This is a genomic window from Streptomyces sp. NPDC088794 (assembly GCF_044750545.1).
Classification (GTDB): domain Bacteria; phylum Actinomycetota; class Actinomycetes; order Streptomycetales; family Streptomycetaceae; genus Streptomyces.
In genome coordinates this window covers 1-55,890 of sequence record NZ_JBIVKB010000021.1, presented here as the reverse complement: position 1 = coordinate 55,890, position 55,890 = coordinate 1, and the positions used below count along the sequence as shown (strand labels likewise).

The following is a 55,890-nucleotide window of genomic DNA, read 5'->3' as shown; positions in this document are numbered from 1 at the left end:
GATCAGCACCGGAGGAAGGCCGCTGACATCGGCGAACACCGGTGAGGCGAGGGGGCTGTTCAGCGGACTGTCGCCCATGTAGCTGAGGGCCATGGTGCGGAGAGCCTCCGGGGTGCACAGCGGGTCCGCCTCGGCCTTGGTGACAATCGACGCGCCTGTGTGCTCCAGATTGGCCCAGGGAGAAATCGCCACCGCCGCGGCTGGGAGCGGCAGCCCCGCGTCACGGGCTGCGACCAGCAACGCGACGGTCATGGCGCCGCCGGCCGAGTCACCTGACACGACGATGGAGCCGGCGTCGTAGCCCTCCTTGAGCAGGGCTTCGTAGACAGCGAGGTTGTCGTCGATCGCGGCCGGGTAGCGGGCGTCAGGAGCCAACCGGTAATCGGGGATCACGGCCTCGGCACGCAGACCGCTGGCATAGCGGCCCACCAGCCCTCGGTACCCGCGCGGCGCCCCGGCCAGGTATCCGCCGCCGTGCAGGTAGAGCAGGGTGCGGCCGGGGACAGTCTCGGCGGGTCGCGCCCGCGTCACCGGAACGCCGTTGGCCTGATAGTCCTCGTAGGTCACGCCGTCAGGTGCGGGAAAGCGCGATACGAACCAGTCGGCGTATGCCTCGCGCGCGGCAGCGAGGTCATCGAAGCGACCCGCCTGCAAGGCGTCCAGGGCAGCTCCGAGCTTCTCGATCCAGGGTTCCACCAGGGGCTCGAGTTCCGGAGGGGGAGGGGTGTTCGCGGACTGCGTCATGGCATCAGCCTTCTCACGGAGACAAGTGGCAGGACACGCGGCTCGCGTCATCCTCGGCCAGGTACTACTCCTGACCACACTGACACTTCATGGATCCACAGACAATGCTACGTTTCACTTTCGTGACGTTTTGATGTCTCAACCTGCCATTTCTCATAAGACTCAGAGGTCGGATTCAGGAATGGATCCACACGGAGGAAGTGGTGGTCGTGATCGGCAGGTGGACACGACCACCGGTGGCGAGTCGGCGCGCCCGGTCAGCGCCGTGTCGAGGCGAGCAGCATGCGTCGACTGGTGCTGCTGAGGGCGGTAGCGGCCACCAGGATCCCGCCCTGGAAAAGGAACTGAACGTAGGACTCGGCACCGAGCAAGGACAGCCCGTTGAAGGTGACGGTGACGATGAGGACGCCCACGAGCGTGCCCAGGATGTGGAAGTCACCGTCCCTGAGCACGGACGCGCCCAGGAAGACCGCCGCGAAAGCGTTCAGCAGATAGCCGTCGCCGGCAGTCACCTGTCCGCTCCCGATCCGTGCCGACAGCAGGACGCCCGCCAGTCCCGCGCACACGCCGCAGATCACGAAGGCGGTCACGGTGATGCGCGCAACCCGAACACCGGCCATGCGAGCGGCCACCTGGTTGGTGCCCACCGCTTGCATGTGGTGCCCGAGCAGAGTGAAGTTCAGGGCGACCCACAGGCCGCCGAGAACTACCGCGGTGAGGATGATGGGTGCGGGGACACCCAGTACCGACGCACGCGCGATGTCCGTGAAGGGGCCGGGTTTGAGGGTGATGGGTGTGCCGTTGGAGTAGGCGTAGTTGATACCCAGGAGCATGGTGCTGGTGCCCAGGGTGGCGACGATCGGGTCGATGCGCAGCTGCGCGACGAGCAGGCCGTTGACCAGCCCGATGACTCCGGCGGCCGCCAGGGCTAGCAGCATGGCGGCGAACCAGGGCAGTCCGCTGCGCTCCAGGAAGCCGACCGCGAGGATTCCGGAGAGGCTCACCACTGAGGCGAAGCTGAGGTCGAACTTGCCCGCCACCAGTGGCAGGGTGAGTCCCCCGGCGACGATGGCCAAGGTGGCGCTCTGGTTGAGGACGTTCAGGAGATTCTGACCGGTCAGGAAGGCCGGGCTGGCCGCGCTGAAGCCGATCAGGAGAAGTACGAGGACGCCGGGAGTTCCGTACCTGCCGGTCAGGAGCAGAATGCGCTGTGCGTTGCCCGGTGCGGCCCCCTGCGCAGCCGACGCCTTCGCGGCTTGTTCGATGGTGCCTTCCATGGCGGGGTTCTCCAGTTTCTCGATCGCGCGACGCGGATCACGCGTAGCAGAGGTGCAGCATGTTGGGGACGGTGATCGCGTCCGAGGTCAGCTCGCCGACGATGTGGCCTTCGGCCATGACGAGTACGCGACTGCATTCGAGGAGCTCTTCGAATTCGGAGGAGATGACGAGGACGGCTGATCCGGACTCGTTCGCCTCACGGATCCGTGCGTAGATGTCGGCGCGAGCGCCCACGTCCACGCCGCGGGTGGGTTCGTCCAGGATCAGGATCTTCGGATCGGTGGCCAGCCAGCGGCCCATGACGACCTTCTGCTGGTTGCCGCCACTGAGGCCGACGACGGGTCTGCGGGCATCCGTTGTCTTGATCCCAAGAGCGCGGCAGGTGTCGTTCGCCGCGGCCCGGGACAAGCGAGGCCGGATGAACGGCAGCCACCTGCGAACGCGCCAGCGATCCCACACCGTGATGTGAAGGTTGTCCTCCACCGAATGCGTGAGGAAGAGCGCCTCCGACCGCCGTTCCTCGGGGACATAGGCAACGCCCCGGTCAATGGCCTGGGTGATGGAGCGGGGCCGGTAGGGCTTGCCGTCCAGCGCCATCGTGCCGCCGTCCGGGCGGTCGGCGCCGAAGATCAGCCGTGCCAGCTCCGTACGTCCGGAGCCGACCAGGCCGGCGATGCCGACGACCTCGCCCTCGTGAAGGGTGAGGGAGACGCCACGGACAGTCCGGCCACGGCTTACGTCCTGGAGACTCAGGGCGACCTTGGTGTGCTCGGTCGGCTCGAACGCCGTGGCCCCGGCGCCGGGCGTGACCTCATGACCGACGATGGCACGCACGACCGCTTCGCGTGTGACCTCCCTCCGCGGCAGAGCCAGGGACACCGATCCGTCCTTGAAGGCGGTGACCCGGTCGCACACGTCCGTCACCTCATCGAGCCGGTGGCTGATGAACACCACAGCCACACCGGAGGCGGCCAGCTCTCGGGCGACCTCCAGGAGCTTGGCCGCCTCCTGGCCATCCAGTGAGGCGGTCGGCTCGTCCATGGCGATGAGGGCACGGTCGTCGACCAGAGCCCGCGCGATGGTGACGAGCCATTGCTGGTGAACAGTCAGTTCGGAGACCGGAATGTCGAGCCGGAAGTCGATACCGACCCGACGGGCAACGCGCAGCACCGCGTCGGGTACGCCGCTGAATCGTCGCAGGCTCAGCATCGAACCTTCGTGACTGCCGAGCATGATGTTCTGCGACCCGGTGAAGGACTTCACCAGGTTCAACTCCTGGTGGATGAAAGCGAGTCCCAGGCCGGCCGCGTCGGCGGGACCGTGGATGTGGGTGACCTGGCCGTCGACGAGGACGTCGCCCGCGTCGGGCTGCTCAAGGCCGGCCAGGCAGCGGATCAACGTGGACTTGCCGGCGCCGTTCGCTCCGACGAGCCCGTGGATCTCGCCGCGCCGGAAGGCGATGTCGATGCCACGGAGGGCGCGGATGGCGCCGTAGGACTTCGCGAGACCCTCAACCCGGAGCAGAGGTTCCGCCTGGGCAGGCGGTGCCGGCTCGCCCGCACCGGGTGCCGCCGCTGCTGTTGTCATGACTACTTCCTCAGCTCGGGGTGTTCAGCGAGGAAGGCGTCGACATTGGACTTGTCGATGATCTTGTAGTTGCCGTCGATCTCAACCGGCTTGAAGTCGTCGGGAGCGGCCCAGTACTTCTCCAGCAACTGGGCTATCTCGCGCCCCTGGGACGGCCCGTCGATCCACTCGGTCGCGGTCAGCTTGCCCGACTTCACCAGGGACAGTGCTTCTGCGGTGCCGTTGAGACCGTAGGTGCTCACGTCAGTTCGGCCGAGTTGCTGCAAGGCTGCGGCAGCACCCGTGGCCGGGTCGTCGAAACAGGCCCACACAGCGAGCTTGCCGCCCTTGGGGTGCGCTTGCGCCCAGGCCTGGGTCGCCTTGTCCGCCGACTCGACCTGGCCCGGGATCGTGATCTGCTGGGCGTCCACCTTGATGTCCGTCTTTGCCACAGCGTCGTCGAGGGCCTTCTCACGGCGCTGGCAAGGCAGTCCGGGACGGTAGCCGAGGGCCAGCAGCGCACCCGTGCTGCCGAGGTCGTTCACCACCCGCTTCGCCATCGGCTCCCCGATGGAAACGTCCGCGGCGATGGGCACGCCCGGGCCGAGGCCACCTCCCCAGTTCGCCACAGGGATGCCCGCGGACTGTGCCGAGGCGACTCCCGATGCCAGGGCGTCAGTGGGGAACACGGAGATGGCGATCGCGTCGACGCCCTTGGTGGCCAAATTGGTCAGGGCCGTGTTGGCGGAGTCGACGCTGCCATTGGCGTCCACCTCCGTCACCTTCCAGCCCTTGCTCTTGCCATAGGAGGCAATGGCGTCGAGGGCACTGTTGGCATAGACGTCCGACCCGGAGAACCGGATCAGTCCGACCGTCTTGGTCCCTCCCTTCCCTGTTCCGGTCGTTCCGGCATTGCAGCCGGCAAGAGCGGCGGTCAGGACACTGGAGACGACGAGGGTCAGGGCGACAGTTATGCGGCGTTTCACGGCGCGCTCCTTCGGAAAGGCGGCGGAGTCGGCGTACGCAACGGCACGAGCAGGAACTCCGCGGCCTGCGGGTAAGTCCCGGGCGAAAAACCCGGGCGGGCGCGTTCTCGTCGCCGAAGCCGGGTGAGCCATGAACGACAACGCTGGTGAAGGGGATCCCCTACGTGTCGAGGTGGTCCCCAAATGGATCCATCCGTGAAGACCCTTTGATGATTCCGAGAATCTCTCCAGAATCAACCCACGTCAACAGGCATGAAGGATCCACCAATATTACGATTAAGCAACGTGATCAACTTCATGGATCCATATTGGCGTCCACGCCATCGGTGTCGCCAGCCATCGCAGGAGCTCGCCAGGGCATGCGAAAACGGCGGGCTGTCCCTACAGCCCGCCTGGAAGTAGACGCAGTTTTGTCACCCGATGGGTGTCATCAATCGACGAACAGCTCCGGGTGACGCGAGAGCGCGAGCCGCGTACGGCGGATGTGTCCTGCCAGAAAACGTTCAGCGTCGACGGGATCGCCCCGTTTGATCGCCTCTATGATCAGTCGATGCTCGAAATTGATCAGCTCACGCCCGGTCGGATCAATGAGGTGGGCGTATGCGCGCCGGTAATGCTGGGTGGTGTTCCAGAATCGCCGAACCATCGTAAGGAGCTGTTCAACGCTGCAGCCTGAATAGGTGATCAGGTGCAGCTCTCTGTCGAGGCTGAGGAAATGGTCGACATCATTGTTCGCCTCGATCTCACGCTGGATCTCGTCAAGTCGCGTGAAGTCGTCCGAGGTGAGGTTCGGCATCGACTCACTGAGGGCCAGGGGTTCCACCCGCTCCCTCAGTTTGTATGTCGCCTGGCATTCGGCGAGGTCCATTTTGGAGACCCACGCCCCACTGTTCGCTTTGAGGACGACCAGGCCCTCGGACTCAAGAATCCGCAGAGCCTCACGGACCGGCAGCCGGCTGGAGCCGAAGGACGTGGCGACCTCTTCCTGCATGATCCTCGCACCGGGGCGCAACTCCCCGCCGAGAATTTGTTTGCGCAGGGTGTCGGCGACCCTCTGACTGGCGACCGAGGACGATCCGTCGAGGCCTGCGGGCATGATCTTCCTAACGTGGCGACTGATTTGGCATCTCAGGTTGCCACAATCTCACCCCTTGCCGTTCACTCTGATCAAGTGCTCCTTCATACGCCTTGCCGTCGGGGAAGGAGACGAGTTCCAGCTGCATGCCCCAGGGGGCGAGGAAGTACACCCACCGCTGCCCCTTGCTCGGCCCGGTGCTGTCGGTGGGCTCACCGAGCACCGTCACCTGGTGCGACCGCAAGTGGGCAACGGCGGCATCCAGGTCCTGGACGTAGAAGGCCAGGTGATGGCCGCCTATGTCGCTGTTGCGCGGCGGGACGGGATGCTGGTCCGGGGACTCGTACTGGAAAACCTCGAAGTTGGGGCCATTGGCACAGCGGAAGAAGGCCAGGCGGTCCATCACTGCTCGCGGGTGGACGTTGAGATGGTCGGTCATCCAGCTGCCGTCGGACTGGAAGGGCCCCAAGGTGTAGACCCGTTCGCATCCGATGACCTCGGTGAAGAAAGCCGTGGCCGCTTCCAGATCTGGCACCGTGAAGCCAATGTGCTCGACGCCCGCCAGTCCCGGCAGGCCTCGCTGGGCGACCGCCGTCATCGCAGCCCCCGGGGCAGTGGCTCGGACGGCCTGCGATGCTTGGGGACCTCGATCGCCTCGACGATCAGGCCGACACTGGCCTGAGTGTCGAAGTAGGCGAACCCGCCGTCGCCGTCCTGCCCGTATCCGCTGCCGGACTGCAGCAGACCGACACCGCTCGCGGTCATCTCATGGATCGCCGTCTGCGCGGACGGAACGCGGAAGCCCAGATGGTGCAGGCCATAGCCGTGCTCACTGATCCACTCCGTGTAGATGCTCGGCCCGTCCAGCGACTCGATCAGTTCAACCTGCGGGGCGTTCCCGATGAGAGCGACCCGCATCCTGAAGGCGCCCTGCCCACCGCGGTAGGTCAGCCGAGGAACACTGTCGGGCCCATAGGTGTACACCAGCCAGTCGTCGGACCCCAGGATCGCCGACCACGTGGCCATACCTGCCGCCAGGTCCGGCACGAGGATGCCGACCTGGGCCACCGGCAGTCCGGCCAGGGGCGCGGGCAACACGCCGGGACCCGGCAGGCCGGTCGGGAGGCCGCTCATCGCAGAGTCTCTTTCACGAAGTCGCGCACGGCCCGGTTGAACTCGACGGGATTCTCGATCATGGGGTAATGGCCGGTACCTTCCAGCACCGCGATGCGGCTCCCGGGGATACGGCCGGCGACCTGCTCGACCATCTCCTGAGGGACCAGCCAGTCGGCGTCACCCCGGAGCAACAGCACCGGGCTCTCGATTCGACCCACCTGATCACGCCGGTCGAATCCCGCGTAGCCGGTGAGGTCCGCGGCGATCACCTCCGGACAGACGCGGCGCAGCTGCCACACGACCTCACGCGCCCGGTCGGGAGGAGTGCGATGGCCGGTCATGGAGCGGGACCAGCCCTCCAGGATCTGCGCTCCGTTCAGCAGCAGCATCTCCAGGAGCGTGTCGCTGACGGTCGGCGTGTAGTCGGAGCCCTCCGCCGAGATGATCGCGCGGTAGAAGTCCGGCCGCCGGGATGCCAGTTCGAGGACCATGTTGCCGCCCATCGAGCACCCCACGATGGCCGGGTTCTCCAGGCCCAGGGCATCGATGAACGCCTCGTTGAAGTCGGCGTGGTCACTGATGTCACGAAAAGCGCCCTCGTCCGGTTCGAGGGTCTTGCCGTGGCCGGGTGCGTCGAGGGAGATGACGCGGAATTCGTCCGACAGTCCCTCCACGACGTGGCGGTACATCAGGGTGTCCTGCCCCGCGGCGTGGATGCAGACGATCGGAACGCCCTCGCCGGCCTCCTCGTAGTACGTCCGCAGGCCGTTGACCTCGATGTACCGTCCGGTGAGTGCGGTGTGTCGGCCGGTCTCCGGGTCGGGAGAGTACGGACCGGGTCGGGCCGCGGGTTTGCCGGCCGTGGACAGTGCGCCGAGCAGACGCCACATCGCCTTGACGTTGCGCATGGCGGAGATGCCGTCGCCCTCCACCGTGATGCGGCCGAGGCCCGGCGACGTGCCCTCGAACCAGTCGGTCCGCCCGTCGATCACTCGGCGCCATTCCTCGTCCGGAGCGACGACCGTGATGTCGGCGCCCTGCGGATGGGATCCCGGTCGCACGGAGATGGCCCGGCCGTCGCGAGTGTCCACCGTCCAGGAGGTGTGGTCACTGCGGAGCTCGATGCGAACGGGGAAGTACTTGGCCGCCTCCGTCCACTGGGTGTCGGCGTTGAGTTCGGCTCGTACCGCCTCCCACCAGGAGTCCTGCTCGAACTCCTTGAGGTCGCCCGGGCCACTCGTTGTCTTTGACATGACCATCCTCCATTGGATCCATGCTCTCTCAAGGCAGACCATCACTCTCTTAACGTGCCTAGTCAATGCCTTGGTCTGCAATGCTTAAGTAACATAATGATAACTTGACCTTGATTATGGATCCATTCGGCGGGACGGTGAAACACCGCAAGGGCTGGGTGTTCGAGCCCGGCCGAGCCATGTGCTCCTGTCCTGGAGGCGTTCGTGCCCACACACAAGAAGCTCAGCCCAGCCGCCCCCTGGGTCGAGGTCGTCGCAACGCGGAAGGACTGGGACGCGGCCGATCCAGCACTGCTGACCTCGATGTTCGCGCAGACGCTCCTCATCAGGACCTTCGAGGAGTACGTCCTCTCGCTCGCGTCGCAGGGACTGGTGCACGGACCCGCCCACTCCAGCATCGGCCAGGAAGGCGGCGCTGTCGGCTCGGTGCTCACTCTCACCGGCAGTGACTACATCAACGGCTCGCACCGTGGGCACCACCAGTTCCTTGCCAAGGCGCTCGGCTACGTGGCTCCCGACGGGATCGACCTGCGGGCTCCTCTGTCCGAGGCGGTACGCACGGTGCTCTCCCGCAGCCTGTCGGAGATCTGCGGTCTCGCCGACGGGTTCTGCCGCGGGCGTGGCGGATCCATGCACCTCCAGTGGCGCGAGGCCGGGGCCATGGGCACCAACGCCATCGTGGGAGGGGGGGTCCCCCAGGCTGCCGGGTTCGCATGGTCGGCCCGGCACGCCGGCACGGACGACGTCTCCGTCTCCTACTTCGGTGATGGCGCGGTCAACATCGGATCTGTTCTGGAGACCCTCAACCTCGCCGGGGCGTGGCGGCTCCCCGTGTGCTTCTTCATCGAGAACAACCAGTACGCCGTCTCCACCCACGTGGACGAGGTCACCGCCGAACCGCGTTTGTCCGCACGCGGGTTGGGCTTCAACATCCCCAGCTGGCGCGTCGACGGGATGGATCCACTCGCTGTGTACCTGGCGACCAGCGAAGCGGTCGCCCACATGAGGGCGGGCCGTGGCCCCACGGTTGTCGAGGCGGATGTCTACCGCTACTTCCACCAGAACGGCCCGTTCCCCGGCAGTGCCTTCGGTTACCGCAGCAAGGAGGAGGAGAAGGAGTGGCGGGACCGCGACCCTCTGGCACTCCTCACGTCCCATCTGGTCCGCCGGGACATCTTCACCGAGACGGAACTGGCTGAGTGCACAGCGCGTGCCAAGGCCGAATTGGAGGCCGTCGCAAGCGAGCTTCTCGAACCGAAACCCGACGGCAAGCCCGGCCAGCAGCAGATCAAGGCGAAGCTGTGGCCGGACCCCGATTTCCGGGACGTGGGTATTCGCGGAGACCTCAGTGAGTTCGACGGGGTGCGGACCGCCGATCTCCCCTCCTTCAAGGGCAAGTTGGAGGAGCGCAAATTCATCGACGCCGTGGCTGAGGTCATGGGACGGCGCATGGCCGAGGACGGCCGGATCATCGTGCTCGGGGAGGACGTCCACCGCCTCAAGGGCGGTACGAACGGCGCCACCCGCGGCCTCGCCGAAGCGTTCCCAGGACGCGTCCTGGGAACGCCGATCAGCGAGAACGCGTTCGCCGGCCTGGCCGGCGGCGTCGCGCTCGAAGGGCGGTACCGGCCCGTGGTGGAGTTCATGTACGCCGATTTCATGTGGGTGGCGGCCGACCAGCTGTTCAACCAGATCGGCAAGGCCCGCCACATGTTCGGGGGAACCAGCGACGTGCCCCTCGTCCTGCGCAGCAAGGTCGCCATGGGCACCGGATACGGCTCCCAGCACTCGATGGACCCGGCCGGGATCTTCGCCACCGCTCCGGGCTGGCGCATCGTCGCGCCGTCGACGCCCTTCGACTACATCGGACTGATGAACAGCGCGCTGCGCTGCAACGATCCAGTCGTCGTCCTGGAACACGTGGACCTTTACACGACCGCGGGCGAGGTCCCGGCGGACGACCTGGACTTCTGCCTGCCCGTGGGCAAGGCCGCGGTACGGCGCGAGGGTTCGGACCTCACCGTGCTGACCTACCTGGCCATGACGAACCACGTCCTGGAAGCGGTGGAGAGCAGCGACGTCGACACCGAGGTGATCGACCTGCGCTGGCTGGACCGGGCGAGCATCGACTGGGAGACCATCGGCGCGAGTATCCGCAAGACCAACAACGTCCTCATCGCCGAGCAGGGAGCTGTCGGCACGTCCTACGGCGCGTGGCTCGCGGACGAGATCCAACGCCGCTTCTTCGACTGGCTGGACCAGCCTGTCCAGCGCGTCACCGGAGGCGAGGCGTCCCCGAGCATCAGCAAGGTGCTGGAGCGCGCCGCCATCGCCCAGACCGACGAGGTCGCCGCAGAGCTCAAGAAGATCACCGGTCGCTGAACCGCCGATATCTACGCAACACGGAGGAAACCATGGCTGAGCTACTCCGCATGCCGGAGGTCGCAGCCGGTTCGACAGCAGCGGTCCTGTCCGGCTGGCCGGTGCCCGAGGGGGCATCGTTCCACGCGGGTGACGCACTCATGATCGTCGAGACCGACAAGGCCGAGGTGGACGTTCCCGCCACCGCGGACGGGACTTTGATCAAGGCGCTCGTTCCCACCGGTACCGAGGTCGAGGTCGGCAGCCCCATCGCGGTGATCGGCGCGCCGGGCGAGGAGGTGGGGGACCTCGACGACCTTCTCTCGGGACTGGGCATCGCGGGGCCGACGGAGGCCAAACCAGCCGTCCGGCGAGAGGTTCCCGAAGCCGAGCCGACCACCGAATCCACCGCGTCGTCGGACACCGCACTCCCTCCTGCCAACGGACGTATCTTCTCCAGCCCGTTGGCGCGCAGGTTGGCTCGTGAAGCGGGAATCGACATCGGCACCATCCAGGGAACCGGTCCGGGCGGCCGAGTCGTCCGCGACGACGTCAACGCCGCCATCACCAACCGGCCCCCGCAGCCCGCCCCCACCGCTGACGATCCAACTCCTGCTGCCCCCTCCCTGCCCCCTTCCGTTTCCCGTTCGACGCCCCCCAGTGTCGGTGCGGCGTTCGAAGTGGTTCCGCACTCGCGGATCCGGCGGGCCATCGCCGGCCGACTGGCAGAGAGCAAGCAGACTGCTCCTCACTTCTACGTCAAGGGACAGATCCGCGTCGGTGAGCTTCTCGCCCTCCGCCAGCAGGTCAACGCGGACGGCGAGGTGAAGATCTCGGTCAACGACCTTCTCATCAAGGCCATTGCCAAGGCTCACGCCCAGGTACCCGAAATGAACGTCATCTGGACGTCTGACGCGGTGCACCGTTTCCACACCGTGGACGTCTCGGTCGCCATCGCCACCGAGGGCGGGCTGGTCACACCTGTGCTGCGGGCGGTCGAGTCACTCTCTCTGTCGGCCATCTCCGCCCAGGTACGCGCCTTCAGCGAGCAGGCCCGCCACGGCGCCTTGCGCCAGAGTGACCTGGAAGGTGGTTCGATCACCATCAGCAATCTCGGTATGTACGGAGTCGAGGAGTTCAGCGCGATCATCAATCCGCCGCAGGCCGCCATCCTGGCCGTGGGCACGACTACACGGACACCGGTGGTCGCCGAGGACGGCAATCTGGAGGCGGCGGACGTCATGACGCTGACCCTCTCGGCCGACCACCGGCCTGTGGACGGTGCCTTGGCGGCCCGATGGTTCGCCGCCCTGCGGGAGAGCATCGAGAAGCCCGTTCGGCTACTGGTCTGAAAGACCCCTGCTCCGCCCCTGGCCACGGCAAAGGGACGGAGCAGGGGGGTGCTCAGAACGAGGCCGGCGCTGCGGTGGTCTTCCATGTCTGCCGCGAGGCGTCAGCCTTCGTGCATGTGCTGAAGGTGAGAGCTCGGCGATACCAGGGCTCTCCCGATGTCCGGTCCCCTGCCTCGAATGCCTCGTTGCCGATGGTCAGGCACTTCGACGAGTCCAGTACCGCCTTGATCTTGCCGGAAGCGGTCATGGCCACCTGCTGCGAGGCAGCACCTGTGCAGTCCTCGGCCACGCTGGACGCGTCTTCGCGCACCTCGGTCTGCGCGCCGATGGCGACCACTTCCAGGCAGGCGTTGAGTCGCGTGTAAAGGATCTTTCCTGGCTCCCCGGTCAGAGATGAGCGGGATATGCGCTGATCCATGGTGATGATCCCGGACTCGGGCAGCCCGGTCTTGCAGGTATGCGCTTCCAACGGCCAGGCCGCTTCACGGTGGTTGTCGATGTCCCCGGAGCTGGGATACCCCGGGATGTCCAGGCAGAAGTGCCGCGGCTCCCCCAGCTCGGCAACGAGCTGCACCATGATCTCGTCTTCCGCAGTGGATGCCTGAAGTCTGTATTCCGCCCCTGCCCGCAGTGTTGCGGCGGGAGCAATGCCGTCAGCAGGACTGCTGTCTGTGAGGGCGCTTCCCGCCACGGCACCGAGCGCTGCCACTACGGCGCCAGTACGTAAAGAGACCTTCGCCATTGCTTCATCTCCTTAGGATGAGCGCGACGCGTCACCCCACCGAGGCTCTGCCACCGCCCGAGCGGAGCTCAGGTTCATCTCGGGTTCGCGGACAGCAGTCGGCAGTGGGGGGCAGCGCCGCGAACGGGTTCACTTTCAGAGACCGTCGGCACAGGGCATCTCCCCTGCCCCACAGGGAGTGTTCGGCGCCCTGACGACAGGCTCTACGGCAGGTCCAAGGTTCCGAAAGCGACCGATGCCCAGATGTCGTGGGAGGACTTGATCGGCAGCGCCCGGTCCACAGCCAGTCCCTGTTCGGGATCACCCCAGACACGGGTGGTCCGCTGCTCGTTGTCGAAGGTGTGCCAACCGGGCCGACCACTGCGAGCGAAATCCGTGAGTGCCTGCCGGACGTGCGCGCTGAGCTTCTCTTCATAGGGCGAGAACCCCTGCGGATAGAACATTCGGTCGAGTTCGCTGCCAACAGCCCCGAAGACGAGGGGCGCTTCGGCTCCGTGGGGCGTCGCATCGCCCGCCGACGAGATCGGGTGCGCCAACTCGTAGAGGTGCGCGCTTCCCCCTGCTGCGGCCTGCTGCTCCGCCAGGCGCACCACAGGCATGCGGAAGGTCCAGTCGGACATCACCAGTTCGTAGAGAGCGCCCGCGTCCAGTCCGGGGTGGGCCGCGCGGTATGCGGCCAGAGCGCCGGAGGGACCCAAAAGCTCCAGGGCGCGGTCCAGTTCGGGCTCGCCCGGACCGGTGGATTCTTCGCCGGGTGTCGGAGGGCCAGCCATGAGCTGGAAGAACCGGTACTCGTCGCGGTTGTAGCCGCACAACAGATCAATACCGGCCGCGGTCCCAGCTGCAAGGGCCGTGAAGGGGTCGGCGGGCAGGGAATCGCCGTCGACGACCGGCGAGTAGATGGTCGGCATCAGCGCCATCTGCCCCCACGTCTGCGCGTAGACGCCATGCCGAGCCTGGAGCTCGAAGTCGGTCCGGGCCACGTCCTGCGGTGACCTGCGCGCGAAATCGTCGGCCACCGGTTTGCAGCCCAGGTCCGCGGCCACCTGCCCCGAGATCGTCTCGGCCAGTTCCGGAGTGAGGTAGCTGACCGCGGGACTCATCAGTACAGCGCGGCGAAACAGGTCCCGGGCTGTCGGCATGACCAGGAGCGCGGCAAGGGCATTCGCGCCGGCGGACCCTCCGAACGCAGTCACCTGGTCGGGGTCGCCCCCGAAGGCTTTGATATTGCGCCGGACCCACATGAGGGCGGAGATCTGATCGAGCAGTCCCCGGTTGTCGGGTGCACCCTCCAGGCGAGCGAAGCCTTCCGCGCCGAGCCGATAGTTGAGGGTGACGACCACGACGCCGTTCTCCGCGGCGAGGTGGCTGCCGTTGCAGCCGGGGTCGGCGCCAGTACCGATCAGATAGGCACCTCCGTGGAGCCAGACCAGGACGGGGAGCCCGGCCGCGCCGGGATCGGGCGTCCACACGTTCACTGTGAGAGCTCCGACGCCGCTGTCGTCCTGGCCTGCCTGGGCCGGCCCCTGCCAGGGCAGGAACTGGGACACCGCGGGCCCGAACTCAATGGCGTCCCGCGTCCCGTCCCAGCGCTCGGCAGGGACGGGAGCGCCGAAGCGCCGACTCCCGGTCGGCGGCTGCGCGTACGGGATTCCCCTGAAAACGCTGACGGCACCGTCGGACGTGCCGCGCAGGGCTCCATCGGCCGTGCGCACGACGGGAAAGTTGCTCATGTCTCAGCTCCTGAATGTGGCGGTACGGCCGCCGGGCACATGGCTCCTGCCTCCAAACCCGAACGCGCCTCCGCCCAGTTGACGCGCAGAAGGCACAACTCATGGTTGGCAGTCGGCGCGACGGATACAGACTGTCGCCGGCCCGCAGAGGGTGCGATGAGTGGAGATGACCGACAGGCGTTCGGGGTCCAAGGTCCAGCAGCCTCGTCTCGGTGTGGGCATGCGGCGCCGAAGTGGAGGTCCGACACCACCGGAAACAATCAATGGATCCATATGCACGGATCTTGACGAGCTGGCAAACCAAGGTTAATCGTAATGAGCAGTTGAGGGAACCCTAGCTCTCGATCAGCCATCTGGCCCAGTATCAAATGGATCCATTAGCCGTAACCGCGGCTGGGTATGCACTCCATTCACCGCGCCACGGGCGGCCCCACCCGCACTCCTCACGCAAGCCGCGGGCACTGCGCCTGCCGAAGAGCCGTCAGGAGCAGGGAGTCCACCTGCGCACAGGTCTTACCCGGGTACTCCGCGTGCGGGCGACCACCTGCCCACGACAGGCCCATGTCCTCCCCCCGCGTTCTGCATCCCGCTCTGGTCGTCGAGTCATCGACAAGGCCGCGAGGCGTGTGATTCCGCACGCCTCGCCGTACCCCGCAGCGTTCCCGAGAGGACACGCCATGGTTCACACTCCAGCACCGCAGGCAGGGCCGGAGCCACTTTCCGACGCCTCAGCGACCGGGGCACGACCACGCAGAGGGCTCTTTCTGGCCCTGCTGTGGCCCGCCCAGGTCCTCAGCGCCTCCAGCGTCATCACGGCCTTCGCCCAAGCCGATGTGGCACAGCACTTCCATACTGCGCACATCGCATGGTTCGGACTCGTATACAGCCTCGTCGGCACTCTGCTCACGCCGTTCGCCGTCAGGTTCGGCGACATCTTCGGCAAGCGGCGGACCATGCTGGTTCTCATCACCCTCGGCCTGCTGGGTGACGTGATCACCGCGCTCGCCCCCACCTACGGCACCCTCCTGGCCGGGCGTGCCGTCGCCGCCTGCTACGCCCCTATGGCGGCGCTGGTCTTCGCGACCGCCCGCGACGTCCTACCCCCGCGCAAGGTCGGTCAGGCCAGCGGCGTCATCGGCGCCACTCTCGGAGCGGTTGTCGCCGTGTGCCCGGTGATCGCCGGCTGGCTGATGGACGATTTCGGCTTCCGGGGCGCACTGTGGTTCGTCACCGCCGTGACAGCTGTGGCCCTCGTCCTCGTGTACCTCTTCCTCCCCGAGACACCGCGCCGCAGCCGCGGCGAGCCGTTCGACTGGTGGGGCGGCCTGCTCCTGGGGGGCAGCATCAGCGCCCTCATCTACGCCATCGGCCAGGGCGCCGTGTGGGGTTGGACGGATGCCCGAATCCTGGGGCTGATCGCCGGAGCTCTGGCGAGCCTCGTCGCTTTCGTCCTGGTGGAACGGGCCGTCGAGCATCCCATGCTGGATGTACGGATGCTCATGCGCCGTAGGGTGAGCACCGTTCTTGTGGCCACTTCCCTGGCACAAGGGACGGCGTTCACCGCCGCCGCCATCATGACCGTGGTCATCCCTCTGTATCCCCGCATTCCGAAGGTCTCGGACGGGCTGGGCTGGACGGCCATGCACAGCGCCCTCATCGGACTGCCGGCGGGCATCGTCCTCTTCCTGGCCGGCATGGCCGCGGGACTCGCCTCGCGGCGCGTCGACCCACGGGTGCCCTGGCTTCTCGGCCTGACCCTGACCGTCGTCGGCATGCTGCTCCAGGCTTTCCACCACCACGACGAAACACAGATCATCGTCACCGGGGTTGTGGCCGCCATGGGTATGGGCATGGTCTACGCCAGCGTGCCCATCCTGGTCGTCGGAGCCGTTTCCGCACGCGAACAAGGAGTGGCCAGCGGCATGTCGCTCATGCTGGTAGGTCTGATGACCGCCGTGGCCGCCCAGGTGATCTACACGGTCATGGGGCAGCACTCCGTAGTGGTGAAGGGCACCGCCTTCTATCGCGACGCGGGCTACCAGCAGGCCTATTTCACCCTCACCGCGTTCGTGGTACTCGCCCTGCTCCTCTCCCTGTTCATACCGAAGCCGCAGCTGCCCGACGAGGCGTGAGTGCCCTTTGACAGACGCAGGCTCGACCAAGGATCCGCGGCCGGGGGCGCTCAGCGCGCCCCCGGCGGTGGGTTCTCGGCAATGTCCTGCCAGAACGCCACATAGGTCTCGGCGAGCGCGATGCCCAGGCGCAGGGGCGCCATGCGTCGCTCCCTCCCCTCTTCCGGTCGCGTCCTGAGGATGTCGGCGTACACAGCGAGGCGCTCCCGGTACAGATCGATCTGTTGCCGTGCGAGCGCCTCGAGTTCCTCAGTGGACAGGAACTCGCTGAAGAACAACTGCATGACGGCTGTGTCCCGCATCTCGAAGATCTCCTGCGGCGCTGTGCGCAGCCAGTGTTCGAGAGCGTCCCGCCCACTGTCCGTCAGGCTGTAGAGCAGGCGGCGGCGTCCACCCTCCTCACCTTGCTGCGCGAGCAGTCCGGATGCGGCCAGCCGCTTCGGCTCGCTGTAGAGCTGCGAGTGCGGAAAGGGCCAGAAGTAACTGATAGAGCGACCGGCCGCCCGTTTCAGGTCGTACGGCGTCGAGGGTCCACGAAGCCCGATGAGCCCCAGGACCAGATACGACGTGGCGCTCAGCCTCGTCGCGGGCTCGTCCTCGCCCGCAGACAGAGCGTGTGGCAGCGGATCACCGGGGTCGACGTTCATTGACACAGTCCGTTTCGGATCGTACGTTTCGGACTATGGTACCAACTCGCTCTCGCGAGTTCACGGGTCTTGGCAGCGACGGAGATGTCATGAGCTTCGATGACAGTCACCAACCGATCACCTCGTCGTACTGGCCCGCCGACCAGTCCGTCGAGGTACTCGACCACACCATCGGGCGGGCCCTGAGCCTCGCGGCGGCCCACTGGGCCCGACGCACCGCCCTGGTCGACGGGGCCGCGCACCAGGACGGCCGCCGCTGGACGTTCGAGGGCCTTGAGAGGGACGCCAAGCGGGTGGCGCACGCTCTGCTCACACGCTTCTCGCCCGGTGACCGTCTCGCCGTCTGGGCGGCCAACTGCCCCGAGTGGGTCCTACTGGAATTCGGAGCCGCGCTCGCCGGCCTCACTCTCGTGACGGTGAATCCCGCTTACCGCAGCTCAGAGCTCGAATACGTCCTGCGTCAGTCAAAAGCGCGTGGCATCGTCGTACAGCCTGAGCACCGTTCTCGCGACCTGTTGCACGCCGCTGCCGCCGCGTGCAAGGAGTTGCCGTGGCCCTGTGAAGTGATCTCGCTCGGCGAGTGGCACAGCTTCGTCCGGAGCGGTGCGCAGGACGGTCCGTTGCCCTACGTTCGGCCCGGAGACACGGCGCAGATCCAGTACACGTCCGGCACGACCGGATTCCCGAAAGGTGCGCTTCTGACCCATCGGGGGCTGGCCAACAACGGACGCCTCTACGCGCACGCGATCGGCGCCAGGTCCGACGACGTGTGGATCAACCCCATGCCGCTCTTCCACACCGCAGGGTGCGGTCTGGTCACCCTGGGAGCTCTGCAGACCGGTGGCACCCACGTGCTGCCGGCCGGCTTCGACGCCGGTGTCATGCTCGACCTGTTCGCCGCCGAACACGGCACAGTTCTGCTCAGCGTGCCCACCATGCTCATCCGCATGCTCGATGAGCAGGCGTCGAGTCCACGCGACGTGTCCTCCTGGCGGCTCGCGACCCTGGGCGGCGCACCCGTACCGCCGGAGCTGGTGCGCCGTGCCGAGCGGGAGCTCAGCGTGCGGGTAGGGATCGGCTTCGGACAGACGGAGACCTCGCCCTACATCACCCACACCCGGCCCGACGATCCTCACCCGCAGTGGTGGGAGACGGTGGGCAGGCCCATGCCGCAGATCGAGGTGAAGATCGCGCATCCCGTCGACGGCAGCACGCTGCCGCTGGACGAGGTCGGCGAGGTCTGTACCCGCAGTGTCTGCGTGATGCAGGGGTACAACGACGATCCCGAAGCCACGGCCGCCGCACTCGACTCGGAGGGCTGGCTCCACACCGGCGATCTGGGGTCCCTCGACTCCCACGGATACCTCCGGATCCAGGGGCGTCTGAAAGACATGATCATCCGTGGGGGCGAGAACATCTACCCCCGCGAGATCGAGGACGTGTTGTTCGCCCACCCGGACGTCTCCGGCGCATGCGTCGTAGGACTGCCCGACGAGGAATGGGGCGAGGTCGTCGCCGCCTTCATCTGCCTGCGCCCGAACGCCTCCGCGGACGCCCGGGCGCTGTCGGCGTACTGCCGGGAACACCTGGCGTCGTTCAAGGTGCCGCAAGTGTGGGAGTTCGTCGCGGAGTTCCCTCAGACCGCTTCCGGAAAGATCCAGAAGTTCGTACTCAAGGAGCGGCTCGTCCATGGGTACGGCGCAGTCTGAAGCTCAGCCGCCCTGCCCCCTCAGCCCTCAGCCCTCAGATCCAAGGAACCGCAATGACCTCGCTCAGGGACAAGACCCTTTTCATCACGGGAGGCAGCCGGGGCATCGGGCGAGCCATCGCCCTGCGCGCCGCGGCCGACGGAGCGCGGATCGCGATCGCCGCGAAGACAGCCGAACCCCATCCGAAGCTGCCGGGGACGATCCACTCGGTGGCCGCAGAGATCAGGGACGCCGGCGGAGAAGCACTGCCGCTCGCCGTGGACATCCGCGACGAGGAGCAACTGGCCGAGGCGGTGAAGGAGACCGTCCGCGCCTTCGACGGCATCGACATACTCGTCAACAACGCCAGTGCGCTATTTCTCGCGGACACCGCCAACACACCCATGAAGCGCTTCGACTTGATGTTCGACATCAATGTCCGGGGGACGTACGCCGCGTCACAGGCCACCCTCCCTCACCTCGCGAGGGCCGCCAACCCTCACATACTGACCCTGTCCCCGCCGCTCCAGCTCAACCAGCAGTGGTTCGCCGACCACTGCGCCTACACCATGTCCAAGTACGGAATGAGCATGTGCGTGTTGGGCATGGCCCATGAGTTCCGCTCCAAGGGCATCGCAGTGAATGCCCTGTGGCCTCGGTACATGATCCAAACAGCTGCCAGCAGCATGCTTGCCGTCGACCCCGAGGGGTGCCGCTCCGCCGACATCATGGCCGACGCCGCGCACGCCATCCTCAGCCGCGCGAGCAAGCGGTGCACGGGGAACTTCTATCTCGACGACGAGGTGCTGGCGGAAGAGGGTGTCCAGGACTTCGATCACTACCGGCTGCACCCCGCGACACCCTTGATCCCCGACCTGTTCGTGGCGTAGAGGCAGGTACCCACGCCATCCGCCGCCCCGAGCAACCGCACTCGGGCCGCGTTTCCCCGAGCACCGGAGCGAAAATGATCAGCGTGCACATCCGCTACGAGATCGAGCCCGAGCGAGTAGCCGATTTCGAAGAGTACGGGCGCCGATGGATCGCCCTCGTCAACCGCTTCGGCGGTACCCATCACGGCTACTTCCTCCCCAGCGAGGGCGACAGCGACGTCGCCTACGCGGTCTTCTCCTTCCCGAGCCTGGCCGAGTACGAGACGTACCGCATCGCCAGCAGCAAGGACCCGGAGTGCCAGGAAGCCTTCGAACTGGCCCGGCGAACCGGCTGCATCAGGCGCTACGAGCGTCGGTTCCTGCGCCCGATCATCTGACCGGGTCCCCGCCGTTGCCCATCACCCACCCTGCCCGCAAGCGGTGGGCGATGAAGGTCGGCTGCCCGCCCGACCGGTCGTGAGGGGTCGCCTCTCTCCGGTTTGACTCTCACGGCCACTTTTGTGAATATGGATTCAGATTCATTTATCGGGACGGTATGACCACCGCCGCCCGGAGGACAGGCCACGCGACACGTCGCTGTCGTGGCCCATGACCTGGCCGCATTGCGGCACCGTGAATCCGGTCGATGGTGCCCGGGCCCGTTCATCTCGCCATCCGCACTCTCCGCAGCGGACCGGCCGTCGCCAGACCACCGACCGCGCAGGGCCACAGGGAGACGACATGCCCACCCATCTGACCGAAGTCGCGTCCATCCCCACGTCCGGTGCCCGGGCGGTCGAGCCGTTCGACCTTGGTGACCGGCACATCCTTGCGGTCCCGCAATTGGCGTACGACGTTCCGGGGACGGACGCCAACATGAACGGCGGCGACAGCGACACCGTCACGCTGCTGCTGGAGCGGAAGGGCGCCGGCTACGTGCCATGGCAGACGGTCCCCGCCCCCGGCGGAGAGGACGCCGAGTTCTTCCGTATCGGTGACCGCGCCTTCCTCGCCATTGCCAGCATCCGCCGCGGCTCCGGCCCCTACCAGTTCACCATCGACTCACAGGTCTTCGAGTGGAACGGAAGGACCTTCGAGTCGTTCCAGAAGTTCGAGGGCTTCGCCGCCAAACAGTGGAAGCACTTTGAGATCGACGGGCAGCATTTCCTGGCTCTCGCCCAGGGCGTGACAGTGCCCGGGCACGAGGACGAGAACCGACCGTCCGTGATCTACCGCTGGGACGGCTCCTCGTTCACGCACTTCCAGGACATCGACTCCAAGTGGGCCTACAACTGGCACGCCTTCGCCGTCGACGGGCACCAGTTCCTGGCTCATGCCGATCATGTGCAGGCCTCCGTCCTGTACCGGTGGACGGGTCAGCGATTCCAGGCGTACCAGAACCTGGCCGCCGATCACGGGCGGGCCTTCGCTCACTTCGAGCGGGATGGCGTGACCTACCTGCTGGTGGCTCGTCTCCTCGGTGAATCGCAGGTCATGCGGTGGGACGGTGAACGCTTCGTCACACACCAACTGCTGGAGCAGCCCGGCACACGCGAGTTCGCGGTCGTCCACGATGGCGACGCCCTCTTCGTCGTGTGCGTCAACTTCATTCTCGGCCCGCAGACCAGCCCCACTACAGCGCTCAACTCCCAGCTCTACCAGTGGCGCGAGAACCGCCTGGAGGTCGTCGAGGAGTTCGCCACCACTGGCGGTACGGACGCCGCGGTCGTCCACGACGACCAAGGAATCCTCATCGCTGTGTCCAACGCCCTCTCGCCCGACGCCCGGTTCGCGGCCCGCACAGTCCTGTACCGCTTCACCCACTGACATTCCCACCAGCGCACGTCCCCTCCCGACCGGCCGCGATGGAGCCTGCTCATGACCGCATCCGAAAGCCCGGAACTCGTCGACCTCTTCACCACCTACACCGCGTCACCGAACAGCATCGGTTCCCACCTGACGCATACGGCATCGCGCACCACGAAGGAGGACCCACTGCTGGTGGCCACCTCTGCCGACTTCGCGCTCTATCCCGGTAATGGAGAGCCCCCGACGGTAGAAGGCTTCCGCCTCTCCACACGTGGCTTCAAGGAACTCGCCGGCATTTCCCACCTCGGCCCGGCCGTTGCCAGCCTGGTCCAGCTCCACCACACCTACGGGGACGAGTCGTGGCGGAGCGAGGCGCGGCGCCTGTTGGACCAGGTCGACCGCGGGCGGGAAGCCAACAGTCCTGAGCTGTGGCGCGGCACCATCGCGGTCGAGGCCTTCCGAGGGCGTGAGCATGCCATCGCCGACATGGCCGACTACAGCTTCGCGATGACCGCCCGCTATCTGCGCACCGCACTCAAGGACAGCTCCTACCTCACACCTCGGACCTTGCGTGATGACTACCTCAACGGGGGCGACGACAACTCCCCCACGTCGATCAACAAAATGATGATCGCGACGTTCTTCCTGACCGCCATGGACACAGCCCACCGCATGATGAAGTGGTTCGACACCAGGAAAGTCGACTGGAACCGGGTGATGGTGATCATCGCCGGCAAGCAGGGTCGACCGACCGCCGGCGTCACCTGGAACACCTCCAGCGTTGCCACGGTCATCCGCGGGGCCTCCCGGTACAAACTCCCGATGGAGCGCATGTACCTGGCCCCACACGCCCGGCAGTTCGCCACCCCCACCGACGGTGATCTGTCCGAGGTCGTCTCCCTCGAACAGCCGTTGCGGCAGCTGTGGACCAACCTCCGAGCCACCGTGGAACTCGGCGACCTGATGTTCGCTGGGCTTCCGCGTTACGCCCCAGATCATCTCCTCGCTCCCGATGTCGACGACCCGTCCGTCACCGAGATCAGCGAAATGCCCACCATCCACGACCACAAGGACTGGCGCGCCATGACCACGCGCCTGCGCATGGTCTTGGAGGACCCGCGCCAACTGCTCTCCGGATGCGTCACCGACTACGCCGTCAGCCAGCTCGTGGAAAACGACAACGACCCCAGCAGGGTGCTCGTCCCCGGCCTCGACGGACTGACCTACCCCACCAACCTGTGAGGCCTGAGGCCTCTCATCCCTTCCGCAACCCCTCCCCGCCCTTCTCTCCTCAGGAGCGCCACCGGTGTCCGCCCTCCTCCTCGACCAAGCCCGATACCTCGACGTGCAAGGCGGCCGTATCGCCTATTACGAGTCCGGCTCCGGCCCGCACACGATCGTCTGGGTGCACGGTCTGCCTCTGGACTCCCGCAGTTGGTCCGCACAACAGTCGTTCTTCGACAGCCGAGCGCGAAACGTCTTCCTCGACCTGCGCGGCTACGGGGCATCCGACAAGCTGCCCGCCGACTGCGACAGCATCACCAGCCTCTACGTGGACGACCTGGCGGCCCTCATCGAGCATCTGGGACTGGACAACCCACTGGTCGTCGGATTCGCCTCAGCCGGGCACGTCGCCCTGCGGCTCGCCGCCCAGCACCCGGCCCTGGTCGGCAAGCTCGCCGTCCTGAACGGATCACCCAAATTCCGCCGGAGCGACGACTGGCCCTACGGGTTCGACGAAGAGAGCATCGCGCTGTTCACCAACGCAGCCGAAAACGGCATCGAGGATCTGACCGACATGGTGATCGACCCGGCGGTCGTGCTCACCGATGTCGAGGCCGAGCGAGGTGCCGAACTCCGCGAACAGTGGCAGGACATGAGCTACAACGCCGGCGTGGACACCCTGCTCGGCTTCTTCAACAACATCTCCCTCGATGACGACCGCCACCTGCTGCCCGACATCAAGGCCCCGACTCTGCTGATCACCAGCACACTCGGCCAGGAGGTGCCCTCCGGGGTCTCCCTGTACATGCGGAACAGGATTCCCCATGCCCGCCTGAGCGAGGTGCCCGGAGCCGATCACTTCCTCTTCGCCACACGCCCCGAGCTGGTGAACCACCTTCTGGCGTCGTTCCTCCATGCCTGACCGACACAGGGTTCCAGCAGACACTGCAGGGCGCCGAAGCCCTAACAAGGGAGCGAACATGGCGCAGACACCGAAGTCGCAGCGCACCGAGACGGATCTCAAGGAGGCAGCCAAAAAGCTCATTCTCCAACTGGGCTACGCGCAAATGAAGATCACAGACATCACGACAGAGGCAGGCAAGTCGGCCGGCTCGTTCTACCGGTACTTCACGGACAAAGACGACCTCATGCGCTCCCTGGCCGAGGACTTCCTCCAAGCCCATCAGCAACGTTCGCACGCCGCCTTGGGCGCCACACACCGTCTGGACACGCGCGCCGATATCCGCGCTCACGTCCAGGCGTACTGGGACAACTGCTCTGCCCATTTCCCAGCCATGATCGGCATCTTCCAGGCAGCCCAGGCCAACGATCAGTTCGCGGACACATGGGCGCGATTGCGTGAACACCACGTCGCCATGTGGTCGGAGCACCTCCAACAGAACCGCGGCCCCTGCCCCCGTATCCGCCTCACAGCCCAGGCAATCGTCTGCATGCTCGAGTCCTTCTGCTACAGCCAACTCCAGGCAGGCGTGCCCGCCGACGGGGGCACGGCCGCAGTCGAGACGCTCACCGATCTCGTCTTCTCCGGCATCACCCAGCCTTCTCAGCTGCCCTTCAGCGGCACGCGCGCCTGAGCCGGCACAGGGCCAGTCCGCGTACCTCGCGTCGGGGCGTCCTGGGCAAAGTCCCAGGCCGGCAGCGCAAGCGCGCCCGGCACCTGCGGGCAACTGTGCCCTCCCACGCCACATACTCCCGCATCCCCAGCGACGACCGGTTGTTCACTTGCGAAGCTGCGTGGATCCATTGATTCACGAATCTTGACAGCCCACCCTGGAGGGTTAACCGTTATGCCTGATGAATGGTGAAGCGATCCCCTTCCCATCTCGATGAACAGCTCACATGGATCCATACCCTGGATCTCGGGGCTGTTGACGCGCTTGCACTTCCCCTGCCCACCGCCCTACGCCGAAGGATCGCCATGAGTAACCTGCAGCACTGTGACGTCTTGATCATCGGTGGCGGGCCGGTGGGTCTGAGTGCCGCTCTGCAACTGACCAAACAGGGAGTCAACGCCTGGTGCGTTGAGCGTCGTACAACGCTGTCCAGGCACCCCAAGGCAGGTGGTATCCACGCGCGGACGGTCGAGCTGTTCCGTCAGTGGGGCATCGCCGATGACGTTCTCGCAGCTGCCCTTCCTCCGCACCGTGGCGAGGGCTTCAGTTGGACGACCCGCCTCATCGGCGGTATACACCTCGGGCACGTGATGTTCGATGACGACCCTGGAGAGCGCGCGGAATCTGCCGAGGCCAGCCCGGAGGCCGGCTGTTTCACGCCCCAGGACGATGTGGAGCCGATCCTTCTTCAGGCCCTGCTTCGTGCGGGCGGGCGCTTCTCCTTGGGCACCACGGCCACGGTCCTGGACCAGGATGATGACGGCGTGACGGTCGCCGTCACCAGCGAACACCTCACCCAGACCGTTCGCGCGCGCTATGTCATCGCCGCCGACGGCGTACGCAGCGCCACGCGCGACGCCCTGGACATCACGGAATCCACCAATCCCGTCTTCGGCGAGTCCGTCGGCGTCTACTTCCGCAGCCAAAGGCTCACTCAGCTCACCGAGACCAGTCCGTACGCCTTGTCCTGGGTCATCAACGCCGACATCGTCGGCTCCTTCGCCCGCATAGGAAAGGAAGACAAGTGGATCTTCAATTTCGGACGTGATCCGCAGCTCCCCGACAGCGCATACGACGAGTCCTTGTGCGTGGCCCGTCTCCGCGAGGCCTCGGGTGCCGCCGCAGCGGACATCGAGGTGATCAGCATTCTGCGGTGGCAGCACGAATCGGCAGTCGCGGACTCCTGGAGGTCCGGACGCGTGTTCCTCGCCGGCGACGCCGCACACCGCTTCCCGCCTCACGGCGGGTTCGGCATGAACAGCGGGATCCAGGACACGGCCAATCTGACCTGGAAGCTTGTGCGGGTTCTCCACGGTGTCGCCAACGAATCCCTGCTGGACACCTATGAGCAGGAACGCAAGCCGGTCGCCGAATACAACATCGACCAGTGCCTGCTCAACACCGAGCGGCTCAAGTCCACCGGGTTCATGGGGTCAGACCCGAGCGAACTCGCCACGATCGAGCTGCCGGAGGGAGAACCGGTGCGTCGACGCATCGCGGACAGCGTGCCCGCCCAGCACGAACAGTTCCGTTCACAGGGACAGCAGTTCGGCTTCATATACGAGTCCACGGCGGTTATCGGCGACGGTACCTTGCCGCCGCGCTCCACCGTCAGCGACTACCGCCCCACAGGGCATCCCGGAGCCCGTGCACCACATCTGTGGATCGACTACCCAGCGGGTACGCCCCGGTCCACCATCGACCTCAACGACGGCGACTTCCTGGTGCTCGCCGGACATGCCGGGCAAGCCTGGAGCACTGCCGCCAACGCGCTAGGTCTGCGTTGCGTTGTGATCAGTCAGCGCATGACAGCGGCTGCCGGCACTTCCTTCGAATCCGTCTACGGCATCGCCCCCTCGGGAGCTGTGCTCGTCCGCCCCGACGGACACGTCGGCATGCGGGTGCATACCGGCCCGTCGGACCCCCAGGAGGTTCTGCGCGCAGGGCTCGACCGGATCCTCAAAGGCCCGACCGACGCCTGAATGCCCGCTAGTGGGCCTGGGACGTATCGCTGCCCTCCGGGGTGCGGGCCGCCAAGGATGTCGTGGATGTGGACTTCACGCTCGACGGGCTGGGCGGTCCGGGGCGTGCCTAATCTGCCCGATGAGCCAGGAAGGTCCTAGGAGGGCCCGTTCCCTGCTGAGGCACGGAGCGAGGAACACGCCTGTATCTGTTAGGTGCCGCCCTGCCCGTCCGCGGCACGCGAAAGCGGGCGATGCTCGGTGAGCCAGCGTCGCTCCACGGTCAGATGGGGTGCCAGAAGGTCGTAGTCCACGCTGTAAGTCGGTGCCGAGTATGGGCCTCCGCAGAGGCGGCCGCTTCTCTCACCGTCCGGCCTGCCCACGTCCCCTTTAAGCTGCACGATCAGGTGTGTTCAGACGGGCTCCAGGAGATCGACCACGGAGAGTCCGGTTTCGCCGTTGACAAGCTGCAGGGCGATCTCGGCCCGGGCAGCAAGGTCCAGAGGGGAGAGGTCCTCGGCGTACGCGGCGTGCACGATGCGGTCCAGTCCTGCGCCTACCAGCGGCGCAGCAGTGCGAAGCGACGCCTCCAGCGCCACGCCCTGGGTGGCACCGCCGTGCAGGATGATGTTCCGCGTGCGGTACAAGCGCCGCAGCGCGATCCGAAAGGCTCCCGCGACGTCGTTCAGAACTGGTCGAGGGTCTTGGACAAGGTCGGCCATGCGCTGGGCAGCGGGATTGTCGGAGTATTTGGTGGGCGTCCGGGTGAAGTCCAGTGTCCCGGCTCCTGTGGTGCGCAATGCCTCGGCGACCAGCCTGGCGCGTTCCTGATTCGTCGTGCAGGCCGCGATTGCACGGGTGAGGTCATCAGCTTCCCGGGGCCTGTGTCGGTGTGCCAGGGCGGTGAGCTCGGCGCGGGGCCAAGAGCAGGCGATGATGGCCGCCATCCGGTCGGCTGCCACCGCTTTGCCCGAGCGCTCGTTCTCCTTGGGATCATCCGGATGCGAAAGCAGCGATTCCACAGCGGCCCAGGCCCCGGCGACAGCCGGAGCCATCGGACCACGGTTGACGGCGGCCGCGAGCTCCAGCGCATCGTCGATCCGGCTGCGCTGACTTGCGATTCGGTAGAGATGTCCCTCGTTGACCAGCGTCAGGACATCCGCGCCACGGGCCGGGGGTTCGAGCGGGACAGGCTTCGCGTGACCCGCGACCCAGATATACGGGAGAGGCTCCACACCGCCCCGGTCCCTGCGCAGGAACTGGGCGCGTGCGGTCATACGCTCCACCAGCTGCCGTGCCTGCTCGGCGGCGCTGAAGGGGTCGCGGACCCGTACCTGGTAGATGAACCCGCCTCCGGGGCGAACACCCGATGTGTCGTGGCCGTGCTCTCGCAGCCAGCTCACGACCTTGCCCTTGCCCAGCCAGTTCTCCAGCGGCTCTGCCAGCTCCCGCCTGGGCACCTTCTCGAGCACCACCAGCACCTCGAACATGCTGGCCGGGGTCCTGGCGAGTTCTGCGGCGCTGTCTGCGATGTCTGCCGTGGTTGCACGCGCCTGGTAAAGATCATTCCCCCATGCCTTCAAGTGGCTGGCGCTGTATCCCAGGTCCAGGAGGTGAGAGGCGACGGTGCGGGAGTAGCGCTCCGGCTTGACGCGCTCCTCGACGGGAACATTCACGGCAGCTGCCCAGCGTTCCAGGTAGCCGGCCCGCACGTGGCCGGTGATCTCCTTGAGTCGGCGGCGGGCGGGGCTCGGATCCGGCAGCGACTTTTTCAGCAGCTCGGTGAGCTCCTTGCGTAGCTCCCTGTCACCAAGGCCTCGATCGGGACCGATCAAGGCGTTGAGCTCATTACGCTGCCAGTCACAGGCGGTCTGTGACAGCACCCCGTGGGCTTGCCAGTACCCCGCCTCCCACAATTCCTCCAGAGCCAGCACGGACCCTATGTCCCACAGCCGACGCGCCCACGGTGTGCCTTCGTCAGTGAAGTAGTCCGCCATCCGGGCTAACACGCGCCGGGCGTAGGGCTCCGAAGCAGGGGGCGATGCCATCGCAGCACACTAGCCGATCACCACACCGTGCCCTGCTCATCTAGGAAAGTCCGTGCTACATTGGCAGCAGACTTAAAGGGGCACTCGCCGTTCTGCGGCCACTGCCCCTTTCTTCTTTTTCTTCGACGACTCCCCCACGCTCCAGGGGATGTCCGGCTGGGACGGCTTCTAGGACCGGCAAGCACTGCGCAACACCATCCAAGGTTGACTGCGCGCGGTGACTGAGCGCACCGCAGTGGTCGTGGTATCCGCGCTCCGCGCTCACCCCGGCACCCATCTGTGCACTCCGTCGGCCCAAGTAGCGGGCGGCATGGCAGTTCTGGCCGCCAGCGCTCTCGCCATCGGTGGACTGAAGTTCGTCCATTCCGCTGTGCGACACATCCGCACTCTTCGGACCGCGCACCAACAGGTGGCACAACTTCCCGTCGTGGGTGACCTGTGCGTCGTGGACTCACCCAGGCCCGACGCGTACGCGCTGCCAGGCCGCCCGCACCGCATCGTCGTGACCGCGGGCATGCTGCGCAGCCTCGGAGCCACGGAGAGGGAAGCCCTGTTCGCCCACGCGCGTGCCCACAATGCCCAGAGGCACTACTACTTCCTTGTGGCCGCCGAGATCGCGGCCCACTGTCACCCTGCTCTGCGCAGGCTGCGTTCGGATATCCGTCTCGCAGCGGAGCTCGCGGCCGACGAAGCCGCAGCTGTCGGGGACCGCAAGCTGGTCGCCGTAGCCGTCGCCAGAGCCGCGCTGGCCAGTCACGATGCGGGACCCACCCCGCGGCCCTACTTGACCCTCGGAGCGACGACGGGTCCCGTCTCGCGACGCGTGGCCACCCTCCTCAAACCGTCGGCTGTCTCCGGCCGACTACCCCGATTCCTCGCGCTTGTCGTGGCACTTGCCGTTCTCGTGTCAGCGGGCGCGACCCTGGCTGCCGCGATGCACCTCCACCACGAAGTAGGCGAGGCACAAGGCGTGGTTCCCCGCTGACCTGGCTTCAACGAGGACCGTGGCTATCCGAACGAGGGGGGCGCACCTGCAGCACCCGTCAGGCAGGCAGTCCCCGACCGCCTGCCCGGCCGCCGCTTCGCGAGACGGCTCAGGTTCCCTGCCGCGCCGCGCTCGCGACGTCCTTGCGGGTCACCGCCAGATGGACGACCAGGCCGAGGATGACCGCGAGGAACAGCGCGCTGGTGACAACGGTGCCCAGGCCTACTCCCCCGTCCCCGGTCGGCTGGGACAGGTAGTCGCCGATGGAAGCGCCGAGCGGGCGGGTGAGGATGTAGGCGATCCAGAAGCTCCACACCGCATCCAGCCCCAGCGTGAAGTGGGCGAGCGCGACGGCGGCGATGGCCAGGGCGAACAAGACCGCCGAGAGCCAGTAGCCGAGGTTCATGCGCTCGGAGACCAAGTCGCCGGCCGCCGTGCCGAGGGCGAAGGTGAACAGGACCGCCAGCCAGTAGAAGGCCTCGCGGCTCGTGGTGTCGATGCTGTGGATCGACAGGGTCCGCTCGCGCCGGTACCAGACGACGAACACGACCGCGAGGAGGAGGGCGAACACCGTGGTGCTTGTCTCCAGCGGCACGCCCATGTTGTCGGTGAGGTTGTCGCTGATGAGGGTGCCGACCACGCTGATCAGGGCGACGGCGAGCCAGTAGACACCCGCGCGGTAGGCGGTCGTACGGAACTGCACGACCAGGACGACGGCAAGCAGTGCGCTCATGAGCACGGACACGCCCGTCAGACCGAGTCCGGCCTTCTCGTTGAGGAGGTCGGCCGCGGTCTCGCCGACGGTTGTGCACAGGACCTTGATGATCCAGAAGTAGGCGGTGACCTCCGGGACCTTGTTCCAGTGCAGACGGTGGGAAGGGCGGGCCGCGGCACTCCTGCTCGCTTCGGCCTCTGGTGTATCGGAGAGTTCATGGGTCATGGGGTGTGACGCTGCCAGCGGTTGCCTGAACGCTTCCTGACTGCCGCGCGGCGTTCCCCACCCGGCCGGGTCCGGCCTGATCACGATGGCCTCATGCACTCCCGTACCGCGTCCTGGCTGCGGCAGCGCCTCGGCCGCGCCGTGATCCTGTCCTACGCCCTGGCGGTGCTCCTGCCCCAACCAGGTCTGTGGCTCCGCCGCCCCCATCTCCTTCCACCCACACACCTGACACTGCACACCGCACCGCTGCTGCTGTCCCTGGTGCTGTTCTCGGCCGGGCTCCAGGTTCCCGCCCGCGCACTGGGCCGCCTGCTGCGACGCCCGAAGGCGCTGCTCGCCGGGATCGTGCTGCACCTCGTAATCCCGTTGACGGTCGTGCCGTTCGTCGCCTTCCTGTTGCGGTGCACGCCCGACAACGACGGCGGCAGCGGACTGCTCACGGCGCTGATCCTGACCGTGGCGATGCCCGTGGCCGCAGGGGCCACCGTGTGGACGGACAAGGGCGACGGCGACCAGCCGACGACAGTGGGCCTCGTCCTCGCCTCCACCCTCCTCAGCCCCCTCACCACCCCGCTTCTCCTGCGGACCCTCGCGCCCCTGCTCAGCGGCGGCTACGCACACACCCTCGTCGCCACCGGCCGCCTGGCCCAGGGCGGATTCGGCCTGACCAGCGTGGTCCTGCCCTGCGCCGCGGGCCTCGCGGGAGCGCTCGCTCTGCCCGCGCGTCGGCTGCGCCGCCTTCGGCTGACGGTGACGCCACTGTCCGTAGTGGGCTCTCTGCTGCTGACCTACGTCAACGCCAGCGGCGCCCTCGGCTCGGTACTCAGCCGACCCCGCCCACTGCTGTTCGCCGCCGCCTTGGCCGTGGCGGCGCTCGGATGTCTGCTCACCTTCGCGCTCGGCCTGACCGCCGCCCGCCTCCTGCGACTGGAGTCGGGACCCACCTCGTCGTTGACTCTCGCCTGCGGCATGAACAACAGCAGCGCGAGCGCCGTACTGATCACCACGTCCCTGCCCGACAAACCGCACCTGCTCCTGCCGGTCCTCGCCTACGGCCTGCTGCAGAAGACCGCAGCGAGCCGCGTCGTCACCCGCCGCCCTCCGGCGCCGCCTCCTCCTGCCGTACGGGAACCAGCAGGGTGAACACAACCGGACGACGGCCGGTGAGGGAGAGCCTGCCGCCCAGGGAGACGGCCAGGTCACGAGCCAGGAACAGCCCGATGCCAGAACCCGGTCCCTCACCTGCCGGACCACGGTCGAACAGTTGGTCTGCCGCACCCTCCATGGCGCCCTCGTCGATGACGTCGAAGGCGACGGCGTCGCCCAGATCACGCGCTCTGAGGCGGACAGTGCCGTACCCATGAACGCGCGCGTTGTCGAGCAGCACACCGAGAATCTCGGTGACGGGAGCGCCGGGAACACAGATATCCTCCGCCACCTCAAGGGTTCCGCACTCCAGGCGCCTGCCCTCGCGGGCGAACAATCCGTGCCAGCGCTCCTCGGTCTCCCGCAGCAACCACAGCACCGCCGTGTCCGGTACGGGCCGGCGCGGGAGGCCCTGGGAGCGGGACAGGCGCAGCACCTCCTCCACCGTGCCGTACAGCCGACGTGTGGTGGCCAGGGCCTCCTCCAGAGCGGGCCGCAACCGTGTGTCGTCGTCCTGGGCGAGCCCTGCTTCCAGGCCCAACTGCAGCCCGGTCAGCGGGGTGCGCAGCTGGTGGGAGGCGTTCGCGGTGAAGTCCCTTTCGTGGCGGAGGAGTTCGGTCAGGCTGTGCAGCATCTCGTTGTGAGTGCGTGCGACCTGATCGATCTCGGCCACGCTGCTGGGCGCGGCCCGAGCGCTGAGGTCGCCGGCAGTGACGTCCCGACAGTGCCGGGAGAGGTCCTCCAGCGGCGCGGCCAGCACCCGCGCCTGTCGGCGGGCGACGAGGACGGCCACGGTCAGCGCGAGGGCGCAGACTCCGCCAAGGACCGTCCAGGCGAGAAGGATGCGGTCGCGTACGGCGGATGCCGGCGACGCGGCCCGTACGACACCGATCACGCGCTCGTCGTGCGAGACGGGCACGGCGACGACCAGGTCACCGCCCGATCGCCCGCGCACCACCTCCGCGGCCAGCGCTCGTCGCACGGCTGTGTCTCCCGTGCGGGGGCCGGTGCCGGCTCGCAGGTGCAGTGCGGGGTCGTAGAGGCCGAGGTGTCCGCCGGTCGGTGGCGCGGGCAGTTCCACGGGGTCGCCGGTCACGTAGTCCGGGCTGACGCGTACGGCGCCGGAGAGGGCTGCCCGCTCCAGGGTGTCGCGCTGGTCGGAGTACAGGGACGCCCTGATCGCCAGCGCCAGGGGGACTGCCAGGAGGACGACGGCGACCAGTGCCGCGGTGAGGGCGACTCGCACCACACGCTGTCTCATGTCCCCATCTTGCGGGCCTCCGACCGGCCAGAAGGCCCTCCGCCGCGCGCCTTTGCCGTCGTCTAACCGTCGGCGTGCGGGGCGTTAACCGACGGCTTCCTAGCGTCGGTCGCATGACCGCAAGGCATCTCCTCGGCAGTTCCTCGGAAGGGCAGTAGGCATGTCGTACGCACGCAAGTCCGCCGGCGTCGTCGTAGTGACGGTGATCGCCGCGGTGATCGCGGGGTGCTCCGGATCGTCGTCAGGGACAGCCTCCGGCTCGGGTTCGACGGCCTCGGCGGGCGGAAACCCGGCCCCCACCGAGTCGAACCCTCCCGGCGACATCCCCGACAACCAGGTGTACGTGGCCTACCGGCCCACCGGTGGCTTCACCGGGTTCACGGTGAAGGTGCCGGAGGGATGGGCGCGTACCGACAAGGGCCGTACGACCGTGTTCACGGACAAGCTGAACAGCGTCACGATAACGACGGCCACCGCCGTCACCGCCCCGACCGCCGCCTCAGTCACGAACACCGTCGTCCCACAACTGCAGGCGCAGACAATCAAGTTCTCGTCGCCGAAGGTCTCGCAGGTCGAGCGTCGCGCGGGCTCCGTCGTCCTTCTCACCTACCAGGGCGACTCGGCCACGGACCCGGTCACCGGCAAGGTGGTGCGGGACGCGTTCGAGCGGTACGCCTTCCACCGGCAGGGCCACGAGGTGGACGTGACCCTGTCCGGCCCGGTGGGCGCCGACAACGTCGACCCGTGGCGGGCCGTCAGCGACTCGTTCGCGTGGCGGTGAGTGCGATGTCTGCCGGGACCTCGTACGACGACGTAAAGCTGGCCGCCCGGGAGCTGTACCGCTTCTACCGGACCGGCGAGGAGGAGACGCTCGCGTTGCGCGGGGTGTCGCTGCGGGTCCGGCGGGGCGAGACAGTCGCCGTCGTCGGACCCTCGGGGGCGGGCAAGTCGACCTTGCTCGCATGCCTGGCGGGTCTCGACGAGCCGTCGGGCGGTGAAGTCCGGGTGGCGGGCGTGCGGCTCAGCCACCGGCCTGAGACCGAACGCGCCCGGCTGCGCGCCCGGCACGTGGGCGTGCTCCTTCAGTCCCGCAACCTGCTGCCGCATCTGACCGTGCGCGACAACATCCGGCTCGCCCAGCATGCGGTGCGCGGCCGTCCGGCCGTGACCGCCGAAGCGCTGCTGGAGCAGGTGGGGCTGGAGCGGCGGATGGGCGCCCTGGCCCGGCAGTTGTCCGGCGGCGAGCTGGCGCGCGCCGGGCTCGCCGTGGCCCTGGCCAATTCCCCGGACGTGCTGCTGGCCGACGAGCCGACCGGCGAACTCGACGGTGGCACCGAGCAGTTGGTGCTGCAGATGCTGCGGGACCGGGCGGCGGATGGTTGCGCGGTGCTGATCGTGACGCACAGCGCGGAGGCCGTGCGGGGCGCCGACCGCGTGGTCGCGCTGGACGACGGGCGGGCCCATGAAGAACACCTGGGCACCTCTGGTGCGAAGGAGCGTGGTCATGTCCTCCGATGACCTGCTCGTCTCCTGCCGGGGTGTCGCGCTCGCCTTCGGCCGGGGACCCACGGCCGTGGTGGCCGTGCACGGCGCCGACCTGGATGTCCGCTCCGGGGACCGGCTCGCGGTCGTCGGCCCGTCCGGGTCGGGGAAGTCGTCCCTGCTGCATTTGTTGGCCTTTCTCGAACGCCCCACCGGCGGCACGATCGTCCGGCCCGGGCTGGACGGGTCGCGGGACGTCGGCCTGGTCTTCCAGGCCGACAGCCTCATCCCGGCTCTCGACGTCACGGAGAACACCGCGCTCCCACTCGTCCTCGCGGGATGCCCGGAGGAGGAGACACGCGGCTTGGTGGCCGAGGCGCTCGACGTGGTCGGTGTGGCTGGACTGGCCGACCGACTGCCCGACGAGATCTCCGGCGGTCAGGCCCAACGGGTGGCGGTGGCCCGGGTTCTCGCGCAGGCGCCGCGGCTGATCCTCGCCGACGAGCCCACCGGCCGCCTCGACCACGCCACCGGCGCCCGCGTTCTGGACGCCCTGCTGGCGGCAGCCGACCGGACGGGCGCGGCCCTCGTCGTCACCACCCACGATCCGGCCGTCGCCGCCCGGCTCACCACTCACCGGATCATGCGCGACGGCCGACTGCTCCCGCCGGATACCGAGAATCCGCCCGATCACCAAGATGTACCGACCGCACCGAAGGAGCTGCCATGATCACCGCTTGGGTGAGCGGGCTGGCCCGCCACCGCACCGGACGGCTCCTCGCGGCCGCCGCCGGGATCGCCCTCGCAGTCGCCCTGGTCGCCGCGCTCGGCTCCTTTCTCACCGCGTCCAAGGCGACCATGACCCAGCGGGCGGTCCGCTCGGTCGCGGTGGACTGGCAGGTCGAGGTACAGCCGGGCGCCGACCCGAACGCCGTGCTGTCCCTGGTGAGCGCAGCGCCAGGCACCAAGACCGCGCTGCCCGTGGACTTCGCCCGTACCACCGGCTTCACCGCCACCGGGCAGGGCAGCACCCAGACCACCGGTGCGGGCGTGGCACTCGGCCTCCCGGCCGGCTACCGCAGCCGGTTCCCCGACGAACTGCGTACCCTCTCCGGCTCGGCCACCGGCGTCCTGCTCGCCCAGCAGACCGCGTCCAACCTGCACGCGGCCCCCGGCGACACCATCGGTATACGCCTGCCCGGCGCCGGACAGCGACAGGTGCGGGTGGACGGCGTGGTCGACCTGCCCCAGGCCGACTCCCTGTTCCAGAAGGTCGGCGCGCCCACCCAGTCCCAGCCGAGCGCTCCTCCGGACAATGTCGTCCTGCTGCCCGCCGCGCGGTTCGCGGCCCTCACCCGGGGAGCCACCGGCATCACCACGCAGATCCATGTGGCCCGCGACGCGAGGCTGCTGTCCGATCCGGCCGCCGCCTTCACCTTGGTGACCGGCGCCGCCCGTCATGTGGAGGCCAAGTCGGCCGGCAGCGCGCTCGTCGGGAACAATCTCGGCGCAGCGCTCGACTCCGCCCGCCAGGACGCCCTCTACACCCAGATCCTCTTCCTCTTCCTCGGTGTCCCCGGTGCCGTCCTCGCCGCGACGCTGACCGCGGCGGTCGCCTCGGCCGGCGGTGAGCGGCGCCGCCGTGAGCAGGGCCTGTTGCGGCTGCGCGGACTACGGCCCCGTCAGATCACCACGCTCGCGGGCCTGGAGGCCGCGCTGGTGGGGGTCGGCGGGGGCCTCGCGGGGCTCGCTCTGGCCGCGCTGAGCGGGCGCCTCGCCTTCGGCGCCGGCTCCTTCGGCACGAACGTGGGCGCCTGGGTGACCTGGTACGCCATCGCCTTCTTCCTCGGCCTGGCCGTGGCCGCCGGTGCCGTACTTGTGCCCGCTCTGCGGGACTTGCGCACGGTGACCGTCGCGGACGTCCGAAGGGAGCCGAACGTGTCGCGTTCGCCCTGGTGGATTCGGTGCGGCGTGGACTTCGCACTGCTGGTCGGGTCGTGGCTGGTCTTCCGTGCCTCCTCGGGCAACCAGTACGCCCTGGTCCTCGCCCCGGAGGGGGTACCCAGCGTCTCCGTGTCGTACTGGGCTTTCCTCGGCCCTGCTCTGCTGTGGCTGGGCGCCGCCCTGTTGCTGTGGCGTCTGACCTTGCTGGCCCTCGCCCATGGCCGCCCGGCGCTGGTCCGCCTCGCCCGTCCGCTGACAGCAGCCCTCGCCGGGACCACGGCGTCCGTGCTGTCCCGTCGTCGGCGTCCGCTGGCCCGCTCAGTGGTGTTGCTCGCCCTGGCCGTGTCGTTCGCGATCTCCACGGCGGTCTTCAACTCCACTTACCGGCAGCAGGCCGAGGTCGACGCCCGCCTCACCAACGGCGCGGACGTCACCGTCACCGAACCGCCCGGCGCCCGAGTCCCGCCGAGCGCCGCGGGCGAACTGAAGGTCTCCGGCGTCCGGCACGTCGAGCCCCTCCAGCACCGCTACGCCTACGTCGGCTCCGACCTCCAGGACCTCTACGGCGTCCGGCCCGCCACCGTCGCGAAGGCGACCTCGCTCCTCGACGCGTACTTCACGGGCGGCACGGCACGCCAGCTGATGCGACAGCTTGCCCAGCGTCCCGACAACCTGCTGGTCAGTGCGGAGACCGTGCACGACTTCCAGCTCTCCCCCGGCGACACGGTCAACCTCCGTGTCCAGGACGCCCGTACCAAGGCCCTGCGCACGGTGCCCTTCCACTACGCGGGGATCGCCAAGGAGTTCCCGACCGCGCCGAAGGACAGCTTCTTCGTCGCCAACGCCTCCTACGTGGCAAAGACGACCGCCAGCGATACGGTCGGCGCCTTCCTGCTCGACACGGGAGGAAGCCACCAGCAGCAGATAGCCGCGCAGCTGCGCAAGCACCTCGGCACCGACGCCACGGTCACCGACATCACGCAGACACGCGGCACGGTCGGCACGAGTCTGACCTCCGTCGACCTGGCCGGGCTGACCCGAATCGAGCTGGCCTTCGCGGTGCTGCTGGCCGCCGGGGCGGGAGGACTCGTGCTTGCCCTGGGGCTCGCGGAGCGCCGCCGTACCTTCGCCGTCGCCACCGTGCTCGGCGCGAAAAGCGGTCAGTTGAGGGGCATGGTCCTCACCGAGGCGCTGCTGCTGATCGCCGGTGGACTGGCCGGGGGCGCGCTCATCGGGTGGGCGCTGTCCGAGATGCTGGTGAAGGTTCTGACGGGAGTCTTCGATCCGCCGCCCGCGAGCCTGTCCGTGCCAGGTGGCTACCTGGGCATGACCGCAGGCGCGGCCGTCGTCGCCGTACTGGCCGCCGCGCTGAACGGCATCCGCGGCGCCGGCCGACCCGCGGTGGAGGAGTTGCGTGACCTGTGAGCGGCCGGGAGCGGACGGGCCGAGTGTCTCGCCCGCTCCTACGCTGTCCTCCATGCGCACGCCGCCTGCCCCCTCCGACCGAAGCCGTCACCGCGTCCTCGTCGTCGAGGACGACGACACCATCGGCCGCCATCTGGAGTCCGGTCTGCGCGGCAACGGCTACGCGCCGACCTGGAGTCGAACGGGTACCGCCGCTCTGAGCGAGGCCGCCCGGTCCCGGTACGACGTCCTGCTGCTCGACCTCGGGCTGCCCGACATGGACGGTCTGGACGTCGCCCGCACCGTGCGGGCCCACCATCCGGACCTGCTGATCGTCATCCTCACCGCCCGCACGGACGACATCGACGTCATCGCCGGGCTGGACGCCGGGGCCGACGACTATCTCGTCAAACCGTTCAGCCTGACGGTGCTGCTCGCCCGGCTCCGCGCCCACCTGCGCCGCCGCGTCGTGGAAACACCGCCGCGAGAACCCGTCCAACTGGCCGACCTCGTCCTCGACGTCACGGCCCGCCGCTGCACATTCCATGACGAGGACATCGAGCTGCGTCCCAAGGAGTTCGATCTGCTCGCAGTCCTGGCCCTGAACGCGGGTGCGGCCGTGTCACGGGAGACCCTGATGGCGGAGGTCTGGGACGAGAACTGGTTCGGTTCCACCAAGACCCTGGACGTGACCATGGCCGGTCTGCGCCGCCGTCTCACCGAGGCCGCGGGCGGTTCCGCCCGGCTGCCCCGTATCACCACCCTACGGGGGCACGGCTACCGCCTGGAGCTCTGAGGCCAAGGCGGCTGCCCGGCCTTCCGGGCCGCTGTTCGCCGGTTCAGTCCGCGTTGGGCCGGGCGAGGCCGTGGTCGTAGGCGAAGATCACGGCCTGGATGCGGTCGCGGGCTCCGATCTTGGCCAGGACGCGGCCGACGTGGGTCTTGACCGTGGACTCGGACAGGACGAACCGGGCGGCGATCTCCCCGTTGGTCCAGCCTTTGCCGACCGCGACGAGGATCTCGCGCTCGCGGTCGGTGAGGGAACCGAGCATCGGGTCCTCGGCGGAGTCGTCGCGGTGAGCGGGGACGTAGCGGGCGAACTCGTCCAGGATGCGGCGGGTGAGGGCGGGCGCGATGACCGCGTCACCGGAGGCGACGGCGCGGATGCCGGCGAGGAGCTCCTCGGGGCGCGCGTCCTTGAGGAGGAACCCGCTGGCGCCGGCCCGCAGGGCGGCATGGACGTACTCGTCGAGATCGAAGGTCGTCAGCACCAGGACACGCGATCGGCCGCCGGAGGCGACGATCCGGCGAGTGGCCTCGATGCCGTCCATGCCAGGCATGCGGATGTCCATCAGCACGACGTCCGGGCGCAGTTCGGCGGCCATGCGGACCGCCTCGGCACCGTGGGCGGCCTCGCCGACGACGTCGGTCTCGGTGACGGAGTCGAGGAGGATGTGGAAGCCGTAGCGCTGCAGCGCCTGGTCGTCCACGATGAGCACGGTCGTCATCGGTCACCGCCTTGTGGCGTCAGGTCGAGGACGGCTTCGACGCTCCATCCTCCGCCGCCCGTCGGCCCCGCGCTGACAGTGCCGCCGTACAACGCCGCCCGTTCCCGCATTCCCACCAGGCCGTGTCCTTCCTCGTTCGGCGGTCCGGGCGATGTGGCCGGGCCGGTGTCCTTGACCCGGATGCTCAGCCGGCTCTCCTCGACGAGGATCGCCAGCCGGACGCTCGTGTCCGCATCGGCGTGCTTGAGGGTGTTGGTGAGGGCTTCCTGGACGATGCGGTACACCGTCAGTTGTACGCCGCCATCCAGGGCGTCCGTGTCGCCCGAGGTCCGGTAGACGACCTCCAGTCCGGCGGCACGCACCGTGTTGCACAGTGCGTCGATGTCCACGAGCCCGGGCTGCGGGCTGAGCTCGGGCCCGCTTCGCGGTCCGTCGGCTGCGTCGCGCAGCACACCGAGCACACGGCGCAGTTCGCCGAGGGCCTGCCGTCCTGTGTCACCGATGAGCCTCAGGGCCTCCTTTCCCCGTTCGGGAGCGATGTCGGTGGCGTAGGAGCCGGCGTCGGCGAGGGTGATGATGACGGACAGGTTGTGGCCCACGATGTCGTGCATCTCGCGGGCGACCCGGGTGCGTTCGGTGGCCGTGGCCAGCCTGCTGCGCTGGTCACGCTCGATCTCCAACCGGGCCGCCCGGTCCCGCAGTCCGGCGAGCTGGGCCCGTCGGATACGAACCATCAGGCCGAGGGCGAGTGCCGCGGTCGCGGTGCTCAACAGGAAGAACAGCGCGTCCCAGACCGATACCGCCGATGAGACGCGTACGGCGACCAGCACCATCGCGCCCGCCATGGCCGCGCAGGCCCACGGCAGCTGCCGCAGCCGTCCGTGCAGGGCCAGGCTGTACAGGGCGACGAAGAGGGCGACGTCCGCGCGCAGCGCGGCGCCCAGCGACCACTGGAGGACGAACACCGCGGCGATGGCGGCGAACGCCGCGAGGGGTCTGCGTCGCCGCCACAACAGGGGCAGTACCAGGCCGGTCTGCAGCGCCACCATTCCCATGACGGGCAGCTGGGTGAAGTCGAGCCGGAACCGGCCGGGACCGTCGCCGTCGTCGTCGAAGCCGCCGTGGAACAGGTCCGGCAGGCAGAACATCAGGAAGGCCAGGACCACGACCCCGGTGTCCAGCACCCAGGGATATGCCCGGTCGGCCTGCCGCAACCGCTGGCCACCCCGGGACAGACGGGCGACCAGCGGTCCCATCCCGCTGATGTCATCGGTGGTCACGGAGGTCACGCTGCCATGGTGTGGTCGGTCACGCGTCGCTGCGTGCCAGCCGATAGGCGGCGCCCGCCAGCGCCAGTGCCGCCCAGCCCAGGAAGACCAGCAGCCCTGCGCCCGGGGACAGCGTCGTGGAGTCGTGGGTGAGGGCGAACATCGCCTCTCCCGCGTTGGACGGCAGGTAGGGGCTGATGTCGTCCCGCCAGGAGCTCGGCAGCAGGGAGATCAGTCCAGGGATCAGCATCAGGGCGGCCACCAGCACCGAGATCCCGCCGGCCACCGACCGCAGCAATGCGCCCAGGGCGACGCCGATCACGCCGACCAGACCGAGGTAGAGCCCGGCGCCCAGCAGGCTCCGCAGGACGCCCGCGTGCGAGAGGCTCATGGCCGCGGGCGTGCCCGAGACGATTCCGCCGCCCATCAGGAAGGCGAGGAACGCGCCGAGCGTCCCCACCACCAGCGCGACCAGCCCGAACACGGCCGCCTTGGACCACAGCACGGGCAACCTTCGGGGTACCGCCGCGAGCGTGGAACGGATCATGCCGGTCGAGTACTCCCCCGCCGCGACCAGCACGCCGAGCACTCCCAGGGCCAGCTGGGCGAAGTTCGTACCGAAGAGGGACAGGCTCACGGCCGTCGCATCGGCGAAGTCCCCGTCGAGGTGCCCCGAGTCGATCCCCGACTTGTACCGGCTCGCGGCGATCACGCCGAACGCCACCAGGAAGAGCAGGCCGACGCCCAGGGTGATCCAGGTCGAGCGCAGGGACCACAGTTTGGCCCATTCGGAGGCGAGCACGCGCCGTCCGGTCACCTGGTGCACGGGGCGGGCGGGGGCGGTGCGGGGTTCTTCTGCGGTCGTGGTGAGGGTGCTCACGCGGTCCTCCCAAGGGTGTCGACCCCGGTCGAGGAGCCGTGGTACTCCACGGCATCCCTGGTCAGGTCCATGAAGGCCTCCTCCAGCGATACGGTTCGCGCACTCAGCTCGAACAGCGCGATCCCATGTTCGGCCGCCTTCAGCCCGATCTCCCGGGCGGTCAGCCCGGTCACCTGCAGCTCCTCGGAGCCGACCCGGCCCGTGACCTCGACGCCCGGCCCCGCCAGTACGTCCCGCAGCCTCGCCGGATCCTGCGTCGTCACCTTCACCGTGCCGCCGCCCGCCTCGCGGATCAGGTCCGCCACGGTGGTGTCGGCCAGCAGCCGCCCGCGGCCCACGATGATCAGATGGTCCGCCACCAGCGCCATCTCACTCATCAGGTGCGAGGACACGAACACCGTCCGCCCCTCGTCCGCGAGGCCTTTGAGCAGATTGCGGATCCAGAGCACACCCTCCGGGTCCAGCCCGTTGACCGGCTCGTCGAGCATCACCGTCTGCGGATCACCCAGCAACGCCGCCGCGATGCCCAGCCGTTGGCCCATCCCGAGCGAGAAGGAGCCGGCCCGCTTCTTCGCCACGCTGTCCAGCCCTGCGAGGCCGATGACCTCGTCGACGCGGCGGCGCGGAATGCCGTGGGTCAGTGCGAGAGCCCGGAGGTGGTTGTACGCCGAGCGGCCCGGGTGGATCGACTTCGCCTCCAGAAGGGCACCGACCTCCTGGAGCGGTGACTGGTGGCGAGCGTAGGGACGGCCGTTCACGGTGACGGAGCCGCTGGTCGGGGTGTCGAGGCCGACGATCATGCGCATGGTCGTGGACTTGCCCGCGCCGTTGGGCCCCAGGAAGCCGGTCACCGTGCCGGGCTTCACGACGAAGTCCAGCCCGTCGACGGCCGTCTTCTCGCCGTACCTCTTGGTCAGCTGTTGTGCGTCGATCATTCGCGTTCTCTCTGTCGGGCTCCGGCGCCCGTCACCTCCGACGCCGCACCGGCAACGCTAGGAGCCGGATCACCCCGATCCCGTGGTACCGGGAGGCTGAACCGCCCCGCGCACGTGGTACCGCGGTACTACGCGACTACCTGCCGCGTCCGCCCGCTTCGCCGTGGTGGCAGCAGGCGTCCGACCGCTGGGGAGGGTGAACCGCCCACGCCGCGTCCGGCGCCCCGGCGTCCTCGGCGCACTGGGCCTGCTCCGCGCTGTCGACCAGGCCCTCGCTGTCCGACGCGGCGTTGGCCAGGCTCGCGCAGCACAGGGTGAGCAGGAGGGCACCGGCCACGAGAGGCAGGGGGCGGCGCCGGGGAGGCGGGGCCAGCAGGGCCCGCACCCGCTGGGGCACGGCGCCGCCGGTCGCGGCCAGGGCAGCGGGGCGGGACGCGCCGGCGGAGGCGAGTGCCGCGCGCCCGACGGCGTGTGCGACGACCTTCCGGCTGCCGATCCGGGCCGCGGCCTCCTCGTCGGCCCATCGTTCCAGTACGAATCCGCCCGCCTCGGCCAGCGGTCGCAGCAGCGGGTTGAGGGCCGCCGTGAGCCGCCACACGGTCTGGAAAAGGTGGTGGCGGTCGCGGAGATGAGCCCGCTCGTGCGCCAGCAGAGCCGCCCGCTCCGCGTCACCGAGACAGCGCAGCATCCCCCGGGACACCACGATCCTTCCGGGGGCACCGGGGAGCGCGAACGCCTGCGGGGTGTCGTCGTCGAGCACCACCAGTTCGGTGTCCGCGGACACCCTGCCGCATTCCCGCCGGGCCCACAGCAGATGGCGGCCCTGGCGCACGGCGGCCACCCCCAGCGACACCAGCCCCGCCGCCAGCGTCAGGGCGCTGCCGGCCGCGACGGCCAGCGAGACCGGGTCCTGGGTGCGAAGCGCGGCCACCGACCAGTGCCCCTCCTCCGCGACCTCCGGGATCTGCGCGAACCCGCTGAACGCCAGCAGGGCCAGCGAGCCGAGCCAGCCGGTCGCCGTCACGACCGCGGCACACACCAGGGACCAGGCCGCGGGCCGCGGTGCCGACCGCAGGGCCGCCCGAGGGGCGAACACGGCGAGGACCACCGTGACCAGAAGCGGGATGTAGACACTGATCGTCACTGGCTCATTGCCCGTCGTCGTCGCGCCCGGCGTCCTGCTCGCCCAGCAGGCGGTGCAGCAACTGCTCGTCGGCTGCGGACAGTTCGTTGACGAAGCGGGTGAGCACCGCTTCTCGGTCCGAGCCGCGCTCCAGCAGGCTGTGCATGCGTACGGCGGTGTCGGACGCCTCGTCCCGGACGGGTGTGTAGGCGTATCCGCGTCCCGCCGGGTGGCGTACGAGCATGCCCTTGTCGTGCAGGCGGGACAGGATCGTCAGCACGGTCGTGTAGGCGAGGTCCCCCGGCAGCCGTTCCTGGACCTGTCGTGCGGTCAACGGCTCATGCGCGGCCCACAGGGCGGCGAGAACACCACCCTCCAGCTCCCCGCGCGCCCTTCTGCCGTTCGCGCCGCCGCTTTCGCCGCTCGTCCCGTCGCGCATCGTTCACCTGCTTTCCCGCTCGGCATCCCACTCTACCGGCGGAGCTACTACAACTTGTACGAGTCTACCTACTACATGTTGTAGAGTTCGGCCGCCCACTCCACTTGCGGAGGAACCAGCCCCATGCCCTACCTCGGAAGTTCGGTGCATCTGCGCGCCATGGCAGCCGCCGCCCTGCGACCCGACCCCGTGCCGGCCGCGGCAGAGGCAGAACGCGTCGCGATCGTCTCGGCGAGCATCGGCGCCGGCCACGACGGCGCCGCCGCCGAACTGGCCCGCCGGCTCACGGAGCACGGTCTCGTCGTCGACCGGTTCGACCTGCTGGATCTGCTGCCGGCCCATCTGGGGCGGCTCGTCCGGGACGGCTACCACCGCATGCTCGTCCGAGCCCCCTGGGCCTATCAGCGGATCTACCGCAGCACCGAACACGCCGGTGGCGGCGGCCCGTTGGCCCGGGCTCTGCTGCGCAGCGCCGAGGAGCAGATGCTGCGCGTGCTGCCTCCCGGCACCGGCGCGGTCGTCTCCACCTACCCGGGAGCCAGCCGGGTCCTGGGCAACCTGCGGCTCCGCGGGCGGCTGACCGTACCTGTCCTCACCTATCTCACCGACTTCTCCGTGCACCCGCTGTGGGTGGCCGACGGCGTCGACGTCCATCTCGCGGCACACGCCGTGCCCGCCTCCCAGGCGCGGGCCGCCGGGGCACGGGACGCCCGGGTGTGCGGACCGGTGGTGGATCCGCGGTTCCGCCCCGGCACCGCGCGGGAGCGGGCCACGGCCAGGGCCCGCTTCGGGCTGCCGAAGGACGCCCCGCTGGCGCTGCTGGTCGCTGGCTCCTGGGGAGTCGGTCCGGTCCGGCAGGTCGCCCTGGAGTTGCGCGACTGCGGTGCCGCCGTCCCGGTGGTCGTCTGCGGTCGCAACGAGGCACTGGCCGAGCAGCTCCGCGCGGACGGAGTCGAGCACACCTACGGCTGGGTCGACGACATGCCCGCCCTGATGCGCACCGCGGACGTCCTGGTCCAGAACGCCGGCGGGCTCAGCTCCCTGGAGGCGTTCGCCACCGGACTGCCCGTGGCGAGCTACCGGTGCATACCGGGGCACGGTCTGACCAACGCCGCGGCTCTGGAGGAGGCGGGCGCGGCGGTCTGGATCCGCGACCCGGCCCAACTCAAGGCCGTACTGGGCGACTTGATCGACGGCCCGCTCGGACTGCGCCAACGCGCGGCCGGCTCCGCTCTCTTCGCCGCCTCCGCCGAGCCCGGTGGTGGACCCGCCGCCGAGATAGCGCGCGTACATCGCGCCGGGCTGCCTCCCCGGCCTTCCGTGCGACGGGCCCGCCCTGCGGCACGTCTGCTCGTCGCCACCGCCGCCGTGGCGTGCGGGGTGTGGGCCTGCGCCGTCGGCACGGGGATCGCCACCGAGTACGACGGCCCGGGCGTGATCCACGCCATCGGACACGGCCTCGACCTGGACGACCCCCGCCCGGTCCACGCCCCTCGCCCGGCGGGCCACCACTCATGACCGCCGCCCGACTGGTCCGCACCGCGGCCCTCGCCGCCCTGCCCGCCCTCATCGCCGCCCATGCGGCACCCGCCGTCGCCACCTTCGGGCCACTGCGCAATCGGGCCATGCCCCGCCTCGCAGGCCGGGGCCGCCCGGACCATATCGCCCTCACCTTCGACGACGGTCCCGACCCCCTGTCCACCCCGTTCTTCCTGCGCCTCCTCGCCGAGCGGCGCATCCGGGCGACCTTCTTCCTGCTGGGCCGCGAGGCGAAGCGTTCGCCCGGTCTGGTCCGCGAAATCGCCGCGGCAGGACATGAGATCGGCATCCACGGCTGGCTGCACCGCCCTCTGCTCCTGCGCGGCCCACGTGGCACCCACGACGACTTCGCCCGCGCCCGCGACACCGTCGCCGACATCACCGGTCTGCGGCCCACCTTGTTCCGGCCCCCGTACGGCGTCATGTCGGCCCCTGCCCATCTGGCGGCCCGCCGCCTCCGCCTCACCCCGGTGCTGTGGACCTGCTGGGGCGAGGACTGGACCGCCCGCGCCACACCGGAGTCTGTCCACCGCACCGTCACGTCCGACCTGGACGGCGGCGGCACCATCCTGCTGCACGACTCCGACTGCACGTCCGCCCCGGGCGCCTGGCGCTCCGCGCTGGGCGCGCTCCCCCGCATTCTCGACACCTGCAAGCAACGGGGCTACGAGGTGGGCCCGTTGCACGACCACGGATGGCCCCACCTGCCCTGACGCATCAAGCTCGACGATCCCCTCCGCTGGTCCGTCGTCAGAGGACTGAGCGGCGGGTCAGCAGCGCCAGCACCAGCAGGCCGGGCAGCAGCGGCAGCCAGGCCGTCAGCAACCGGTATCCGAAGACCGCCGACAGGGCCGCGGCACCGGGTGCCCCGGCCGCGGTGAGCGTCAGCACGAGCGCGGCGTCCAGGGAGCCCAGGCCGCCCGGGGTAGGCAACAGCAGGGCCGCGCCGCTGGCGAGGAGGTAGGCCAGCAGGACGTGCCCGGCGGGCACCGACACGTCCAGGGCCCGGACCACGGCGATCAGTACCCCGGCGTGCACCAGGGCGAAGCCCAGGGAGCCGCCCCACAGGGCGCACACCCTGGCCCGTCGGCCGTGCACGGCCCGCAGGTCCGCCAGAACCCGGCTGGCCGCGCGCCCCGTACCGCGGCGCAGCGGCCGACAGATTGCCACCGCCGTGGCAGCCACGGCGATACCGCCGGCCACCGCGAGGAGGACGCCCGCGCGCGGGACGACCGGCGAGATCCGCAGGGTCGGGGGCGAGACCAGGAGCAGTACGACGGCCAGCGCGAAGCGGACCAGCCCACCGACGGCGGCCTTGACCGCGAGCGCGGTCGCCGAACGGGCGGTGGACACCCCGCAGCGGGTGAGGAACCTCAGGTTGACCGCGCTCGCACCGATCCCGGCGGGCAGCAGGTGGTTGGCTGCGCCCGCCGCGAACTGTGCCGCCACCAGCCGCCCGGCGGGGAGTCGTTCGGTCACCGCTCCTTGCTGCGCGACGGCCGCGCACACCCAGGTCGCCAGGGCAGCCGCACCGGCGGCCACCAGCCAGTTCCGATCGGCGACGGCGAGTCGGTCGGTACCGGCGTCCACCGTGTGCCGGTGCGCGGCGACAACCCAGCCGGCCGTCAGCACCACGGCCGCGGTGACGGCGAGCTGCCAGTTCCGGCCGCGGGCGCGGGGCAGTGGTGCGCCGGTGGCACTCACGGCCGCGCTCCCGGTGCCGGGGGCGGAGCGACGTACACGTGCAGGCCGGCCACCCGGTGCACGGTCCAGGAGCGGGCGTAGCCGGGTGGGACGCCGGTAGGTGTCACGAGGGTGGCGGTGGGCAGGTGGCGGGCGGTCTGCCGGATTCCGTCCGCTGTGGTGTTCGCGTCGTGGCCACCGGTCGCCGCGGACCTGCAGCCCGCGTAGTAGCCGATCGGGACGTCGTTCTCTCCGGTGACCAGACAGGGCGGGCGTACGCCCAGTCGGTGCAGGTCGGTGGCGACCGCGGCCCACTCGCGGTGGGCTGCGGTGGTACTCCGCACGGTGTGCTCCAGCACCGTGAACTGCACGGCCAGATGCCCGGCCAGCGCCACCGCCACGAGCGCCACGGTCAGAGGCCGGGAAATCCGTCCCGCCGTCCGGACCAGCCGCACCGACAGGTCTGCGAGTGGGACGGCAAGCAGCGCGTATGCGGGCAGCAGGAAGCGGGGCGCGGCGTAGCCGATGAGGAAGAGGTAGGGAAAGGCCGCCGAGGCGGCGCAGGCCAGCGGTACCAGCGTGGCCGCGGTGTGCCGGGTGCGGAGCGCGACCACGGCCGCGAGGACGGCGAGGACCGGCAGGGCGTACCACCACAGGGTCACCGGGAGCGCGGGCGCGGCACCGGTGCACGGGCGGCACAGCGTACGTCCGCCCAGCGCACGCAGTTGGTCCGCGAGGGCGACGTGCCAGCCAAGGCCGCCCTCGATGCGGGACGCGGCGGACAGGCGCTGCCCGAGGCCGCCGTAGGAGACGTACGCCTCGATCACCCACTCGGCCGCCCCGACCGCGAGGCCCCCGACGAGTGCAGTCAGCAGCGCGGGGCGTCGCCACCGCCGTACACACACCATCAGGACCAGCAGGGGCAGGCTCGCCCAGACCGCGTCCGTAGGACGCGTCCAGGCCATCAAGGCAGCGCTCAGGCCGACGCCCCACAGGGCCGTGCGGTCGAAGCGACTCGCCTGGGCGCGCAGGAAGCATCCCGTGCCGGCCAGGGCGCTGACGGCGACCCAGTAGTTGGGCATGGCCTGCGGGCCGTAGTACAGCGTCACCCACAGCGTGGCGAAGAATCCGCCCGCGGTCGCAAGCACCCTGGCCGGTAGGACACCCCTCCAGGTACGGAGTGCGAGGAAGAGGCCGAGGCCGGACAGGGCCGCCAGGTAGATCCGCAGCAACGCGGTGGACGACGACCAGGCCGCGACCGGCGCCACCAGCAGCGGGACGCCGCGGGCGCGCGGGGCGCTGAAGAACGCTGCCGGCGCGTGGGAGGAGACCTGGCTGACGTAGACCGTCTCGTCCCAGCCAAGCCCCATCCCCGGCCGTACAAGGAGGAGTTGGGCCAGGGTGAAGGCAGCGGCCACGACCGCGGGCGCGATCTCCTCCGGGGACCGCCGGGCGGAACGGACGATCGTGGGCGGGCCAGGGCTGCCTTCGCCCGTGGACGCAACCTGCGCGCTGTCCGTGACCTGCGAGCCGTCGCTCATCACTCACCCCTCACCCCTACAGCCTGTAGGGCCATCAACCCTACAGGCTGTAGTAGCCGTCCTGCGCGCCAGGGCCGGGAAACCCCTACAGGCTGTAAGGTCGCTGGTATGGCTGGAACGGACCCGCAGGGCAGAGTCGAGCGGCGCAACGCAGGCGAACTGGAAGGCGAAGTGCTCGCCGCCCTATGGGCGAGCGAGGAGGCGATGGCTCCGACGGAGATCCAGGCCGCGATCGGCGGCGAGCTCGCCTATAACACCGTGCACACCATCCTGAAACGCCTGCAGGACAAGGGGCTCGTCCTGCGGGACGCGGACGGTCGGCGCGGCGTCTACCGGCCGGCCAAGAACGCCGCAGAGCTCACCGCGGAGGCCATGCGCAAGGCCCTCGACCGAGGACCGGACCCCATCGCGGCACTCCAGCAGTTCGTCACCGGCCTGAGCACCGAGGAAGAGCGGGCACTGCGTGACCTACTGGGGGGAGCGGAGCGATGAGAGTCGACGTCGGCACCCCGCTCGCCACGAAGGCTGCACGTCACACGGTCGACTGACTGAGCCGATCCGGTCACGGCCCCTCCTCCCCTTGGGCGACCTCCACCTCGTGATGGAAGTCGACCGCGCCCACCGTCCCGCCAGCGACGGACAGAATCGCGCACGCCACAACGAGGTACGCGGTCCAGCGTGTGGCCCCCGAGCGTCGTTCGATGGGATCGAGGAGGGCCTTCACGCGCTGCGGAACCGGACCGGTCGTCGCCGCGGGCGCGAGACCCGGGCGGGTGGACGGCGAGGCGTGACCGGCGAGGGCGGCACGGGCAATGGCCGTGGCGACCAGACGTCGGTCGCCGACGGTGCCGGCCGCGGCCTCATCCGCTGCCCGCTCGGCGGCGAGCGCGATGCTGTCGCGAACGGCACGCAGCGCGGGATGACAGTGGGCAGAGAGCTCGGCGACAGCCAGGTAGTAGTGGTGACCAGCCCTGTTGTGGGCTCGTTCATGAGCGAACAGGGCCTCGCGCTCGGCAGGTCCCAGACTGCGCAGCATCGCGGTGGTGACGACGATTCGGTGGGGCCGTCCAGGCAGGGCGTATGCGTCCGGGTGCGGCGAGTCGACAACGCACAGGTCGCCGGCGGCGGGACGACGGTCGGCCTGCGTGCGGGCAGCACGGAAGGCGCGGGCCTGCCGGAAGACCGAGCGCACAAGGGTCCAAACACCGAGGACCAGCACTCCCGTGGCCGTCACGGCGACGGGCAGGACGAGGTAGTCCGAGGGGGTGCGCAGGGGATGAATGAGTTCACCGAGGGCCGCGAAGGCCGGGAGCTTGAGCAGCCCGGTCAGAACGAGGGCACCGAGGGCGCCGACGCAGGCCCCCGCCAGAGCCAGAGCCGAAGCCGTGAGGACCCGTAGCGCGGCGGCGGGGACGAGCCGGTCGAGGGTGCGGCGGGCGAGCATCGGTGCAAGGAAAGGCAGGATCAGTGGTACGAGCAGCAGAGCGGTCATCGGCAGTCACCCTCCAGAAGCCGACGCAGGATCTGCTCGTCACCGGCGTTGAGCTGCGCGACGAAGCGGGCCAGGACCGTCTCCCGGTCGGCGTCCCGGTCGAGTTCGGTGTGCATGCGCCGCGCGGTCAGGCCAGGAGCGTCCTGCACGGGGCGGTAGGCATAACCACGGCCCTGGCGCTCACGACTGACGACGCCCTTCTCGTGCAGACGGGTCAGGATCGTCGTCACTGTAGTGCGAGCCAGGCCGGCGCCGAGTCCGATCTGCACTCGGCCCGGCGTGAGCGGAGTCCCGGCGGTCCACAGCACGGCCATGACGGCGGCTTCGAGCTCACCGGCCGACCGCCTCTCATCCCTCGTGTCGGTCATGGAACGTTCCTCACTCCACCATCGTCTACAGTTCAGTAGACCGTCTACAGAATTGTAGTCGATTGTTGGGTGCCGCCGTTCCGCCGCATCCGACGGCCGGAAGAACGACGAAGGGCACTCGATGTTGACCACAGCCGTACACCTGTCGGCACCACTGGCCGTCAATGTGCTGGATGCCCGGTCCCTGCTGTCCGCCTTCGGTGTGCTGGGTGTGGGTGTGGTGCTCTTCGCCGAGACGGGGCTGCTGATCGGCTTTTTCCTCCCCGGCGACTCGCTGTTGTTCACGGCTGGCCTGCTGTGCACCGGTGCTGCCGACCACAGCCTCAAGCTGTCGCTCGCGCCGCTCCTGGTCGCCGCGGCGGTGGGAGCCCTGGCGGGCTCGCAGTGCGGATATCTCCTGGGCCGCAGAGCGGGCGGGTCCCTGCTCGCTCGCAGCCGCTCGGCCCGCCTGCATCAGGGGGCGAAGCGTGCGGAGGAGCTGCTGGAAGACTATGGGCATGCGAAGGCGATCGTGCTGGCCCGCTTCGTTCCAGTGGTACGGACGGTCCTCAATCCGATGGCCGGCGCCCTGGGAGTACCGGTGCGGACGTTCACTGTCTGGCAGGTGGCCGGCGGGCTGGTGTGGAGCCTGGGTCTGACGCTGGCGGGGTATGCCCTGGGCTCCTCCGTGCCGAGCGTGGACCGGTATCTGCTGCCGATGGTCGCGGTGATCGTGGCTCTGTCGCTCATTCCGCTCGCCTCCGAGATGTACCGCTCACGCCGGGCCTCCAAGGCGGAGTCGAGGGAACCGGAGGCCCGCGGATGATCCTCACCTTCGACGGTTCTTCGGTCGACGGCTCGGCCTACATCGATGTGGTGCACCTCGCCCGGGAGACTCCCCCGTGGCTGGACGACTCGGTGTTGGCTTGGTCCACGTACGGACTCGCCCTGTTCGGGGTGCTCATGACGATCGGCTGGTGGCATGCCAGACGAGCGGGCGCTGCCGCGTCGGTGACGGCGCTCGCCATGCCGTTCGTGGTGGTCGTGGCCTACGGGGTGGATACGGCACTGAAGCTGGTGGTGCGCGAGGACCGGCCCTGTCAGAGCTTGCGGGTGACCACGCTGGAGGCGTGTCCGGCGCCCGGCGACTGGTCCTTCCCCAGCAACCACGCGGCCATCGCCGCCGCGGCGGCCGTCGCCCTGCTGTTCGTCTCCCGCCGGCTCGGCGCGATCGCCGCGGTGGCCGCGGGTGCGATGGCGGCCGCGCGGATCTGGGTCGGCGCGCACTATCCGCATGACGTGCTGGCGGGTGTCGTGGTGGGCGCCCTCGTCGCGCTGCTCGCCATGTCGGCCCTGCGCAGACGTGCCGAAACCCTGGCCCGGCGGCTCACGGCCACCCGCCTGCGGCCGCTCCTGGTGGTCGCCCCATGAAGCGCGGTGCCGTCTCCGGCCTGGCCGGCGGCTGCGGCCTCGGCGCATGGGCGGCGTTCGGTGCGATGACCATGGTCGTGGTGGGCCGCGACAACAGACCGCTGTTCGCGGATGCCGACCTGCTCTCGTGGTCCGTCGGCCACCGGCCGGACGTGGTGGTGGCCTTCGCCCGCGGCCTGACCGCCACCGGAACGGGTGTCGTCCCGTTCACGCTGGCCGCGGTGGCCGGACTCGTCGCCGGACGCACGCCACGACAGCGCGGGCTGGCCGTCGTGCTCTGTCTGACCTGCCTCGGTGCCGGCCAGACGCTGCGGTACGCGGTGATGACACTCGTCGCCCGGCCCCGGCCGCCACGGGCGGACTGGGACACGCACGCTTCGGGATGGGCGTTCCCGTCCGGTCACACCACCACGGCGGCCCTCACCGCCGGCCTGCTCATCATCGCCGTCTCCGTGCGGGGGCGGCGCGGCAGGGCCCCACTGGTCATGGTCATCGGCGGCTGGGGCATGCCGGTCGGGCTGACCCGCGTCTATCTCGGGGTGCACTGGTTCACCGACGTCATCGGCGGCTGGCTGTTCGCCCTCGGCTGGCTGGGACTGTGCCTGTACGCGGTGACCCGCTGGCTGCCCGAGCGAGTGACCCCCGGTACGACAAACACGAACAAAGCACGAGACCGGAAGGAGGACCATGGCTCAGACGATCCTGGTCGTCGAGGACGATCACGCCCTGCGTGACGTCCTGATGCGCGGACTGCGCGACGAGGACTTCGACCCCGTGCCCGCGCCGGACGGCGCCACCGCTCTGCGTCTGGCAGGTGCCGACATCTCCGCCGCCGTGCTCGACATCGGGCTGCCCGATGCCGACGGGCGGGACGTGTGCCAGGCGATGCGCGCGAACGGGTTCCTCTCCCCCGTCATCTTCCTGACCGCCCATCACCGGCTGCCGGACCGGCTGGCCGGGTTCTCTGCCGGCGGCGACGACTACCTGCCCAAGCCGTTCCATCTCGCCGAACTCGCCGCCCGCCTGCGCGCAGCCCTCAAGCGCGCCGCACCACCGCCTGCCGTCACAGCTGGAGACCTGATCCTGGACGCCGTCCGGCACATGGCCAGCATCCGAGGCATCCAGGTCGACCTGACACCGACCGAGTTCCGTCTCCTGGCCGCGCTCATGGCGGCTTCCGGCGGTATCGTCCGCCGACGCGAGCTGGTCCGGGCAGCCTGGCCCGAGGGCGCCCAAGTCCATGACAACACCCTCGACCAATACCTGACGCGGCTACGCCGCAAGCTGCGCGAGGCGGGCAGCGACCGGACGATCGGCACGGCCCGCGGGATCGGCCACCGCCTGACATGAGCGACATCCGCCCACGGGCCGCCTCCCTCGACCGACTGGCGCCCCGTACCTTGCGCGGGCGGCTCTCGCTCGTCGCCCTCACCACGGCCGCACTGCTGATGCTGGTCCTCACCGTCGCCTTCAACGTCGTAGCAGGCCACCGCCTCCAGCACCAGGCGGACGACGAGCTGCATACCCGAGCCGCAGCCGTCGCGACGACCATCGACACCAGCGGCACGACCGTACGTGTCCTGGAGACCTCCCACGACGAACTCCTCGACACCAACGTGTGGATCTACGCCGGCCGGCACCTGCTGGAACAGCCCCCGAACGCCGGCCACTTGACCCGGATCGCCGACGCCCTCGCCGGGCGCGGCGGGCGACGCTGCGTCACCGCTGACGTCCATGGCCCTCTCCGGCTGTGCTCCCAGCCGGTACCCGGAGGCAGGAGCGAGGCCTCGGTGGTCACGGCCTTGGACCTCTCCCCCTACCGGAGTTCGGCCGACACCCTGCTCCTGGGATCGATCGCCCTGGACGTCGTGATGCTCGTCTGCACCTACGCCCTGACCCGGCTCGCGGTAGGCCGCGCGCTGCGCCCCGTCCGCACGATGACCGACCAGGCCACCCAGTGGAGCGCCGTCGCCTCCGAAGAACGCTTCGGCAGCACGGGGCACCCGGCCGAACTCGCCCGCCTTGGTACGTCGTTGGACGCCATTCTGGACCGCATCCGCACCCTCCTGCGCCACGAGCGGCAGCTCACCGGGGAACTCTCGCACGAACTGCGTACACCTCTGAGCCGGATCATCGCCGAACTCGACTGGTGGCAGAGCCGCCCCCGCAGCGCCGACCAGACCCGCGCCACCCACGAGGTCATCACGGACGCCGCGGAGTCCATGCTCACCATCTGCGACACCCTCCTCGATGACGCCCGGGACGGCACACTGTCCGCACCAGGCACCTCGGAGGTCCTGCCAACACTGCGGCGCCTCACGGAAGTCCTGGACGCGCCAAGCCACTTGACGGTCACCGCCGACGGCCCGCATGTGGAAGCCGGAGTCCCACCCACCCTCCTCGAACGCATCGTCAGCCCGCTCCTGACCAATGCCTCCCGCTACGCCCGCTCCCGCGTCGCCATACACGCGTACCGCACACCCACGGGAGTGCGCGTCGATGTCATCGACGACGGACCCGGCGTACCGCCCCCGTTCGTAGGACGGCTCTTCGTGCCGGGTCAACGCGCCGATCCTCGCGACGGACACCACGGAGCAGGCCTGGGACTGCCGCTGGCACAACGCCTCGCCCGCTCCGTCGGCGGCGAGGTGACGTTCGACCCCGCACACACGCCCGGGGCACGGTTCGTGATCAGTCTGCCTGCCGGCTGATCACGAACCCTTCCGCGCGTCACGGCATGACATCGTGCTGGACGTCCTTGCGCGAGGCCGCCAAATAGCCGACGAAGCCGAGAATGGCCACCGTCCACGACAACGTGACGGGCCCCAGGCCCAGGTCAAGTCCGCCTCGGCCACGGCCGACGGCCATCCAGTCGGCGACGGAGGCACCGAGCGGGCGGGTGATGACGTACGCCGCCCAGAACGCGGCCACCGCGTTCAGGCCGCCCCACCGGTGAGCGACGGCCGGAACCGCGATCGCTGCGGCGTACAGGACCGCGGAGCCCAGGTAGCCGAGGCCGATCGTGGCGGTTAGATCTCCGGCGGCGGTACCCAGCGCAAACGTGGCGAGCACGGCGGCCCAGTAGAAGGCCTCGCGGCGCCGGGTGTGGATGCTGTGGATCGACAGAGTGCGTTCGCTGCGGTACCAGAGGGCGAAGACAGCGGCCAGTGTGACCATGAAGAACGGAGTCGACAGCGCGTACGGCACACCGAGCCCGACATGCAAGACGTCGGCGGCCATCGTGCCGAACACACTGACCATGACGATCGCAGTCCAATAGATCCAGGCCACATACCGACGAGCGGCGAACTGTACCGCCAGAGCAGCCACCAGACCGATGCCGCCGAGGCCAACTGCGGGGATCGGGCCGAACATGTGGGCCAGGAAGTCGGAGGCCGTCTCACCCATGCCGGTGGTCAGCACCTTGATGATCCAGAAGTAGACGGTCACCTCCGGCACCTTGCTCGCCGCGTGCCGTGCGTGGCGCAGTGGCCGGTTGTACGTGAGGTGATCAGTCGTCATGGCAGGCACGATGGCACGGCGCCTGACGGTTGCCCCAGACCCCTTTGCCAGAGCTTTGGCGCTTCTGGTGCTTGAGTTTTCCGAGGTGTGTCCGGGCCTGAACACAACCTGAACACGGTGGCCGATGCGCTGGTCAGCGCCTGTGGTCGGTGATATCTCCAGTCTCCCAGGACTGCCACACTGAGGGCCGATCCCCACCGGAATAGCCGTCCAGGGCCAGCAGAAACCTGGACAGGCCGCCAAACGATCACTGGCATGGGGCTGGCAGTACTCGCCCTCTAGGTGGCGGCCGCACTACCGGCTGGCAGACTGACATCAGTAGCCCCTCCGCCGAGCATCACCGCACTTTGAACTCTCCACGCCCCACGGGGGATCTGGGCCGGTCCGACTGGTCGTGTGAGCTGGCCGCGGCTGTGCCCTAGTGTTTCCTGCCGAAGGAAGGGCGTCGCGTACCCCTCCCCCTCGAACAGGTGCCCCAGATGCGACCCGCACCGAGCACACCGCGCCTCCGTCCGCACCATCCGTGCGACCGGTCCGCCAAAAGTTCCACCGCATCGCTATTGCGTGCATCGAAGAACGACGGCCAGGCGTCGTAATTCGTGCATGCACACTTCTCAGCCCACAACGGCACCTTGCCTCCGACGACCGAAGCAATCTCCAACCACAATTCACGTGTTGGCGACAGCGCCCGGCGGAGTGCGTCGGCTCCAGGTTGCGTCCTGAGAAGTGGTGTACGGGTTCGACCTGATCCGGGGGTTTGCTCCGGCATCCGGATCGTGCCCGCATAGATGAACGGCCACCG

General features: G+C 68.9%; 51 protein-coding genes and 1 pseudogene (1 of these 52 only partly in view). 26 read left to right on the top strand and 26 right to left on the bottom strand.

From position 1 onward, the window contains the following. The 8 genes from ACIP6U_RS42215 to ACIP6U_RS42180 all read right to left on the bottom strand — a co-directional run. Positions 1–744, bottom strand: partial view of an alpha/beta hydrolase gene (locus tag ACIP6U_RS42215; RefSeq protein WP_401728187.1) — the 5' portion only. It extends 195 nt beyond the left edge of the window; 744 of the gene's 939 nt are visible here — the first part of the coding sequence; it begins with the start codon at positions 742–744; the stop codon falls past the left edge of the window. A 257-nt stretch (positions 745–1,001) separates the two neighbouring features. Then, positions 1,002–2,021 carry an ABC transporter permease gene (locus tag ACIP6U_RS42210; RefSeq protein ID WP_401728186.1) on the bottom strand — a complete coding sequence of 340 codons (1,020 nt, stop codon included), beginning with the start codon at positions 2,019–2,021 and terminating at the stop codon, positions 1,002–1,004. Positions 2,022–2,058: 37 nt separating this feature from the next. Further along, positions 2,059–3,609 carry a sugar ABC transporter ATP-binding protein gene (locus ACIP6U_RS42205; protein ID WP_401728184.1) on the bottom strand — a complete coding sequence of 517 codons (1,551 nt, stop codon included), beginning with the start codon at positions 3,607–3,609 and terminating at the stop codon, positions 2,059–2,061. A 2-nt stretch (positions 3,610–3,611) separates the two neighbouring features. Further along, entirely contained in the window at positions 3,612–4,574 is a 963-nt protein-coding gene (locus tag ACIP6U_RS42200) for a sugar ABC transporter substrate-binding protein (protein WP_401728183.1), read from the bottom strand. 430 nt (positions 4,575–5,004) lie between these two features. After that, positions 5,005–5,670 carry a GntR family transcriptional regulator gene (locus tag ACIP6U_RS42195; RefSeq protein ID WP_401728182.1) on the bottom strand — a complete coding sequence of 222 codons (666 nt, stop codon included), beginning with the start codon at positions 5,668–5,670 and terminating at the stop codon, positions 5,005–5,007. A gap of 7 nt (positions 5,671–5,677) precedes the next feature. Beyond that, positions 5,678–6,247 carry a VOC family protein gene (locus ACIP6U_RS42190; RefSeq protein WP_401728180.1) on the bottom strand — a complete coding sequence of 190 codons (570 nt, stop codon included), beginning with the start codon at positions 6,245–6,247 and terminating at the stop codon, positions 5,678–5,680. Then, complete coding sequence (locus ACIP6U_RS42185) at positions 6,244–6,783, bottom strand: VOC family protein (protein ID WP_401728179.1); 540 nt, start codon at positions 6,781–6,783, stop codon at positions 6,244–6,246. Before ACIP6U_RS42185 ends, ACIP6U_RS42190 begins: the two co-directional genes overlap by 4 nt. Further along, complete coding sequence (locus ACIP6U_RS42180; RefSeq protein WP_401728178.1) at positions 6,780–8,018, bottom strand: alpha/beta fold hydrolase; 1,239 nt, start codon at positions 8,016–8,018, stop codon at positions 6,780–6,782. The genes ACIP6U_RS42185 and ACIP6U_RS42180 overlap by 4 nt, the downstream gene beginning before the upstream one ends. A gap of 204 nt (positions 8,019–8,222) precedes the next feature. Between ACIP6U_RS42180 and ACIP6U_RS42175 the strand changes: the two genes are divergently transcribed. Next, positions 8,223–10,400, top strand: coding sequence for a thiamine pyrophosphate-dependent enzyme (locus tag ACIP6U_RS42175; protein WP_401728177.1), 2,178 nt, complete (start codon positions 8,223–8,225; stop codon positions 10,398–10,400). Positions 10,401–10,432: 32 nt separating this feature from the next. Beyond that, positions 10,433–11,731: a dihydrolipoamide acetyltransferase family protein gene (locus ACIP6U_RS42170; protein ID WP_401728176.1), complete on the top strand. Its 1,299-nt coding sequence runs from the start codon at positions 10,433–10,435 to the stop codon at positions 11,729–11,731. A 52-nt stretch (positions 11,732–11,783) separates the two neighbouring features. Here ACIP6U_RS42170 and ACIP6U_RS42165 read toward each other — a convergent pair whose 3' ends face one another. Together ACIP6U_RS42165 and ACIP6U_RS42160 are read right to left on the bottom strand one after the other, a co-directional pair. Then, positions 11,784–12,473, bottom strand: a complete 690-nt coding sequence (locus tag ACIP6U_RS42165) for a hypothetical protein (RefSeq protein WP_401728174.1) — start codon at positions 12,471–12,473, stop codon at positions 11,784–11,786. A gap of 203 nt (positions 12,474–12,676) precedes the next feature. After that, on the bottom strand, positions 12,677–14,206 hold the full coding sequence (locus ACIP6U_RS42160; protein WP_401728172.1) for a carboxylesterase/lipase family protein: 1,530 nt from the start codon (positions 14,204–14,206) through the stop codon (positions 12,677–12,679). 677 nt (positions 14,207–14,883) lie between these two features. On the opposite strand from ACIP6U_RS42160, the gene ACIP6U_RS42155 reads away from it, so the two are divergent. After that, positions 14,884–16,338, top strand: a complete 1,455-nt coding sequence (locus ACIP6U_RS42155) for an MFS transporter (RefSeq protein WP_401728171.1) — start codon at positions 14,884–14,886, stop codon at positions 16,336–16,338. 50 nt (positions 16,339–16,388) lie between these two features. Here the strand turns inward: ACIP6U_RS42155 and ACIP6U_RS42150 are convergent, their stop codons facing one another. Continuing rightward, positions 16,389–16,985, bottom strand: coding sequence for a PadR family transcriptional regulator (locus tag ACIP6U_RS42150; RefSeq protein WP_401728170.1), 597 nt, complete (start codon positions 16,983–16,985; stop codon positions 16,389–16,391). An 89-nt stretch (positions 16,986–17,074) separates the two neighbouring features. Between ACIP6U_RS42150 and ACIP6U_RS42145 the strand changes: the two genes are divergently transcribed. The 8 genes from ACIP6U_RS42145 (at position 17,075) to ACIP6U_RS42110 (ending at position 26,191) form a co-directional block, all read left to right on the top strand. Beyond that, complete coding sequence (locus ACIP6U_RS42145; RefSeq protein ID WP_401728168.1) at positions 17,075–18,694, top strand: AMP-binding protein; 1,620 nt, start codon at positions 17,075–17,077, stop codon at positions 18,692–18,694. Positions 18,695–18,747: 53 nt separating this feature from the next. Continuing rightward, the gene (locus ACIP6U_RS42140; RefSeq protein WP_401728167.1) at positions 18,748–19,563 is read left to right on the top strand and encodes an SDR family oxidoreductase; all 816 of its coding nucleotides are present in this window, start codon (positions 18,748–18,750) and stop codon (positions 19,561–19,563) included. 74 nt (positions 19,564–19,637) lie between these two features. Further along, positions 19,638–19,940 (top strand): NIPSNAP family protein, encoded by a 303-nt coding sequence (locus ACIP6U_RS42135; RefSeq protein WP_401728166.1) that lies wholly within the window; start codon positions 19,638–19,640, stop codon positions 19,938–19,940. A 343-nt stretch (positions 19,941–20,283) separates the two neighbouring features. Next, a complete protein-coding gene (locus ACIP6U_RS42130) occupies positions 20,284–21,369 on the top strand; it encodes a hypothetical protein (RefSeq protein ID WP_401728165.1) in 1,086 nt (361 codons plus the stop codon). 51 nt (positions 21,370–21,420) lie between these two features. Beyond that, positions 21,421–22,593: a DUF5624 domain-containing protein gene (locus tag ACIP6U_RS42125; protein ID WP_401728163.1), complete on the top strand. Its 1,173-nt coding sequence runs from the start codon at positions 21,421–21,423 to the stop codon at positions 22,591–22,593. Positions 22,594–22,657: 64 nt separating this feature from the next. Continuing rightward, the gene (locus ACIP6U_RS42120; protein WP_401728162.1) at positions 22,658–23,497 is read left to right on the top strand and encodes an alpha/beta fold hydrolase; all 840 of its coding nucleotides are present in this window, start codon (positions 22,658–22,660) and stop codon (positions 23,495–23,497) included. A gap of 58 nt (positions 23,498–23,555) precedes the next feature. After that, entirely contained in the window at positions 23,556–24,170 is a 615-nt protein-coding gene (locus ACIP6U_RS42115; RefSeq protein ID WP_401728160.1) for a TetR/AcrR family transcriptional regulator, read from the top strand. Between the two features lie 344 nt (positions 24,171–24,514). Further along, positions 24,515–26,191 carry an FAD-dependent oxidoreductase gene (locus ACIP6U_RS42110; protein ID WP_401728159.1) on the top strand — a complete coding sequence of 559 codons (1,677 nt, stop codon included), beginning with the start codon at positions 24,515–24,517 and terminating at the stop codon, positions 26,189–26,191. 392 nt (positions 26,192–26,583) lie between these two features. Here the strand turns inward: ACIP6U_RS42110 and ACIP6U_RS42105 are convergent, their stop codons facing one another. After that, on the bottom strand, positions 26,584–28,167 hold the full coding sequence (locus ACIP6U_RS42105; RefSeq protein ID WP_401728158.1) for an integrase: 1,584 nt from the start codon (positions 28,165–28,167) through the stop codon (positions 26,584–26,586). A 361-nt stretch (positions 28,168–28,528) separates the two neighbouring features. Here ACIP6U_RS42105 and ACIP6U_RS42100 point away from each other — a divergent pair, with 361 nt between their 5' ends. Beyond that, positions 28,529–29,203: a M48 family metalloprotease gene (locus tag ACIP6U_RS42100; protein ID WP_401728157.1), complete on the top strand. Its 675-nt coding sequence runs from the start codon at positions 28,529–28,531 to the stop codon at positions 29,201–29,203. Positions 29,204–29,312: 109 nt separating this feature from the next. On the opposite strand, the gene ACIP6U_RS42095 is transcribed toward ACIP6U_RS42100, so the two are convergent. Further along, positions 29,313–30,143 carry a hypothetical protein gene (locus ACIP6U_RS42095; RefSeq protein ID WP_401728155.1) on the bottom strand — a complete coding sequence of 277 codons (831 nt, stop codon included), beginning with the start codon at positions 30,141–30,143 and terminating at the stop codon, positions 29,313–29,315. 93 nt (positions 30,144–30,236) lie between these two features. On the opposite strand from ACIP6U_RS42095, the gene ACIP6U_RS42090 reads away from it, so the two are divergent. Further along, positions 30,237–31,286 (top strand): bile acid:sodium symporter, encoded by a 1,050-nt coding sequence (locus ACIP6U_RS42090; RefSeq protein WP_401728154.1) that lies wholly within the window; start codon positions 30,237–30,239, stop codon positions 31,284–31,286. Here the strand turns inward: ACIP6U_RS42090 and ACIP6U_RS42085 are convergent. Beyond that, the gene (locus tag ACIP6U_RS42085; RefSeq protein ID WP_401728152.1) at positions 31,231–32,550 is read right to left on the bottom strand and encodes a histidine kinase dimerization/phospho-acceptor domain-containing protein; all 1,320 of its coding nucleotides are present in this window, start codon (positions 32,548–32,550) and stop codon (positions 31,231–31,233) included. The genes ACIP6U_RS42090 and ACIP6U_RS42085 overlap by 56 nt on opposite strands. A 160-nt stretch (positions 32,551–32,710) precedes the next feature. Here ACIP6U_RS42085 and ACIP6U_RS42080 point away from each other — a divergent pair, with 160 nt between their 5' ends. Genes ACIP6U_RS42080 through ACIP6U_RS42060 form a run of 5 tightly spaced genes read left to right on the top strand, consistent with a single transcriptional unit; the run spans position 32,711 to position 38,176 of the window. After that, the gene (locus tag ACIP6U_RS42080) at positions 32,711–33,331 is read left to right on the top strand and encodes a hypothetical protein (protein ID WP_401728151.1); all 621 of its coding nucleotides are present in this window, start codon (positions 32,711–32,713) and stop codon (positions 33,329–33,331) included. Positions 33,332–33,336: 5 nt separating this feature from the next. Continuing rightward, on the top strand, positions 33,337–34,068 hold the full coding sequence (locus ACIP6U_RS42075) for an ABC transporter ATP-binding protein (RefSeq protein WP_401728150.1): 732 nt from the start codon (positions 33,337–33,339) through the stop codon (positions 34,066–34,068). Continuing rightward, the gene (locus tag ACIP6U_RS42070) at positions 34,055–34,762 is read left to right on the top strand and encodes an ABC transporter ATP-binding protein (RefSeq protein WP_401728149.1); all 708 of its coding nucleotides are present in this window, start codon (positions 34,055–34,057) and stop codon (positions 34,760–34,762) included. The genes ACIP6U_RS42075 and ACIP6U_RS42070 overlap by 14 nt, the downstream gene beginning before the upstream one ends. After that, a complete protein-coding gene (locus ACIP6U_RS42065; RefSeq protein ID WP_401728147.1) occupies positions 34,759–37,401 on the top strand; it encodes an FtsX-like permease family protein in 2,643 nt (880 codons plus the stop codon). The genes ACIP6U_RS42070 and ACIP6U_RS42065 overlap by 4 nt, the downstream gene beginning before the upstream one ends. Before the next feature lie 52 nt (positions 37,402–37,453). Then, positions 37,454–38,176 carry a response regulator transcription factor gene (locus ACIP6U_RS42060; RefSeq protein WP_401728145.1) on the top strand — a complete coding sequence of 241 codons (723 nt, stop codon included), beginning with the start codon at positions 37,454–37,456 and terminating at the stop codon, positions 38,174–38,176. Between the two features lie 43 nt (positions 38,177–38,219). Here ACIP6U_RS42060 and ACIP6U_RS42055 read toward each other — a convergent pair whose 3' ends face one another. From ACIP6U_RS42055 to ACIP6U_RS42030, 6 genes are all read right to left on the bottom strand, one after another. Beyond that, a complete protein-coding gene (locus ACIP6U_RS42055) occupies positions 38,220–38,888 on the bottom strand; it encodes a response regulator (RefSeq protein ID WP_401728143.1) in 669 nt (222 codons plus the stop codon). Beyond that, positions 38,885–40,168, bottom strand: a complete 1,284-nt coding sequence (locus ACIP6U_RS42050) for a sensor histidine kinase (RefSeq protein WP_401728141.1) — start codon at positions 40,166–40,168, stop codon at positions 38,885–38,887. Before ACIP6U_RS42050 ends, ACIP6U_RS42055 begins: the two co-directional genes overlap by 4 nt. Positions 40,169–40,196: 28 nt before the next feature. After that, positions 40,197–41,036, bottom strand: coding sequence for an ABC transporter permease (locus ACIP6U_RS42045; protein WP_401728139.1), 840 nt, complete (start codon positions 41,034–41,036; stop codon positions 40,197–40,199). After that, complete coding sequence (locus ACIP6U_RS42040; RefSeq protein ID WP_401728137.1) at positions 41,033–41,971, bottom strand: ATP-binding cassette domain-containing protein; 939 nt, start codon at positions 41,969–41,971, stop codon at positions 41,033–41,035. The genes ACIP6U_RS42045 and ACIP6U_RS42040 overlap by 4 nt, the downstream gene beginning before the upstream one ends. A gap of 136 nt (positions 41,972–42,107) precedes the next feature. After that, positions 42,108–43,115, bottom strand: coding sequence for a M48 family metalloprotease (locus ACIP6U_RS42035; protein WP_401728135.1), 1,008 nt, complete (start codon positions 43,113–43,115; stop codon positions 42,108–42,110). A gap of 4 nt (positions 43,116–43,119) precedes the next feature. Then, entirely contained in the window at positions 43,120–43,533 is a 414-nt protein-coding gene (locus ACIP6U_RS42030; protein ID WP_401728133.1) for a BlaI/MecI/CopY family transcriptional regulator, read from the bottom strand. A 123-nt stretch (positions 43,534–43,656) separates the two neighbouring features. Between ACIP6U_RS42030 and ACIP6U_RS42025 the strand changes: the two genes are divergently transcribed. Both ACIP6U_RS42025 and ACIP6U_RS42020 read left to right on the top strand, forming a co-directional pair. Beyond that, positions 43,657–45,051: a glycosyltransferase gene (locus tag ACIP6U_RS42025; protein WP_401728131.1), complete on the top strand. Its 1,395-nt coding sequence runs from the start codon at positions 43,657–43,659 to the stop codon at positions 45,049–45,051. Next, entirely contained in the window at positions 45,048–45,785 is a 738-nt protein-coding gene (locus tag ACIP6U_RS42020) for a polysaccharide deacetylase family protein (RefSeq protein WP_401728129.1), read from the top strand. Before ACIP6U_RS42025 ends, ACIP6U_RS42020 begins: the two co-directional genes overlap by 4 nt. A gap of 37 nt (positions 45,786–45,822) precedes the next feature. Here ACIP6U_RS42020 and ACIP6U_RS42015 read toward each other — a convergent pair whose 3' ends face one another. After that, the gene (locus ACIP6U_RS42015) at positions 45,823–46,776 is read right to left on the bottom strand and encodes a YbhN family protein (protein ID WP_401728127.1); all 954 of its coding nucleotides are present in this window, start codon (positions 46,774–46,776) and stop codon (positions 45,823–45,825) included. Beyond that, positions 46,773–48,296: a hypothetical protein gene (locus ACIP6U_RS42010; RefSeq protein ID WP_401728125.1), complete on the bottom strand. Its 1,524-nt coding sequence runs from the start codon at positions 48,294–48,296 to the stop codon at positions 46,773–46,775. The genes ACIP6U_RS42015 and ACIP6U_RS42010 overlap by 4 nt, the downstream gene beginning before the upstream one ends. A 108-nt stretch (positions 48,297–48,404) precedes the next feature. Between ACIP6U_RS42010 and ACIP6U_RS42005 the strand changes: the two genes are divergently transcribed. Next, entirely contained in the window at positions 48,405–48,788 is a 384-nt protein-coding gene (locus tag ACIP6U_RS42005; protein ID WP_401728123.1) for a BlaI/MecI/CopY family transcriptional regulator, read from the top strand. A gap of 70 nt (positions 48,789–48,858) precedes the next feature. Here ACIP6U_RS42005 and ACIP6U_RS42000 read toward each other — a convergent pair whose 3' ends face one another. Then, positions 48,859–49,788, bottom strand: a complete 930-nt coding sequence (locus ACIP6U_RS42000) for a M48 family metalloprotease (RefSeq protein ID WP_401728121.1) — start codon at positions 49,786–49,788, stop codon at positions 48,859–48,861. After that, complete coding sequence (locus ACIP6U_RS41995) at positions 49,785–50,156, bottom strand: BlaI/MecI/CopY family transcriptional regulator (protein WP_401728119.1); 372 nt, start codon at positions 50,154–50,156, stop codon at positions 49,785–49,787. The genes ACIP6U_RS42000 and ACIP6U_RS41995 overlap by 4 nt, the downstream gene beginning before the upstream one ends. 121 nt (positions 50,157–50,277) lie before the next feature. On the opposite strand from ACIP6U_RS41995, the gene ACIP6U_RS41990 reads away from it, so the two are divergent. From ACIP6U_RS41990 to ACIP6U_RS41970, 5 genes are read left to right on the top strand one after another with little or no spacing between them, the layout of a single operon-like run. Next, positions 50,278–50,961, top strand: a complete 684-nt coding sequence (locus tag ACIP6U_RS41990) for a DedA family protein (protein ID WP_401728117.1) — start codon at positions 50,278–50,280, stop codon at positions 50,959–50,961. Next, a complete protein-coding gene (locus ACIP6U_RS41985) occupies positions 50,958–51,566 on the top strand; it encodes a phosphatase PAP2 family protein (protein WP_401728115.1) in 609 nt (202 codons plus the stop codon). The genes ACIP6U_RS41990 and ACIP6U_RS41985 overlap by 4 nt, the downstream gene beginning before the upstream one ends. Beyond that, on the top strand, positions 51,563–52,300 hold the full coding sequence (locus ACIP6U_RS41980) for a phosphatase PAP2 family protein (protein ID WP_401728113.1): 738 nt from the start codon (positions 51,563–51,565) through the stop codon (positions 52,298–52,300). Before ACIP6U_RS41985 ends, ACIP6U_RS41980 begins: the two co-directional genes overlap by 4 nt. Continuing rightward, positions 52,254–52,916, top strand: coding sequence for a response regulator transcription factor (locus ACIP6U_RS41975; RefSeq protein WP_401728111.1), 663 nt, complete (start codon positions 52,254–52,256; stop codon positions 52,914–52,916). Before ACIP6U_RS41980 ends, ACIP6U_RS41975 begins: the two co-directional genes overlap by 47 nt. Further along, positions 52,913–54,277, top strand: coding sequence for a sensor histidine kinase (locus ACIP6U_RS41970; protein WP_401728109.1), 1,365 nt, complete (start codon positions 52,913–52,915; stop codon positions 54,275–54,277). Before ACIP6U_RS41975 ends, ACIP6U_RS41970 begins: the two co-directional genes overlap by 4 nt. A gap of 19 nt (positions 54,278–54,296) precedes the next feature. Here ACIP6U_RS41970 and ACIP6U_RS41965 read toward each other — a convergent pair whose 3' ends face one another. Continuing rightward, positions 54,297–55,088: a hypothetical protein gene (locus ACIP6U_RS41965; RefSeq protein WP_401728107.1), complete on the bottom strand. Its 792-nt coding sequence runs from the start codon at positions 55,086–55,088 to the stop codon at positions 54,297–54,299. Between the two features lie 440 nt (positions 55,089–55,528). Further along, positions 55,529–55,674, bottom strand: a pseudogene (locus ACIP6U_RS41960) (peptide-methionine (R)-S-oxide reductase); the annotation flags it as partial. Positions 55,675–55,890: the final 216 nt, after the last annotated feature.

Excerpts from the sequence above, each read along its gene's own strand:
- ACIP6U_RS42020 (WP_401728129.1), top strand. The coding sequence starts at position 45,048 with ATGACCGCCGCCCGACTGGTCCGCACCGCGGCCCTCGCCGCCCTGCCC.
- ACIP6U_RS42135 (WP_401728166.1), top strand. The coding sequence starts at position 19,638 with ATGATCAGCGTGCACATCCGCTACGAGATCGAGCCCGAGCGAGTAGCC.
- ACIP6U_RS42080 (WP_401728151.1), top strand. The coding sequence starts at position 32,711 with ATGTCGTACGCACGCAAGTCCGCCGGCGTCGTCGTAGTGACGGTGATC.
- ACIP6U_RS42205 (WP_401728184.1), bottom strand. The coding sequence starts at position 3,609 with ATGACAACAGCAGCGGCGGCACCCGGTGCGGGCGAGCCGGCACCGCCT.
- ACIP6U_RS42140 (WP_401728167.1), top strand. The coding sequence starts at position 18,748 with ATGACCTCGCTCAGGGACAAGACCCTTTTCATCACGGGAGGCAGCCGG.
- ACIP6U_RS41985 (WP_401728115.1), top strand. The coding sequence starts at position 50,958 with ATGATCCTCACCTTCGACGGTTCTTCGGTCGACGGCTCGGCCTACATC.
- ACIP6U_RS41980 (WP_401728113.1), top strand. The coding sequence starts at position 51,563 with ATGAAGCGCGGTGCCGTCTCCGGCCTGGCCGGCGGCTGCGGCCTCGGC.
- ACIP6U_RS42190 (WP_401728180.1), bottom strand. The coding sequence starts at position 6,247 with ATGACGGCGGTCGCCCAGCGAGGCCTGCCGGGACTGGCGGGCGTCGAG.
- ACIP6U_RS42090 (WP_401728154.1), top strand. The coding sequence starts at position 30,237 with ATGCACTCCCGTACCGCGTCCTGGCTGCGGCAGCGCCTCGGCCGCGCC.
- ACIP6U_RS42110 (WP_401728159.1), top strand. The coding sequence starts at position 24,515 with ATGAGTAACCTGCAGCACTGTGACGTCTTGATCATCGGTGGCGGGCCG.
- ACIP6U_RS41965 (WP_401728107.1), bottom strand. The coding sequence starts at position 55,088 with ATGACGACTGATCACCTCACGTACAACCGGCCACTGCGCCACGCACGG.
- ACIP6U_RS41970 (WP_401728109.1), top strand. The coding sequence starts at position 52,913 with ATGAGCGACATCCGCCCACGGGCCGCCTCCCTCGACCGACTGGCGCCC.
- ACIP6U_RS42160 (WP_401728172.1), bottom strand. The coding sequence starts at position 14,206 with ATGAGCAACTTTCCCGTCGTGCGCACGGCCGATGGAGCCCTGCGCGGC.
- ACIP6U_RS42210 (WP_401728186.1), bottom strand. The coding sequence starts at position 2,021 with ATGGAAGGCACCATCGAACAAGCCGCGAAGGCGTCGGCTGCGCAGGGG.
- ACIP6U_RS41975 (WP_401728111.1), top strand. The coding sequence starts at position 52,254 with ATGGCTCAGACGATCCTGGTCGTCGAGGACGATCACGCCCTGCGTGAC.
- ACIP6U_RS42070 (WP_401728149.1), top strand. The coding sequence starts at position 34,055 with ATGTCCTCCGATGACCTGCTCGTCTCCTGCCGGGGTGTCGCGCTCGCC.
- ACIP6U_RS42005 (WP_401728123.1), top strand. The coding sequence starts at position 48,405 with ATGGCTGGAACGGACCCGCAGGGCAGAGTCGAGCGGCGCAACGCAGGC.
- ACIP6U_RS42065 (WP_401728147.1), top strand. The coding sequence starts at position 34,759 with ATGATCACCGCTTGGGTGAGCGGGCTGGCCCGCCACCGCACCGGACGG.
- ACIP6U_RS41990 (WP_401728117.1), top strand. The coding sequence starts at position 50,278 with ATGTTGACCACAGCCGTACACCTGTCGGCACCACTGGCCGTCAATGTG.
- ACIP6U_RS42025 (WP_401728131.1), top strand. The coding sequence starts at position 43,657 with ATGCCCTACCTCGGAAGTTCGGTGCATCTGCGCGCCATGGCAGCCGCC.
- ACIP6U_RS42055 (WP_401728143.1), bottom strand. The coding sequence starts at position 38,888 with ATGACGACCGTGCTCATCGTGGACGACCAGGCGCTGCAGCGCTACGGC.
- ACIP6U_RS42155 (WP_401728171.1), top strand. The coding sequence starts at position 14,884 with ATGGTTCACACTCCAGCACCGCAGGCAGGGCCGGAGCCACTTTCCGAC.
- ACIP6U_RS42150 (WP_401728170.1), bottom strand. The coding sequence starts at position 16,985 with ATGAACGTCGACCCCGGTGATCCGCTGCCACACGCTCTGTCTGCGGGC.
- ACIP6U_RS42010 (WP_401728125.1), bottom strand. The coding sequence starts at position 48,296 with ATGAGCGACGGCTCGCAGGTCACGGACAGCGCGCAGGTTGCGTCCACG.
- ACIP6U_RS42130 (WP_401728165.1), top strand. The coding sequence starts at position 20,284 with ATGCCCACCCATCTGACCGAAGTCGCGTCCATCCCCACGTCCGGTGCC.
- ACIP6U_RS42165 (WP_401728174.1), bottom strand. The coding sequence starts at position 12,473 with ATGGCGAAGGTCTCTTTACGTACTGGCGCCGTAGTGGCAGCGCTCGGT.
- ACIP6U_RS41995 (WP_401728119.1), bottom strand. The coding sequence starts at position 50,156 with ATGACCGACACGAGGGATGAGAGGCGGTCGGCCGGTGAGCTCGAAGCC.
- ACIP6U_RS42180 (WP_401728178.1), bottom strand. The coding sequence starts at position 8,018 with ATGTCAAAGACAACGAGTGGCCCGGGCGACCTCAAGGAGTTCGAGCAG.
- ACIP6U_RS42100 (WP_401728157.1), top strand. The coding sequence starts at position 28,529 with ATGGCAGTTCTGGCCGCCAGCGCTCTCGCCATCGGTGGACTGAAGTTC.
- ACIP6U_RS42075 (WP_401728150.1), top strand. The coding sequence starts at position 33,337 with ATGTCTGCCGGGACCTCGTACGACGACGTAAAGCTGGCCGCCCGGGAG.
- ACIP6U_RS42040 (WP_401728137.1), bottom strand. The coding sequence starts at position 41,971 with ATGATCGACGCACAACAGCTGACCAAGAGGTACGGCGAGAAGACGGCC.
- ACIP6U_RS42145 (WP_401728168.1), top strand. The coding sequence starts at position 17,075 with ATGAGCTTCGATGACAGTCACCAACCGATCACCTCGTCGTACTGGCCC.
- ACIP6U_RS42000 (WP_401728121.1), bottom strand. The coding sequence starts at position 49,788 with ATGACCGCTCTGCTGCTCGTACCACTGATCCTGCCTTTCCTTGCACCG.
- ACIP6U_RS42095 (WP_401728155.1), bottom strand. The coding sequence starts at position 30,143 with ATGACCCATGAACTCTCCGATACACCAGAGGCCGAAGCGAGCAGGAGT.
- ACIP6U_RS42195 (WP_401728182.1), bottom strand. The coding sequence starts at position 5,670 with ATGCCCGCAGGCCTCGACGGATCGTCCTCGGTCGCCAGTCAGAGGGTC.
- ACIP6U_RS42030 (WP_401728133.1), bottom strand. The coding sequence starts at position 43,533 with ATGCGCGACGGGACGAGCGGCGAAAGCGGCGGCGCGAACGGCAGAAGG.
- ACIP6U_RS42060 (WP_401728145.1), top strand. The coding sequence starts at position 37,454 with ATGCGCACGCCGCCTGCCCCCTCCGACCGAAGCCGTCACCGCGTCCTC.
- ACIP6U_RS42085 (WP_401728152.1), bottom strand. The coding sequence starts at position 32,550 with ATGAGACAGCGTGTGGTGCGAGTCGCCCTCACCGCGGCACTGGTCGCC.
- ACIP6U_RS42115 (WP_401728160.1), top strand. The coding sequence starts at position 23,556 with ATGGCGCAGACACCGAAGTCGCAGCGCACCGAGACGGATCTCAAGGAG.
- ACIP6U_RS42170 (WP_401728176.1), top strand. The coding sequence starts at position 10,433 with ATGGCTGAGCTACTCCGCATGCCGGAGGTCGCAGCCGGTTCGACAGCA.
- ACIP6U_RS42105 (WP_401728158.1), bottom strand. The coding sequence starts at position 28,167 with ATGGCGGACTACTTCACTGACGAAGGCACACCGTGGGCGCGTCGGCTG.
- ACIP6U_RS42185 (WP_401728179.1), bottom strand. The coding sequence starts at position 6,783 with ATGAGCGGCCTCCCGACCGGCCTGCCGGGTCCCGGCGTGTTGCCCGCG.
- ACIP6U_RS42125 (WP_401728163.1), top strand. The coding sequence starts at position 21,421 with ATGACCGCATCCGAAAGCCCGGAACTCGTCGACCTCTTCACCACCTAC.